46 protein-coding genes and 1 tRNA gene (1 of these 47 running past the window's edge) are annotated in these 57671 nt (G+C 60.7%); 17 read left to right on the top strand and 30 right to left on the bottom strand.

Features of this window, described 5'->3' with window-relative positions; all coding sequences use genetic code 11:
- The 7 genes from ACI77I_RS00235 to ACI77I_RS00205 form a co-directional block, all read right to left on the bottom strand.
- Positions 1 to 79, bottom strand: the start of a protein-coding gene (locus tag ACI77I_RS00235) for a PepSY-associated TM helix domain-containing protein (protein WP_406996766.1). The gene continues 1025 nt to the left of window position 1, outside the view; the window shows 79 of its 1104 coding nt (coding positions 1–79); its start codon is at positions 77 to 79; the stop codon falls past the left edge of the window.
- 63 nt (positions 80 to 142) lie between these two features.
- Entirely contained in the window at positions 143 to 2551 is a 2409-nt protein-coding gene (locus tag ACI77I_RS00230) for a TonB-dependent siderophore receptor (RefSeq protein ID WP_406996765.1), read from the bottom strand.
- Positions 2552 to 2697: 146 nt separating this feature from the next.
- Complete coding sequence (locus ACI77I_RS00225) at positions 2698 to 5523, bottom strand: acyltransferase domain-containing protein (protein ID WP_406996764.1); 2826 nt, start codon at positions 5521 to 5523, stop codon at positions 2698 to 2700.
- 142 nt (positions 5524 to 5665) lie between these two features.
- Positions 5666 to 6661, bottom strand: coding sequence for a FecR domain-containing protein (locus ACI77I_RS00220; protein WP_094949493.1), 996 nt, complete (start codon positions 6659 to 6661; stop codon positions 5666 to 5668).
- Positions 6658 to 7176 (bottom strand): RNA polymerase sigma factor, encoded by a 519-nt coding sequence (locus ACI77I_RS00215; RefSeq protein WP_406996763.1) that lies wholly within the window; start codon positions 7174 to 7176, stop codon positions 6658 to 6660. The genes ACI77I_RS00220 and ACI77I_RS00215 overlap by 4 nt, the downstream gene beginning before the upstream one ends.
- Before the next feature lie 145 nt (positions 7177 to 7321).
- A complete protein-coding gene (locus ACI77I_RS00210) occupies positions 7322 to 8029 on the bottom strand; it encodes a PolC-type DNA polymerase III (RefSeq protein ID WP_406996762.1) in 708 nt (235 codons plus the stop codon).
- Positions 8026 to 9960: a putative nucleotidyltransferase substrate binding domain-containing protein gene (locus ACI77I_RS00205; RefSeq protein WP_406996761.1), complete on the bottom strand. Its 1935-nt coding sequence runs from the start codon at positions 9958 to 9960 to the stop codon at positions 8026 to 8028. Before ACI77I_RS00205 ends, ACI77I_RS00210 begins: the two co-directional genes overlap by 4 nt.
- 246 nt (positions 9961 to 10206) lie before the next feature.
- Here ACI77I_RS00205 and ACI77I_RS00200 point away from each other — a divergent pair, with 246 nt between their 5' ends.
- Positions 10207 to 10653 (top strand): response regulator, encoded by a 447-nt coding sequence (locus tag ACI77I_RS00200; RefSeq protein ID WP_094949489.1) that lies wholly within the window; start codon positions 10207 to 10209, stop codon positions 10651 to 10653.
- 171 nt (positions 10654 to 10824) lie between these two features.
- On the opposite strand, the gene ACI77I_RS00195 is transcribed toward ACI77I_RS00200, so the two are convergent.
- Entirely contained in the window at positions 10825 to 13002 is a 2178-nt protein-coding gene (locus tag ACI77I_RS00195; RefSeq protein ID WP_094949488.1) for a malate synthase G, read from the bottom strand.
- Between the two features lie 266 nt (positions 13003 to 13268).
- On the opposite strand from ACI77I_RS00195, the gene ACI77I_RS00190 reads away from it, so the two are divergent.
- Positions 13269 to 13781: a glycine cleavage system protein R gene (locus ACI77I_RS00190; RefSeq protein ID WP_242153065.1), complete on the top strand. Its 513-nt coding sequence runs from the start codon at positions 13269 to 13271 to the stop codon at positions 13779 to 13781.
- A gap of 222 nt (positions 13782 to 14003) precedes the next feature.
- Here ACI77I_RS00190 and rarD read toward each other — a convergent pair whose 3' ends face one another.
- The 5 genes from rarD to ACI77I_RS00165 form a co-directional block, all read right to left on the bottom strand.
- Positions 14004 to 14888, bottom strand: a complete 885-nt coding sequence (gene rarD / locus ACI77I_RS00185; protein WP_094949486.1) for an EamA family transporter RarD — start codon at positions 14886 to 14888, stop codon at positions 14004 to 14006.
- 193 nt (positions 14889 to 15081) lie between these two features.
- Positions 15082 to 16056, bottom strand: coding sequence for a serine/threonine protein kinase (locus ACI77I_RS00180; protein ID WP_094949485.1), 975 nt, complete (start codon positions 16054 to 16056; stop codon positions 15082 to 15084).
- Between the two features lie 161 nt (positions 16057 to 16217).
- Positions 16218 to 18116 (bottom strand): PhoX family protein, encoded by a 1899-nt coding sequence (locus ACI77I_RS00175; protein WP_406996760.1) that lies wholly within the window; start codon positions 18114 to 18116, stop codon positions 16218 to 16220.
- Between the two features lie 79 nt (positions 18117 to 18195).
- Complete coding sequence (locus ACI77I_RS00170; RefSeq protein WP_406996759.1) at positions 18196 to 18963, bottom strand: TOBE domain-containing protein; 768 nt, start codon at positions 18961 to 18963, stop codon at positions 18196 to 18198.
- 57 nt (positions 18964 to 19020) lie between these two features.
- On the bottom strand, positions 19021 to 19758 hold the full coding sequence (locus ACI77I_RS00165) for a ComF family protein (protein ID WP_406996758.1): 738 nt from the start codon (positions 19756 to 19758) through the stop codon (positions 19021 to 19023).
- Positions 19759 to 19850: 92 nt separating this feature from the next.
- On the opposite strand from ACI77I_RS00165, the gene bioB reads away from it, so the two are divergent.
- From bioB to ACI77I_RS00130, 7 genes are all read left to right on the top strand, one after another.
- Positions 19851 to 20906: a biotin synthase BioB gene (gene bioB / locus ACI77I_RS00160; protein WP_094949481.1), complete on the top strand. Its 1056-nt coding sequence runs from the start codon at positions 19851 to 19853 to the stop codon at positions 20904 to 20906.
- A gap of 47 nt (positions 20907 to 20953) precedes the next feature.
- Complete coding sequence (gene bioF, locus ACI77I_RS00155) at positions 20954 to 22135, top strand: 8-amino-7-oxononanoate synthase (protein WP_406996757.1); 1182 nt, start codon at positions 20954 to 20956, stop codon at positions 22133 to 22135.
- On the top strand, positions 22128 to 22859 hold the full coding sequence (locus tag ACI77I_RS00150; RefSeq protein WP_094949479.1) for an alpha/beta fold hydrolase: 732 nt from the start codon (positions 22128 to 22130) through the stop codon (positions 22857 to 22859). Before bioF ends, ACI77I_RS00150 begins: the two co-directional genes overlap by 8 nt.
- Entirely contained in the window at positions 22852 to 23664 is an 813-nt protein-coding gene (gene bioC, locus ACI77I_RS00145) for a malonyl-ACP O-methyltransferase BioC (RefSeq protein ID WP_406996756.1), read from the top strand. The genes ACI77I_RS00150 and bioC overlap by 8 nt, the downstream gene beginning before the upstream one ends.
- Entirely contained in the window at positions 23661 to 24341 is a 681-nt protein-coding gene (gene bioD, locus ACI77I_RS00140) for a dethiobiotin synthase (RefSeq protein ID WP_094949477.1), read from the top strand. Before bioC ends, bioD begins: the two co-directional genes overlap by 4 nt.
- A 106-nt stretch (positions 24342 to 24447) precedes the next feature.
- A complete protein-coding gene (locus ACI77I_RS00135) occupies positions 24448 to 24729 on the top strand; it encodes a pyrroloquinoline quinone biosynthesis protein PqqE (RefSeq protein ID WP_094949476.1) in 282 nt (93 codons plus the stop codon).
- A gap of 348 nt (positions 24730 to 25077) precedes the next feature.
- On the top strand, positions 25078 to 26883 hold the full coding sequence (locus ACI77I_RS00130) for a phenylacyl-CoA dehydrogenase (RefSeq protein WP_406996755.1): 1806 nt from the start codon (positions 25078 to 25080) through the stop codon (positions 26881 to 26883).
- 76 nt (positions 26884 to 26959) lie between these two features.
- On the opposite strand, the gene ACI77I_RS00125 is transcribed toward ACI77I_RS00130, so the two are convergent.
- Entirely contained in the window at positions 26960 to 28558 is a 1599-nt protein-coding gene (locus ACI77I_RS00125; protein WP_242153045.1) for a hypothetical protein, read from the bottom strand.
- A 316-nt stretch (positions 28559 to 28874) separates the two neighbouring features.
- Here ACI77I_RS00125 and ACI77I_RS00120 point away from each other — a divergent pair, with 316 nt between their 5' ends.
- The 3 genes from ACI77I_RS00120 to ACI77I_RS00110 all read left to right on the top strand — a co-directional run bounded on the left by ACI77I_RS00120 (position 28875) and on the right by ACI77I_RS00110 (position 34051).
- Positions 28875 to 30164, top strand: coding sequence for a diguanylate cyclase (locus ACI77I_RS00120; protein WP_094949473.1), 1290 nt, complete (start codon positions 28875 to 28877; stop codon positions 30162 to 30164).
- Positions 30165 to 30254: 90 nt separating this feature from the next.
- Positions 30255 to 32024 carry an acyl-CoA dehydrogenase C-terminal domain-containing protein gene (locus ACI77I_RS00115; RefSeq protein WP_406996754.1) on the top strand — a complete coding sequence of 590 codons (1770 nt, stop codon included), beginning with the start codon at positions 30255 to 30257 and terminating at the stop codon, positions 32022 to 32024.
- A gap of 248 nt (positions 32025 to 32272) precedes the next feature.
- Positions 32273 to 34051, top strand: coding sequence for an acyl-CoA dehydrogenase C-terminal domain-containing protein (locus tag ACI77I_RS00110; protein ID WP_406996753.1), 1779 nt, complete (start codon positions 32273 to 32275; stop codon positions 34049 to 34051).
- 226 nt (positions 34052 to 34277) lie between these two features.
- On the opposite strand, the gene ACI77I_RS00105 is transcribed toward ACI77I_RS00110, so the two are convergent.
- A complete protein-coding gene (locus tag ACI77I_RS00105; RefSeq protein ID WP_094949470.1) occupies positions 34278 to 35177 on the bottom strand; it encodes a LysR family transcriptional regulator in 900 nt (299 codons plus the stop codon).
- Between the two features lie 209 nt (positions 35178 to 35386).
- Here ACI77I_RS00105 and ACI77I_RS00100 point away from each other — a divergent pair, with 209 nt between their 5' ends.
- Both ACI77I_RS00100 and ACI77I_RS00095 read left to right on the top strand, forming a co-directional pair.
- Complete coding sequence (locus tag ACI77I_RS00100) at positions 35387 to 36655, top strand: aspartate aminotransferase family protein (RefSeq protein WP_406996752.1); 1269 nt, start codon at positions 35387 to 35389, stop codon at positions 36653 to 36655.
- 182 nt (positions 36656 to 36837) lie between these two features.
- Positions 36838 to 36996: a YqaE/Pmp3 family membrane protein gene (locus tag ACI77I_RS00095; protein ID WP_010207008.1), complete on the top strand. Its 159-nt coding sequence runs from the start codon at positions 36838 to 36840 to the stop codon at positions 36994 to 36996.
- Between the two features lie 5 nt (positions 36997 to 37001).
- Here the strand turns inward: ACI77I_RS00095 and pqqE are convergent, their stop codons facing one another.
- The 14 genes from pqqE to rpsU all read right to left on the bottom strand — a co-directional run bounded on the left by pqqE (position 37002) and on the right by rpsU (position 54813).
- A complete protein-coding gene (gene pqqE, locus ACI77I_RS00090) occupies positions 37002 to 38132 on the bottom strand; it encodes a pyrroloquinoline quinone biosynthesis protein PqqE (RefSeq protein ID WP_053258335.1) in 1131 nt (376 codons plus the stop codon).
- Complete coding sequence (gene pqqD / locus ACI77I_RS00085; protein ID WP_094949468.1) at positions 38125 to 38400, bottom strand: pyrroloquinoline quinone biosynthesis peptide chaperone PqqD; 276 nt, start codon at positions 38398 to 38400, stop codon at positions 38125 to 38127. Before pqqD ends, pqqE begins: the two co-directional genes overlap by 8 nt.
- Complete coding sequence (gene pqqC, locus ACI77I_RS00080) at positions 38397 to 39149, bottom strand: pyrroloquinoline-quinone synthase PqqC (protein ID WP_406996751.1); 753 nt, start codon at positions 39147 to 39149, stop codon at positions 38397 to 38399. Before pqqC ends, pqqD begins: the two co-directional genes overlap by 4 nt.
- 11 nt (positions 39150 to 39160) lie before the next feature.
- Entirely contained in the window at positions 39161 to 40072 is a 912-nt protein-coding gene (gene pqqB, locus ACI77I_RS00075; RefSeq protein ID WP_083356453.1) for a pyrroloquinoline quinone biosynthesis protein PqqB, read from the bottom strand.
- 70 nt (positions 40073 to 40142) lie between these two features.
- The gene (gene pqqA, locus ACI77I_RS00070; protein WP_009045898.1) at positions 40143 to 40217 is read right to left on the bottom strand and encodes a pyrroloquinoline quinone precursor peptide PqqA; all 75 of its coding nucleotides are present in this window, start codon (positions 40215 to 40217) and stop codon (positions 40143 to 40145) included.
- Between the two features lie 155 nt (positions 40218 to 40372).
- Complete coding sequence (pqqF, locus tag ACI77I_RS00065) at positions 40373 to 42745, bottom strand: pyrroloquinoline quinone biosynthesis protein PqqF (protein WP_406996928.1); 2373 nt, start codon at positions 42743 to 42745, stop codon at positions 40373 to 40375.
- A gap of 59 nt (positions 42746 to 42804) precedes the next feature.
- A complete protein-coding gene (locus ACI77I_RS00060) occupies positions 42805 to 43599 on the bottom strand; it encodes a carbon-nitrogen hydrolase family protein (protein ID WP_242153034.1) in 795 nt (264 codons plus the stop codon).
- A gap of 10 nt (positions 43600 to 43609) precedes the next feature.
- The gene (locus tag ACI77I_RS00055) at positions 43610 to 45292 is read right to left on the bottom strand and encodes an NAD(P)/FAD-dependent oxidoreductase (protein ID WP_242156135.1); all 1683 of its coding nucleotides are present in this window, start codon (positions 45290 to 45292) and stop codon (positions 43610 to 43612) included.
- Positions 45293 to 45459: 167 nt separating this feature from the next.
- A complete protein-coding gene (locus ACI77I_RS00050; RefSeq protein ID WP_078734923.1) occupies positions 45460 to 45906 on the bottom strand; it encodes an Lrp/AsnC family transcriptional regulator in 447 nt (148 codons plus the stop codon).
- A gap of 392 nt (positions 45907 to 46298) precedes the next feature.
- A tRNA-Ile gene (locus ACI77I_RS00045) sits at positions 46299 to 46375 on the bottom strand.
- 15 nt (positions 46376 to 46390) lie between these two features.
- Positions 46391 to 50134 carry an EAL domain-containing protein gene (locus tag ACI77I_RS00040; protein WP_406996750.1) on the bottom strand — a complete coding sequence of 1248 codons (3744 nt, stop codon included), beginning with the start codon at positions 50132 to 50134 and terminating at the stop codon, positions 46391 to 46393.
- Positions 50135 to 50266: 132 nt separating this feature from the next.
- The gene (gene rpoD / locus ACI77I_RS00035) at positions 50267 to 52117 is read right to left on the bottom strand and encodes an RNA polymerase sigma factor RpoD (RefSeq protein ID WP_242153024.1); all 1851 of its coding nucleotides are present in this window, start codon (positions 52115 to 52117) and stop codon (positions 50267 to 50269) included.
- A 67-nt stretch (positions 52118 to 52184) separates the two neighbouring features.
- Positions 52185 to 54155 carry a DNA primase gene (dnaG, locus tag ACI77I_RS00030; protein ID WP_094951991.1) on the bottom strand — a complete coding sequence of 657 codons (1971 nt, stop codon included), beginning with the start codon at positions 54153 to 54155 and terminating at the stop codon, positions 52185 to 52187.
- A 442-nt stretch (positions 54156 to 54597) separates the two neighbouring features.
- Positions 54598 to 54813 carry a 30S ribosomal protein S21 gene (gene rpsU / locus ACI77I_RS00025; protein WP_002551877.1) on the bottom strand — a complete coding sequence of 72 codons (216 nt, stop codon included), beginning with the start codon at positions 54811 to 54813 and terminating at the stop codon, positions 54598 to 54600.
- A gap of 203 nt (positions 54814 to 55016) precedes the next feature.
- On the opposite strand from rpsU, the gene tsaD reads away from it, so the two are divergent.
- Positions 55017 to 56042, top strand: a complete 1026-nt coding sequence (tsaD, locus tag ACI77I_RS00020; RefSeq protein WP_406996749.1) for a tRNA (adenosine(37)-N6)-threonylcarbamoyltransferase complex transferase subunit TsaD — start codon at positions 55017 to 55019, stop codon at positions 56040 to 56042.
- 43 nt (positions 56043 to 56085) lie between these two features.
- Here the strand turns inward: tsaD and plsY are convergent, their stop codons facing one another.
- Positions 56086 to 56655: a glycerol-3-phosphate 1-O-acyltransferase PlsY gene (plsY, locus tag ACI77I_RS00015; protein WP_094951989.1), complete on the bottom strand. Its 570-nt coding sequence runs from the start codon at positions 56653 to 56655 to the stop codon at positions 56086 to 56088.
- Between the two features lie 72 nt (positions 56656 to 56727).
- On the opposite strand from plsY, the gene folB reads away from it, so the two are divergent.
- Positions 56728 to 57081, top strand: a complete 354-nt coding sequence (folB, locus tag ACI77I_RS00010) for a dihydroneopterin aldolase (protein WP_026140135.1) — start codon at positions 56728 to 56730, stop codon at positions 57079 to 57081.
- A complete protein-coding gene (gene folK, locus ACI77I_RS00005; protein WP_263274078.1) occupies positions 57072 to 57590 on the top strand; it encodes a 2-amino-4-hydroxy-6-hydroxymethyldihydropteridine diphosphokinase in 519 nt (172 codons plus the stop codon). Before folB ends, folK begins: the two co-directional genes overlap by 10 nt.
- Positions 57591 to 57671: the final 81 nt, after the last annotated feature.

The following is a 57671-nucleotide window of genomic DNA, read 5'->3' as shown; positions in this document are numbered from 1 at the left end:
GCAGCAGCAGGAACACCGTGCAGATCAGGCTGGTCCAGGTGTGGATGAAGGACCAGTGGCGGATGGTTTTGCTTTTCATGGTTCATCCAAATGCAAAAGGGCCACGGTGTAACCGCGACCCTTGGGTGACCGTGTCAGTGGTTTACCACTTGTAGTTCACAGCGGCCACGACATTGCGCTCATCACCGTAGTAGCACCAGGCACCGTCGCAGGTCGACAGGTAATCCTTGTTGAAGATGTTCTTGGCGGTGACATCCACCGAAACACCCGCGAGTACTGGATTGATACGGCTCAAGTCGTAATGCACGGCAGCGTCGTACACGGTGTATGAACCTACGTGACCGTTAGTGGTGTTGGCGGTGTTGCCGTAGGTGTCGCCCACATAACGCACGCCAGCGCCGACGCCGAAACCATCCAGCACACCCGAATGCCAGGTGTAGTCTGACCACAGCGATGCCTGGTTACGTGGCACCAGTTTCATGCGGTTGCCCTTGTCATCCCCTTTGAGGATTTCGGTGTCGGTGTAAGTGTAAGAACCTACCAGTTTCAGGTTGTCGGTGACTTCCGACGTGGCTTCCAGCTCCAGGCCGCGCACGCTGATTTCGCCGATCTGGCTGGTAACGTTGTTTTGTGTCACCGAAACGTTTTGCTGACGCAGGTCGAACACCGCTGCGGTCAGCAGCGTCTTGCTCCCTACCGGCTGGTACTTCACGCCGACTTCGGTCTGCTTGCCTTGGGTTGGTTTGAACGACTCGGTTGCACTCGCGCTGGCCCCAGCGGTGGGCTGGAACGACTCGGTATAGGAAATGTAGGGCGTGATGCCAGAATCGAATACGTAGCTCAAGCCAGCGTTGCCGCTGAATGCCTTGTCGCGCTGGGTGTTGGTGGCGTCATTCATGTTGAAGAATGTGGTGCCGGTATGAATCCAGTCCTCACGACCGCCCAAGGTCAGGCGCCATTTATCCAAGGCGATCTGGTCTTGGATGTAGAGACCGGTCTGCACGGTTTTTTGGTTGTAGTCGTAGAAGGTGAACGGTGCGCCAGCCGGGCGCGGCTGGTTGTAGATCGGGCGGTTTGGATTGATGCTCGCGGCATTGCCTTCGATCCAGTGGTAGTCGGTGTTGGAGCGCTGGTGGTCCAGGCCGAGCAAGAGGGTGTGGCTCAGGGCACCGGTCTGGAAGTCGGCCTGGAAGTTGTTATCCAGAGCCAGTTGCGAGATGTCCTCGTCCACTTTGTCGTAAATGCGTTTGAGCATTCCGTCGGCGCCGATAGCGGTGTCGCCGTAGCTGGAGTAGGTGGTGTTGAAGGCTAGTTCGCTCTTGGTGTAACGCAGGTTTTGCTTGAACTGCCAGACATCGTTGAAGCGGTGGTCAAACGCATAACCCAGGGCGTAGTAGGTGCGGTCGTAGTAGTCCTGATCTGGTTCACCAAGGTTTTTGTGGTGAGATATCTTGCCCGCCGGCGAGCTCAGCTTGGTGCCTTGCAACGGTAAAAACTGGCCACTGATACCGGTGTCGTCGCGAGTGAATTGCGAGAGCAGGGTCAAGTGGGTGTCGTCGTTGATGTTCCAGGTCAGGCTCGGGGCGATGTTGTAGCGTTTGTCTTCGATATGGTCGATGGGCGTGCCGCTATCGCGTACCACGCCGTCAACGCGGTAGAGGAATTGGCCCTGATCATCGATCTTACCAGTGCTATCAAAGCTGATTTGCTTGCGGTTGTTGCTGCCGACCTCGGCGCGCACAGCGTTGCTGCTTTCAGCTTGTGGACGGCGGCTCACCATGTCGAGCATGCCGCCCGGTGGTGTCTGACCGTAGACTGAGGATGCAGGGCCACGCAGCAGTGTGATGCGGTCCAGGTTCCACGTTTCCTGTTTTGGGTTGGCGTAGGAGCCTTTCGGCAACGGCAGGCCGTCGAGGAACTGCGTCGGCTCGAAGCCTCGTACTCGTAGCCAGTCGGCACGGGAGTCGCTGCCGTAGCTGCTGGCGATTACGCCCGGCATATAGCGTACGGCGTCGTCGAGGTTCTGCACGCCACGGTCTTCTATTTGGGCGCGAGTGACCACGGACATCGAGCGAGGCGCCTCAATGATCGGTGTATCTGTCTTGGTGCCTGCGGCTGTACGTGTCGCTACGTAACCCTCCACCGGCCCCCATGCACTTTCATAGCTGCCTTGCCCGGTGATGCTCGTTTCCGGCAATGCAACCACCCCGTCAGGAATCGCAACCAGGGAATAAGTCCCCGCGCTGCTTTGCTCCAACTGCAACCCAGTCCCCCGCAACGCTTCCCGCAACGCGCCTTGCGCATCGAATGGGCCCTTGACCGGTGCCGAGGTCTTGCCCGATGCCAGCGAAGGATTAAGCGTCAACGCAAGACCGGCTTGGCTGGCGATCTGGTTCAGGGTGCTGGCCAATGGTGCCGCCGGCAGGTTGTACGCGCGCACGCTGGAAGCCTGTTCGGCGGCGATCAGCGCGGTGCTGGCCAGCGGGGCGCTAAGGGCAATGGCCACGGCCAACAGGCTGGGGCGCAACAAGGTGTCTAGCGTGCGGGACATAGGACGGCTCCTGAATGGAAACATTTCTCAATTGCCTAGGTGCCGAGCGAGAATCAAAAAGTGATAGGGCCAAGCGAAAATAAATCTGTGAATGCTCACAACTGTTCGAACTGCATGGCCCTCAGGGCTCAGGATAGCGGGGGTTCTCAGCCGACGGCCCACTGCAGTTTGTCGGCCAGTGCTTCAGGGTAATCGTCGACATTGGAGATCGCAGCGCGCGTGGCTTCGCCATGGCCGAAGGTTTCGATCAGCAGCTCGACGTGTGTGGTCAGGAAATCGCTCAACGTATCAAGCCGTTGCTCAAGCGCGCGGTAGCGGGCAATGTCCATGAGGCCTTCGCTGATGAACCAGGCCGCGTGTTTGTTCAGGTACTCCAACACGTAAAGGCCGCACAGCGCGCTTGCCAGTTCCTTGGCCAGCCCTTGGGCCAGTGAGTCGCCGGCCCGGACTGCGCTCTCGATGGCCAGGCGGTGGGCATAGGCCTCACCCGCGCGGGCAACGATCATCAATTGCGAGTTCCAGATCTGCATGTCGTCTTCTCCCTCGCCACGGTGCTGGGCAACATGGTCGGCCACCTGCTTGAGCAAGCGGTACTCCAAGGTGTGAGCCATGGCCAGCCAATACTCGGCATCATCCAGCTTGCCTTGTGGGTCTGGCGGGGTGGGTTCGCTCAAGGGCTGGCCGATCAAGACCTTGGCCGCGTCCAGCAGGATCATGCGGTTATTGCCACCGGCATCCTGATAGATCTTGGCCATGCCTTCGTAGTCGGCGAAGCGATTGAGGTTAAGCGCACCGGCCACCCCGCAGCGCAAGCGGCATTCTGTCGCCAGTGCTTCGGCGGCGGGGGCGCAGAGCGCTTTGGTCAGCGCCAGGGTCTGGCTGATGGCGGCCCACGGTGTCCACGTCACATCGCCTGTGCCGGTAGCTTGCAGCGACGCCTGACTGGCCGTGCCTTCAATCCACAGGCGCGCGGAGTCATTGGCAAAGCATTTCATGACATACGCGGTGGCCAGGCAACCGAACAGCGCGCGGCGTTGAGTGCGAAACGCCAGCAGGCTGGTGCCGTTGCCGATGCGCGCCTGCGTGGTGCGGCGGTTGGCATGGGTCAGGGCCAGGGTGGAACAAGCCAGCATCACCGAGCTCAAGCCGACACCGACCATTGCCCATACATTTTTGGGCGCGAACAGTGAGCGAATCAGGCGTCGGTCGGTGCTGCCCAGCGGGTCGTGGAACTGGTTGGATGCGCTGATCGAGGCGCCATCGCGAAGCCACGCATCGAAGGGCAGACGCACGTGATCAAAGCTTGCCAGGCCGTAATCCAGTGGCACTGCACGAATTTCTGTCGGTGACGACATTGAAATACCCGGGCGCGGGCCCTGGGCATCACTCATTGGCAGCACAAAAGCGAATACGCCACAGTGCTGGCCTTGCACGATGACTTGGGCAAACACCACGCCGACCTTGTTCAGGTTATTGATACCCACGTTGGCGAATTTCAAGGCCGCCTTGTTTGGCGTATTCAGCACAAAGGTACGCGTGTCGGCGTCGAAGGTTGCCTCGACACACGCGCCCATATGGGAGTTGCTGTGCCCTATCTCGGTCAGTGCGTAAACCCCCAGGGTTTCGCCAGCCTCCAGTTCGCGGCGCCACGTTGCCGCATGAGGGTGATCCTGCTCGAACGCCAGGAGTGTGCCGATGCATAGCCCCTGCTGAATCACGCATCCCATGAACAACGAGGGGTCATTAATCGCCGCATGGCTGGCCACGGCCATCAACAGTTGCGGTTGTTTGAACGCGTGAATGCCTTCGGGCAGCTGGCGCATCAAATGTTGCAAGCGCTGGTAGGTCTGTCGATGCCCGTCGTGGAAGCTCTGGTTGGCGCGGGGATGGAGCTGCGGGTCGCTGAAAATCCTGGCCATTTGCGCGTGTGCCTGAGCGTCGACGGGGCCATTGGCCAACTCACGCAAAGCCGCGACCGCGGCCTGTTCAGTCGGCGCTTTGAGCAACAAGTGGTGCAGGGTTTCGATGGGTTCTGCAAGCGGTGCGTACGTCTGTGCAGGTGGCAAGCTCTTGCGTATGCACATCGACATGCCGCTGTTCACCCCGAGGTCGATAAACACGGTGTGTTCGTCGGTCGGCAGTTGCGCCAGTGTGTGGGGCAGGTTGGTCGGTTGCGTGACGCCCCGGGTAAACATTTCATGCAGGTCGTCCGTGGCCTCATAGCGACGTCCCAGCACGGTTGAGTAGATCGGTGTGTTGAAGGGTTTGGCTGTCAGCGGTTGTAGGTTCTCGAGGAGGCGCCGGGCAACTTCCTGGTGATGGGGGTAGTGTGAGGCGTAGGCGATCGCGACCGGCCGCAAAGGATGCGCGCTGTCGTCATGGTGGGCAAGCAGGTGTTCAAGGTCTGCCGTCTCGCCGCTGATGATGCATTGTGCCGGCGCGTTGACGGAGCCCAGCACCAGGTTCGACGCGGGGAAACGGTCCAGCAGTGCTTGAGTGGCCTGCGCTGAAAGGTTGATCAGCAGCATGGTGCCTCGTCCCTCTTCGGCGCGGTAGGCGTCGTTGAGAGCACAGACCGCGCGGGCGCCCTGGGCAATGTCGAGCACTCCGGCACAGACCCTGGCCGCAATTTCGCCGAAGCTTTGCGCCAGGATCAACGTCGGACGAACACCTGCATCCTCAAGCAACTGATTGAGCACCACGGCCGCGCCATACAGCGCCAACTGCGCGATGCCGGAAGGCAGAGGGAGCCTGTGATCCCGGGTCAGCAGTACTTGCGTTACAAGCCCAGGTTTTGGCTCGGGTTCGTACTGCGCAGCCTCGTTTTCGATAATTGCCAGAAGGGTGTCAATTCGGTGCCTGGTTTCAGGAACGCATTGATACAACTCGGTCAGCGCACCACAAGGATCGCTGCCTTGGCCGGGAAACGCGAAGACGTAGCTCTGACGTGAGATGTTTAGTTGGGTTGACATGGAACCATCCTCGTTAGCCTAACAGGGAACGCTTTTACCAGCGTCATGCTGGAAAAAACGAAGGCTCATTGGATGGCAAAAGAGGGTGGTGCGGATCTGTGAGATATGACAGTTCTTTGGACTATTTCGAAATAACCCTAATTCAGTTATGGCTGATGGACCCACCTTGCGCTGGCCCTGCGATAACCTTGGTCCACCACGGCGTGTGCTGCTCGATCTGCACCGGCAAGGTCGGCAGCAGCGCATTCAGCGCCAGCGTGGTGTCGTGCAGCGGGAAGCTGCCGGTGATGCGCAGGTCGGCCACGCTTTTATCCACACCCAAATAGCCGCTGCGGTAGCGGCTGAGTTCCTCGACCACATCGCCCAGGCGGGCGTTGTCGACCACCAGCATGCCGCGTGTCCAGGCGTCGGCGGCGTGGGTGACGGCAAGCGCAGGGCCGAGGCCGTGGCTGCGCATCAGCACTTGCTGGCCTTGTTTGAAAATCTGTTCCGTGTGCAATGCCCCTGGCTGGGCGGCCACGGCGGACTGCAGCACGCTCAAGCGCGTGGCGTCGTCTTCGCGTTTTACGATGAACCGCGTGCCCAGGGCCCGCAGGCTGCCGTCGCGGGTTTGGACATAGAACGGGCGGGCATCGTTGTGGCCGGTTTCGACAAGGATTTCGCCTTCCTGCAGCACGATCAGCCGGCGCTTTTCATCAAAGCGCACGTCGATGGCGCTGTGGGTGTTGAGGTTGATCAGCGTGCCGTCCGTCAGTTTCAGCGTGCGCTGCTCGCCCGTGGCGGTGCGTTGGTCGGCCAGCCAGTAGTGGATCGGCACGTAACGCTCGCCGGCAAACAACGCCAGGCCGCACACCAACGCGATACTCGCCAAGCCGCTCCCAAGCTTGCGCACGCGCTGGCGAATGCCCTCGCGTGACTGCAACAACGCCGCCCGCGCCGGGCCTGCGGCCGCGCTGAAACGCTGGTCGAGCATGCCCAACTGGCGCCAGGCGCGTGCATGTTCGTCATTGCTGGCCAGCCATTTGGCGAATTCTTCCTGTTCCACAACGCTGCCATCGCCCGAGTCGAGGGACAGTTGCCAGGCAATCGCAGCATCCAGCACACGGGCCGAGACCGGTTTGGAACTGATCGCGGTCACAACGGCTCGCCATACAGCGCGATGTAGCACTGGCGAATGCCCTGGGCCAGGTATTGGCGCACGCGCGGCACTGAAACGCCGAGGCGCTGGGCGATTTCGGCGTGGCCCAGGCCATCGAGTCGGCTGTAGAGGAAGGCGGCGCGGGCCTTGCTCGACAGCTTGCCGAGCAGGCGGTCGATGGCCTTGAGGTCTTCGAGGATCAGGTGCTGTTCTTCCGGTGAAGGGTGTTCGCTTTCCGGGATCAGCATCAATTCGGTGAGGTAGGCCTGTTCCAGGGCTGCGCGCCGGAAGTAGTCGAACAACAACCCTTTGGCGATCGCCACCAGAAACGCGCGTGGCTCGCGGGGTTCGCGCAGCTCTTCACGGCCCAGCAGACGCATGAAGGTGTCTTGGCTGAGGTCTTCGGCGCGGCTCGGGCAGGCCACGTTGCGGCGCAACCACGCCAACAGCCAGCCACGATGGTCGCGGTACAACGCGCCAACAAGCTCACTGTGTGGGTTTTGGACCGACGACAAGGCATCACCGAATAAAAGAGAGGTTTAAACTAACGAGAATTATTCGCGATTGTGTCAGAGGCAGGCAGTGGGCGCAATTGGCGTCTGTCGGGCGATCATTCCCACGCTCTGTATGGGAATGCCTCACTGGACGCTGCGCGTCCCGCTAGAAACCGGGCGCTTGTTTACGCCGTTTCCATTGGCTCAAGCGCTCCTGAAGCGCTTGCGGGGAGTCGATGTGCTGCTGGCGCGCACGACTAAACAGGATGAGCATCAACTCCGCCGTGGCCAGGGCATCGGCGCTGGCGTGATGGCGCTCACCCACCTGCAGCTTGAAGTGGCTGATCCAGTCGTCCAGCCCGGCTTCACGGATATTCGCTTCGGGGCAGAGGAGCGGGGCGATGTCGGCAGCGTCCAAAAAAACATGGGCGAGGCGATAACCCAGGCTGTCCTTGAGTGCCCGGCACAGCATGTGTTGATCGAACGGCGCGTGGAAAGCCAGCAGTGGGCTGTCGCCAACAAACGCCATGAAGTCCAGCAGCGCCTCGACCGGGTCGCTGCCGGCGGCGATGGCGCTGGGGCCGAGGCCGTGGATCAGCACGCTGGGGCTGAGTTTTGTTTCGGCTCGGTGCAGGGTGCGCTCGAACATTTGCGAGAAATCCACGGCGCCGTCCTCAATCACTACTGCGCCGATGGACAACACCTGGTCACGGTTGAGGTTCAGCCCGCTGGTTTCCAGGTCGACCACTACCCAACGCTGGCTGCGTAAGGCGTTGTCGCCCAGCACTGCGGGTTTGGGCAATTGCTCCAGGCGCCGCTGTTGGACCGCGTCGAGGCCAGGCTTTTTCGTACGCAGCCAGTCGAACAAGCTCACAGCTGATACCGAAAGGTCAGGCTGCTTTGCAGGCGCTGGGCCTGGCGCAGGGATTCACGCAGGATGCGCCGGTCCAGGTGGTTGAGGCTGTCGGGGTCGACTCGGTTGGAGTACGGCTGGTTCTCGCGGGTTTGTAACTGGTGCTGCTGCATGCGGGTTTGCTGGATGAAGTGGTAGGCCTCTTCGTATGCGGCGCCGTCCAATCGCTCAATGACCTCTTTATCCACCAATTGGCGCAGGCGCTCCAGGGTGTTGTTGGCGTGGATGCCGTTGGCCAGGGCCAGCAGGCGCGCGCCATCGACAAAGGGTGTGAGGCCCTGCACCTTGAGGTCGAGGGTGGCTTTTTCGCCGCCTTTGCGTGTCAGCACAAAGTCACGGAAGCGACCCACCGGCGGGCGCTGGCGCAAGGCGTTCTCGGCCAGCATGCGTTGGAACAGCCGGTTATCCGCGACCTGATCGAGAATGCCCTGGCGCAATTGCTCGCAACCCTGTTCATCGCCCCACACCACGCGCAAATCGAAATAGATGCTCGACCCCAGCAGGTTCTCCGGCGTCGCCTCACGGATAAATGCCCCGAAGCGCCGCGCCCATTCGGCCCGCGACAAGCACAGGTCGGGGTTGCCGGCCATGATATTGCCCTTGCACAAACTGAAGCCGCACAACGCCAGGCTCTGGTTGATTTGCTGCGCCAGGGGCAACAAGCGGCCGCGAATCTCGTCGGCTTCGGCGGCGTCCTTGGCGTCGAACAGGATGCCGTTGTCTTGGTCGGTAAACAGCGTTTGCTCGCGGCGGCCTTCGCTGCCGAAACACAACCAACTGAATGGCACGCCGGGGTCGCCTTTTTCGGCCAACGTCAGCTCGATCACCCGGCACACGGTGTGATCGTTGAGCAGGGTAATAATGTGGGTGATCTGGGTGGAGGACGCGCCATGGGCCAGCATGCGTTCCACCAGTTGGCCGATTTCACCGCGAATCGCCACCAAGTGTTCCACCCGTGGCGCGTTGCGGATGGTACGGGCCAGGTGCACCAGGTCCACCCGCTGCAGGGAAAACAGGTCGCGCTCAGACACCACGCCGCACAGGCGCTGGTCTTTCACCAGGCACACATGGGCGATGTGCCGCTCGGTCATGGCAATGGCGGCGTCAAAGGCGCTGTGGTCCGGGCTCAAATAGAACGGCGCCTGGGTCATATGGCCTGCGATGGCCTGATTGAAGTCACTGGTGCCGTCGGCCACCACTTGGCGCAGGTCGCGCAGGGTGAAAATCCCCAGAGGCGCCTTGTGTTCGTCGACGATCACGATGCTGCCCACCTGCTGCTCATGCATCAGCGTCACCGCCTCGCGCAGCGGCGTGTTAGGGCTGCACGTGACCGGATGGCGCATGGCCAATTCGCCCAGGCGCGTGTTCAATGAGTATTGGGTGCCGAGGGTTTCCACGGCTTTTTGCTGCACCTGTTGGTTCACTTGGTCCAACAGGCTGCTGACGCCGCGCAGGGCAAAGTCGCGAAACGGGCTCGAAAGCGCGAACAGCTTTATAAACGCCGGCTTGTTCAGTTGCAGGCAGAAGGTGTCTTCGGCGGCTTTGTGCTCAGTGCGGGTGGCGCGTTCGCCCAGCAGCGCGGCGAGGGGGAAACACTCGCCGGTGGCGATTTCGAAGGTGGTTTCGGTCGCATCTTGATTCAGCAGCGGGCGTTCGCCGACGACTCGGCCCTGCTTGACGATGTAAAAGTGCTCCACCGGCCCGCCCGACGGCGTGAGGATGCTGTCGCCTTGGCCGTAGAAGCGCAATTGGCACTGTTCGACCAGAAACGCCAGGTGCGCGTTTTCCATCTGGTTGAACGGGGGAAAGCGTTGCAGGAATTGCAGGGTGCCGTGGATGTTCTGCAACACGGCAGTTTTTCCCGCCTGCGTGAAAGCATCAGCTTTACTCATAACAGTGACCGCAGTTTCTTGTCGTTATCGTTCTTTATGGTCGGCCCCCGTGCCCTGGGTGCCCATTGGACGTAAGTCTAGGTAGCGGTAAATCCATTCACGAATAGGGAAAAACCTTACACGACTATCGTCCAAACCCCGTAGAACGCCCACTAGGCAAACTTTCCGACGAAGTGCACATTGTTCGCACTTCCGCAGATGTCTGACGAGTGTGCTGCGAGATTGATGAGAACTGCTGAGAAACGTATGTCCGACCACGATATTTTGAGTGATGCCGAGCGCGAGGCGCTGAGCGCCGTGATGCTGGAGCCCGATCTACCGCCACAACGCGTGTTGATTGTTGATGATGACAAGGACGCGCGCGAACTACTGGCGGAGATCCTGGGCCTGGACGGCATTCGCTGCATGACCGCCGACAGTGGTGAGTCAGCGTGGGATTTGTTGGAATCCAGCAGTTCCATTGGCCTGTTGATTACCGATCTGCGCATGGAGCCCAGCAACGGGCTTAAATTGATCGAGAAAGTGCGTAGTTCCGAGCGCGCGGCGTTGCCGATCATCATCATGTCGGGGGACGCGGAAGCGCCGGATGTGATTGATGCAATGCATTTGAGCGTGGTGGACTTTTTGCTCAAGCCGATTGATAGCGTGAAGCTGGCGAAGATGGTCAAGCGCGAGTTGGGCATGGCTTCCTGATTTTTTGGCTGTGCTGGCCTCTTCGCGAGCAAGCCCGCTCCCACATTTGACCGTATGCATCCTTTAGAAATGCGGTCGAGTGTGGGAGCAGGCTTGCTCGCGAAAGCGCCAGTCCAATCACCACACAACTTAGTAAAAAAGGCCCTGATCTCGCGATCAGGGCCTTTTCTTTTACAGGCCGTTTTTAGCCTTGAACTCACGACGCCTGCGGTGCAACACCGGCTCGGTGTAACCGTTAGGCTGCTTAGTCCCTTCAATCACCAACTCCACCGCCGCCTGGAACGCGATGTTGCTGTCGAAATCCGGTGCCAGCGGGCGATACAGCGCATCCCCGGCGTTCTGACGGTCTACCACCGGCGCCATGCGCTTGAGGCTTTCCATCACCTGGGCTTCGTTGACGATGCCGTGGCGCAACCAGTTGGCGATGTGCTGGCTGGAGATGCGCAGGGTAGCGCGGTCTTCCATCAGGCCGACGTCGTTGATGTCCGGCACTTTCGAACAGCCTACGCCTTGGTCGATCCAGCGCACCACATAACCGAGGATACCTTGGGCGTTGTTGTCCAGTTCGTTGCGGATTTCTTCGTCGGACCAATCGGTGTTGCTGGCCAGAGGAATCGTCAGGATGTCGTCCACCGACGCACGCTCGCGCGTGGCCAGTTCGGCCTGACGCGCGAACACATCGACCTTGTGGTAGTGCAATGCGTGCAGCGCTGCCGCCGTCGGCGATGGGACCCACGCGGTGTTGGCGCCAGCCAGCGGGTGAGCGATTTTCTGTTCGAGCATCGCCGCCATCAGGTCGGGCATCGCCCACATGCCTTTACCGATCTGCGCACGCCCTTGCAGGCCGGTGCTCAGGCCGATATCAACGTTCCAGTTTTCGTAGGCGCCGATCCATTTCTCGGCTTTCATGGCCGCTTTGCGCACCATCGCGCCGGCTTCCATGGAGGTATGGATCTCGTCGCCGGTACGGTCGAGGAAACCGGTGTTGATAAACACCACGCGCTCGCTGGCCGCCTTGATGCAGGCCTTGAGGTTGACCGTGGTACGGCGCTCCTCGTCCATGATCCCGACTTTGAGGGTGTTGCGCGGCAGGTTCAGCACTTCTTCGATGCGGCCGAACAGCTCGTTGGTGAACGCCGCTTCTTCGGGGCCGTGCATTTTCGGTTTGACGATGTACACCGAACCGGTGCGGCTGTTCTTGCGGCTGCTGTTGCCATTGAGGCTATGGATCGCCGCCAGGCTGGTGAGCAGGCCGTCGAGAATGCCCTCAGGCACTTCGTTGCCGTCTTTGTCGAGGATCGCATCGATGGTCATCAGGTGGCCAACGTTGCGCACGAACAGCAGCGAACGGCCGTGCAGGGTCACGTCCTGGCCGTCCACGCCGGTGTAGACGCGGTCGGGGTTCATGGTGCGGGTGAAGGTCTTGCCGCCTTTGGCCACTTCTTCGGCCAGGTCGCCCTTCATCAGGCCGAGCCAGTTGCGGTAGATCACCACTTTGTCGTCGGCATCGACGGCGGCGACGGAGTCTTCGCAGTCCATGATGGTGGTCAGCGCGGCTTCCATCAGCACGTCTTTGACGCCGGCGGCATCGGTCTGGCCGACCGGGGTGCTGGCGTCAATCTGGATCTCGAAGTGCAGGCCGTTGTGTTTCAGCAGGATTGCAATCGGCTCGGCCGCTGGGCCTTGGAAACCGATCAACTGGGCATCGTCGCGCAGGCCGCTGTTGCTGCCGCCTTTAAGGCTGACGATCAGCTTGCCATCAACGATCTTGTAGCCGGTGGAATCGACGTGGCTGCCCGCCGTGAGCGGCGCCGCTTCGTCGAGGAACGCACGGGCGAAGGCGATGACCTTGTCGCCACGGACCTTGTTGTAACCCTTGCCCTTCTCGGCGCCGCCGGCTTCGCTGATGGCGTCGGTGCCATACAGCGCGTCATACAGCGAGCCCCAACGCGCATTGGAGGCGTTGAGGGCGAAACGCGCATTCATCACCGGCACCACCAGCTGAGGGCCGGCCATGCGGGCAATTTCGTCATCGACGTTTTGGGTCGAGGCCTGGAAGTCTGCGGCTTCTGGCAGCAGGTATCCGATGTCTTGCAAGAAGGCTTTGTAGGCCACCGGGTCGTGGGCCTGGCCGGCATGCGTCTGGTGCCAGGTGTCGATCCGCGCTTGGAAATCGTCGCGTTTGGCGAGTAGGGCTTTGTTCTTCGGTGCCAGGTCGTGGATGACCTTGTCGGCGCCGGCCCAGAACTGGTCGGCAGTAATGCCGGTGCCGGGAATGGCTTCGTTGTTCACGAAGTCGAACAGGACTTTGGCGACCTGCAGGCCACCGACTTGAACGTGTTCAGTCATTGCTTGCCTCACTCTGCGGAGCTTATGCGCTTTTTCAGATTTTCATTATGTAGTGCACGGTTGGGCATACTACATGATGACTTGCGGTTGTGAAAATTAGACTAAATACGTCGTTTAGCGACCCACTTTGGTCGTACGGTCACAGCGGAGTACCGGATGTTCTCAAAAAACTATTCGATTGTTCCAGATAAATATAAAAATGGTACACGATTTGTTTTCGAGGGCTCACGAGTCCACCTTGTAGATTGAATTCAGAGGGCTTCGCCATGGACCATCTTGTACTCACTATTATCGCCGCCGACAAACCCGGGCTGGTTGAACGCATCGCGCAGAACATTGCTGCCCACGGCGGCAACTGGCTGGAAAGCCGTATGGCGCACATGGCCGGGCAATTTGCCGGGATCCTGCGGGTCAGCGTGCCGACAGAAAGCCGTCAGGATCTGGTGAATGCGCTGGAGGACTTATCCACACATGGCATTCGCGTACTGGTGGGCGAGGGCAGCACCGGCCAGGCGTCGGCTGCAAAGGCGATCCTGATGACGCTGGTGGGCAATGATCGGTCGGGCATCGTGCGTGAGATCACGGCGCTGTTGAGCAAGCAGGGCGTCAACCTGGAGCGGCTGAGCACCGACGTGCGCCCGGCGCCCATGAGCGGTGATCCGTTGTTCAATGCCGAGGCGCTGTTGCAGGTGCCGTCGTCGCTGTCGCTTGAGACATTGCAGGCGTCGCTGGAAACCTTGGCGGATGACTTGATGGTGGAACTGCGCAGCGAAGAGTAATTGCCTACAGGGTTATGCATGGAAATCTTGCATGGGCCTGTGGATAACCTGTAGAGACCCGGCGCTATGCCACACCGGCCGGGCCTCTTCCACCGTTGAGCAAAAAACGATCAGTTTCAACGGCTTGTACACAAATGGCGGGGATCAGGTTGTGGATAACCTTGGGGTGGATGCCTGCAAGCCACGCCCGTTGTGGCTTGCAGAGGTTTGTATGTTATTTGATCAGCGTTTACGCAGGGTCAGCCACGCATCCAGGCTGTAGACCACCAAGCCGGCCCAGATAAACGCGAAGGCAATCAGGGTGCTCGTTGCCAAGTGCTCGCCGAACAACAGCACCGCTTCAAGCAGCACCAGGGTCGGCGCCACATACTGCAAGAAGCCCAGCGCGGTGTAGGGCAAATGCCGCGCAGCCGCGTTGAAGCACACCAGCGGGATCAGCGTCACCGGGCCTGCGGCCACCAGCCACCAGGCTTCGGACGTGCTCCAGAATTCAAGCTGTGCACTGTGCGCCGACGGGTTGAACAGCAACCACGCCACGGCGATCGGCACCAGCATCCAGGTTTCTACCACCAGCCCCGGCAGCGCCTTGACCGGCGCCTGCTTGCGGATCAAGCCGTAGAAGCCGAACGTCAGCGCCAGCACCAGCGACACCCACGGCAAACTGCCGACCTGCCACACCTGCTGCATCACGCCCACTGCAGCCAGCCCGACGGCCATCCACTGCAAGCGGCGCAGGCGTTCGCCAAGGATCAGCATGCCCAGCAGCACATTTACCAGCGGGTTGATGTAGTAACCCAGGCTGGCTTCGAGCATGCGCCCACTGTTAACCGACCACACATAGGTCAGCCAGTTAGCCGCAATCAACGAACCGCTGAGTGCCAGGATCGCCAGGCGCTTGGGGTTGTCGCGCAGTTCGCGGAACCAGCCCGGGTGTTTCCACACCATCAGCAACAAACCGCCGAACAGCGCCGACCACAACACGCGGTGCACGATGATTTCGGCGGCAGGAACGCTGGCGATGGCTTTGAAGTAAATCGGGAACAGGCCCCAGATGATATAGGCGCTCAGGCCCAGGATGTACCCTTTGCGAGGGTTGGCGGCTTGCATTGCAGAATCCTTGCTTAGGCAGCTAACAAAGGCGCAATTGTAAGGGTTTTTGTCAGGCGATGGGTGATGCTTTTCTGTGGGCGCTGACTTGCCTGCGATGGCATCACCTCAGTGTGACTGATACACCGATGTGGCTGCATCGCAGCGGTGCGGCGATCCGACAAGCCAGCTCCCACAAGGAGTAGCGGCAGTGTCAGAACAGTTTCAGCGGTTCTTCATTCAGCGCCGACAACTGCTCGCGCAACGCCAACACCTGATCACCCCAATAGCGCTCGCTGCCAAACCACGGGAAGCTGTGCGGGAACGCCGGGTCATCCCAGCGCCGTGCCAGCCAGGCGCTGTAGTGCATCAGGCGCAAGGCGCGCAGGGGCTCGATCAGTGCCAGTTCGCGTGGGTCGAAGTCGTGGAACTCCTGATAACCGTCCATCAATTCCGACAGCTGGCCGAGGCATTCCTGACGGTCGCCAGCAAGCATCATCCACAGATCCTGCACGGCCGGGCCCATGCGGCAGTCATCCAGGTCGACGATATGGAACATCTCGTCGCGGCACATCATGTTGCCGGGGTGGCAATCGCCGTGCATGCGGATGTTCTTGTGCGGCGTGGCCTTGTACACCTCTTCCACCCGCTTGAGCAGGTCGCGGGCCACGGACTCGTAGGCCGGCAGCAGGCTCTTGGGAATGAAGTTGCCTTCGAGCAAGGTGGTGAGGGAGTCGTGACCGAAGTTCTTCACCCCCAAGGCTTCGCGGTGTTCGAACGGGCGGGTGGAACCCACCGCGTGCAAACGGCCGAGCAATTGCCCCAGGCGATAGAGCTGATCGAGATTACCCGGCTCCGGCGCACGGCCGCCACGGCGGGGGAACAGGGTGAAGCGGAAACCGGCGTGTTCGAACAGGCTTTCGCCGTTGTGGATCATCGGCGCGACCACCGGCACTTCGCACTCGGCCAGTTCGAAGGTGAAGCGGTGTTCTTCAAGGATCGCTTCGTTGGTCCAGCGCTGCGGCCGGTAGAACTTGGCGATCAGCGGTTCGGAGTCTTCGATGCCCACCTGGTAGACGCGGTTTTCGTAGCTGTTAAGCGCCAGAATGCGAGCATCGCTGAGGAAACCGATGCTTTCGACGGCGTCGAGCACCAGGTCGGGGGTGAGTGTTTCAAACGGATGGGCCATGCGAACTCCTGCGCGCAGCAGGTCGCCGCGTCCGGCTCGGTATGGTAACGCACCAAGGCTGGGATAGGTGGTGACTGTTAGTCCGCCATCGCGGGCAAGCCCGCTCCCACACTTGGAATGCAATCCCCTGTGGGAGCGGGCTTGCCCGCGATGGCTGTCTATCAGGCGCCTACAATCCCGCCGTCATCCCGCCGAATCGCCATCACCGACGAGCGCGGCTTGCCATTGGGCAAATGCTCCGGCCAGGTCGAACCGCCGGTTTCGCCCGGGTGTTGAATCCCCACAAACAGCGTCTTCTGATCCGGCGAAAAGCTGATGCCTGTCACCTCACACGCCACTGGCCCGACCATGAACCGGCGGATTTCCCCGGTGCTCGGGTCAGCACACAGCATCTGGTTATTGCCCATGCCGGCGAAGTCGCCCGCGTTGCTGTAGTCGCCGTCGGTGAGAATCCACAGGCGCCCGGCCTTGTCGAAACCCAGGCCGTCGGGGCTGTTGAACATGTTCTGCGGGTTGATGTTGGACGAGCCGCCCTTCGGCGTACCGGCATGCACGCCGGGGTTGCCGGCCACCACAAACAGGTCCCAGGTAAAGTCTGGCGCGACGTGGTCGGAGGCGTTGGCCTTCCAGCGTAGGATCTGGCCGTAGACGTTTTTCTCGCGTGGGTTAGGCCCGCCCACCGGCTGGCCGTCTTCGCCGCGCTTGGCGTTGTTGGTCAGGGTGCAGTAGACCTGGCCGTCGGTGGGGCTGACCACGATCCATTCCGGGCGGTCCATGCGCGTGGCTTTGACCACACTGGCGGCCAGCCGCGCGTGGATCAGCACTTCGGCCTGGCTGGCGAAACCACTGCTGGCGTCGATGCCATTTTTGCCATGGGTGAGCTCAACCCATTGGCCGCTGCCCTTGGGGTGGTCGGCGTTGCCGTCGCCTGCGTCGAAAATCGCCACGTACAAGGTGCCGTGGTCGAGCAGGTCTTTGTTGGCCTTGGGGTTTTTGTGGTTGATCTTGTCACGGCTGACGAACTTGTAGATGAACTCACCGCGCTCGTCGTCGCCCATGTACACCACGGCGCGACCGTCGCGGGTTTCAGCCAAGGCGGCGTTCTCGTGCTTGAAGCGGCCCAGGGCGGTGCGTTTGGCCGGGGTGGATTGTGGGTCGAACGGGTCGATCTCCACCACCCAGCCATGACGGTTGAGCTCGTTGGGGTTTTTGGCCAAGTCAAAACGTGGGTCGTGTTGATGCCAGTTGATGTCTTTGCTGGCCGCCACCGCGCCGTAGCGCTTTTGCCCGGCGTCGAAGGTTTGCTGTGGGTTGCTGCTGCCAAAGCAGTCGGTGAAGTTCTCTTCGCACGTCAGGTAAGTGCCCCACGGGGTCTTGCCGTTGGCGCAGTTTTGGAAGGTGCCGAGGGCTTTCTTGCCGGACTTGTCGGCGCTGGTTTTCAACCACTCGTGGCCGGCCGCCGGGCCGCTCAGGCGAATCGGCGAGTTGCCGTGAATGCGCCGGTTGTAGCGTGAGTCCTGAACGAACTGCCAGGTGTCACCTTTGCGCCGCACCTCGATCACCGACACGCCTTCGCTGGCCTGAGCCTTGCGCACGTCCTCGGCCGATTGCGGCGCGCCGCCGTGGGCGAAGAGGTAACGGTAATTGGTGTATTCGTTGTTGATCGCCATCAGCGCGCGGTTGTCGTCGCCGGGGAAGGCGAACAGGCTCATGCCGTCATTGTTGTCGCCGAACTGCTGCTCCTGGGCCTTGGCTGTGCCGTTGCCGGACGGGTCGAACGCCGGGGCACTTTTGTGCAGCGGCTGGCCCCAGCTGATCAGCACCGAGGCGCTGTAGCCCGGCGGCAAGGTGATGGCGTCGCTGGTGGCGGCGGCGATGCTGGTGAACCCCAGCAGGGGGCTGGCGCTGGCGGCATTCACGGCGAGGGCGCTACGGGTCAGCAGGTTGCCGCCGAGGAACATCGCGGCACCGCACAGGGCACCGGCCCCGATAAAACGACGGCGGGTGAGGCCGACGATTTGTTCCAGGTCGGTGGCTTGGTTTTCTTCTAATAGGCTCATCTCAGGCTCCCTGCGGTTTTTGCAGATACCTTAAGGAGCACTCGTGACGAAATTGTTGCAGTTTGAAGAGGCTCGCCCGCTACACCGGCGTGCCGAGCAGCACATTGCTCGGGGCGAATTGCACCTGGATCGGCTGGCCCTTGGCGGCCTTTAATGCCTTGAGCGCCGCAGGCTGCGCCAGGGCGCATAAAACCTGGCCGTTGGGTAGCGTGATGCGCACCTCGCTGGGGCCATCATCGGCGTCGAAAATCGTCTCGATCACACCGCCCATGCAATTGTGTCCAGGTGTTGCAGCCTGATCCATTGCGAGCAGTTCCAGCCAACCGGCCTTGATCAAGGCGACCACTTCCACGCCGGTCTCAAGTTCCAGGCGTTGCGTGCTGTCGTGGGTGATTTGCGCACTCAAGCTCAAGCCGCCCGATAACTGCAGGCGGATAAGGTCATTGCGGCCATGGCTGTCGATGCCGATGACCTGGCCGTGCAATTGGTTGCGCGCGCTGGTGCGCAGCATCAAGCGGCCCAGCAGGTTGAAGTCGCTGGCCGCTTCGTCGGAGCCGAGCACCTCGGCCTGCAGCACTTGCAGGCGCTGATAAAGGCGCAGCACGCGCTCACCTTCGGCCGTGAGCTTGGCACCGCCGCCGCCTTTGCCGCCAACGCTGCGTTCCACCAGTGGTTTTTGCGCCATCATATTGTTCAGTTCATCGATAGCGTCCCAGGCGGCCTTGTAACTCAAGCCGGCGCTTTTGGCTGCGCGGGTGATTGAGCCTTGCTCGGCGATGTGCGCCAGCAAGGCAATGCGCTGGGGGCGGCGGATGATGTGTTGGCTGAGGGACGTCGGCAGAGACATGTGGATACGCTTAGATAAGGTCAGCCGACGTTGCAGGTGTGGCGCACGCGAGTCAAGTCATGTACCCGGTTTGGGTGTGCGTGCCAGGCAGTACACGTCGACCTGACGCGCACCGGCCTCCATCAACAGCCGTGCCAGGCTGTGGGCGGTGGCGCCGGTGGTGAGTACGTCGTCGACCAGCGCGAGGTGACGGCCCTGCACCTGGGCGTCGGGTGCCAATGCAAACGCGGCGAGCAGGTTGCGTTTGCGCGTCTTGGCGTCGAGGGCTTGTTGCGCAACGGTTTCATGGGGGCGTAACAACAGATGTTCATCGTGTGCAATAGCCAGGTGTTCACTGAGCCAGCGGGTCAGCATCAGCGCCTGGTTGAAGCCGCGTTGGCGCAGACGTTTACGCGCCATGGGCACCGGCAGCAGGCAATCGGGGAGGCTGAGTTCAGCGTTGTCGAAGCGGTGTTGCAGGTGCTGCCCCAGCAGGCGCGCGAGCAGATGGCCGAGTGGCCAGCGCGACTGATGCTTGAAGCGGCTGATAAGGGTGTCGACCGGAAAACTGTAGGTCCAGGGCGCGACCACCTGTTTAAAGGCCGGTGGTTGTTTCTGGCATTGGCCGCAGATCAGACCGTCCATCGGCAACGGCAGGGCGCACACCTCGCAGTGTTCCAGTAACCACGGCAGCTCGGTTTCGCAGACGTTGCAGACACAATCGGCCGATTCTGTGGGCTCATCGCAAATTAAACACATCTGGTTGTTTTTTAGCCAGATGTAAACCTCGCGTTTGTATCCAGGTTGACAGTGCATGAATCTTCCTTAAATATGCCGAGCATCCGTGTCGTGACTGTGGGTATTGCCCTTCCCGCAGCGAAAGCCCAAGCATAATCAAGGAATCGCCCATGAGCGCCAGCACCACTGCCACCCTGCGTCACGATTGGTCCTTAGCCGAAGTCAAAGCGCTGTTTGTGCAGCCCTTCAATGACCTGTTGTTCCAGGCGCAGACCGTGCACCGCGCGCATTTCGACGCCAACCGCGTGCAGGTGTCGACGTTGTTGTCGATCAAAACCGGCGCCTGCCCAGAAGATTGCAAATATTGTCCGCAGTCGGGCCACTACAACACTGGCCTGGAAAAAGAAAAGCTGATGGAAGTGCAGAAGGTCCTCGAAGAGGCCGCCCGTGCCAAGGCCATCGGTTCGACCCGCTTCTGCATGGGTGCCGCGTGGAAGCACCCGTCGGCCAAAGACATGCCGTACGTGCTTGAGATGGTCAAAGGCGTGAAGGCCATGGGCCTGGAAACCTGCATGACCCTCGGGCGCCTCGACCAGGACCAGACCGAAGCCCTGGCCCAGGCCGGCCTCGACTATTACAACCACAACCTCGACACCTCGCCTGAGTTCTACGGTTCGATCATCACCACCCGCACCTACGGCGAGCGCCTGCAAACCCTGGCCTACGTGCGTGATTCGGGCATGAAAATCTGCTCGGGCGGCATCCTCGGCATGGGCGAGTCCCTCGACGACCGCGCCAACCTGCTGATCCAACTGGCCAACCTGCCGGAGCATCCGGAGTCGGTGCCGATCAACATGTTGGTGAAGGTGGTCGGTACGCCGCTGGAAAACGCCGAAGACATCGACCCGTTCGACTTCATCCGCATGCTCGCCGTGGCGCGCATCCTGATGCCGCAATCGCACGTGCGCCTGTCGGCCGGCCGTGAAGCCATGAACGAGCAGATGCAGGCCCTGGCGTTCTTTGCCGGTGCCAACTCGATCTTCTACGGCGACAAACTGCTGACCACCGCCAACCCGCAGGCTGACAAGGACATGCAACTGTTCGCGCGCCTGGGGATCTTGCCGGAAGCCCGTGAAGAGCACGCCGATGAAGTGCATCAGGCGGCGATCGAGCAGGCGTTGGTGGAGCAGAAAAGCAGCGAGCAGTTTTATAACGCCGTGGTTTGACACCGACCCACATTGGATTGAGTTCAACCTGATCTACCGAGGCCTGCATGTCTTTTGATCTCGCCGCGCGTCTCGCTGCCCGCCGTGCCGAACACCTCTATCGCCAACGGCCCTTGCTCCAAAGCCCTCAGGGCCCGCAAGTGGTGGTGGACGGCCAGCCGCTGTTGGCGTTCTGCAACAACGATTACCTGGGCCTGGCCAATCACCCGCAGGTGATCGAAGCCTGGCGTGCCGGTGCGTCGCGTTGGGGCGTGGGCGGTGGCGCGTCGCACTTGGTGGTCGGGCATTCCACGCCGCACCATGAACTGGAAGAGGCCCTCGCCGACCTGACCGGCCGCCCGCGCGCGCTGCTGTTTACCACCGGCTATTTGGCTAACCTCGGCGCCGTCACGGCGCTGGTGGGGCAGGGTGATACGGTGCTGGAAGACCGTCTCAACCATGCCTCGTTGCTGGATGCCGGTTTGCTCTCCGGTGCGCGGTTCAACCGCTACCTGCATAACGACGCCGCCAGCCTGGCCAAGCGCTTGGAGAAGGCCACCGGCAATACGCTGGTGGTCACCGACGGCGTATTCAGCATGGACGGCGACCTGGCCGACCTGCCCGCGCTGGCCCGTGAAGCCCGCGCCAAAGGTGCATGGTTGATGGTGGATGACGCCCATGGCTTCGGCCCGTTGGGTGCCACTGGCGCTGGTATTGTCGAGCATTTCGGCTTGAGCCAGGAAGATGTGCCGGTGCTGGTCGGCACCCTGGGCAAAGCGTTCGGCACTGCCGGTGCCTTTGTAGCGGGCAGTGAAGAGCTGATCGAAAGCCTGATCCAATTCGCCCGGCCCTATATCTACACCACCAGCCAACCGCCGGCGCTGGCCTGCGCCACCTTGAAAAGCCTGGAACTGCTGCGCACCGAGCATTGGCGACGCGAGCACCTCAATGGCCTGATCCGCCAGTTCCGCGAGGGCGCCGAGCAGCTCGGCCTGGGCTTGATGGACAGCTTTACGCCGATCCAGCCGATCTTGATCGGCGACAGTGCCAAGGCCGTACGCCTGTCGCAGATGCTGCGCGAGCGCGGCCTGATGGTTACTGCGATTCGCCCGCCCACTGTGCCTGCCGGTAGCGCGCGTTTGCGCGTGACATTGACGGCGGCCCACAGCGAGGCGCAGGTGCAGCTACTGTTAAACGCATTGGAAGCGTGTTTTCGCTTGTTAGGCGCCACGGAGCCCGACCATGCGTGATCGACTGATATTACTGCCCGGCTGGGGCCTCGGCGTGTCGCCGCTGGAGCCGTTGGCCGCCGCCTTGCGCGGCCTCGACGAGCACTTGCAGGTGCAGATCGAACCGTTGCCGGCGCTGGATTCCAGTGACTTGAATGAATGGCTCGATGAGCTCGACGCCACACTGCCGGACAACGCCTGGCTGGGTGGATGGTCCTTGGGCGGCATGCTCGCGTCAGAACTGGCGGCACGGCGCGGCGAGCGTTGCTGCGGCCTGCTGACGCTGGCGAGCAACCCATGTTTTGTTGCCCATGCCGGTTGGCCCAGCGCCATGCCGGCCGAGACGTTCGATGCGTTTCTCGCCGGTTGCCAGGCCGATTCCCAGGTCACCCTTAAACGCTTTGGCCTGCTGTGTGCCAAGGGCTCGCAGGACCCGCGCGGGCTCTCGCGTTTGTTGGTCAGTGGTGCGCCGAGTGCGCCGTCCAGCGTGTTGATGAGTGGCCTTGAGCTGCTTGCCCAGCTGGATACTCGCGAAGCCTTGCAAGCCTATCGCGGCCCGCAGTTGCATCTATTCGCCGGTATGGACGGGCTGGTGCCTGCCGAAGCCGCCAGCGACTTGCTGGCGCTGCTCCCCGATGTAGAAATCGGCCTGATTGAACAGGCCGGTCACGCTTTTCTTCTGGAAGACCCCCACGGTGTAGCGGCGGCCATCCAGGCTTTTTTGCATGAGTGCGTTGATGACTGATTTATCCCACCCATCACTGCCTGGCGGCTTGCCGGACAAGCGCCAAGTGGCGGCGTCCTTTTCCCGTGCCGCCGCCAGCTACGACAGCGTGGCCGAGTTGCAGCGCGCGGTGGGCACTGAGCTGTTGGCGCGCTTGCCGGCGGCCACCGCGCCGCAACGTTGGCTGGACCTGGGGTGTGGCACGGGGTTTTTCAGCCGCTTACTGGGCCAACGGTTACCGGCCAGCCACGGCGTGGCGCTGGATATTGCCGAGGGCATGCTCAACCATGCGCGACCTTTGGGTGGCGCCGAGCATTTCATCGCCGGTGATGCCGAACGCCTGCCGTTGCAGGGTGAGAGTTGCGGGCTGATCTTCTCCAGCCTGGCGGTGCAATGGTGCGCGGATTTCGACGCGGTGCTCAGCGAGGCTTATCGCGTGCTGCAGCCCGGTGGGGTGTTGGCGTTTGCGAGCGTGTGCGTGGGCACCCTGAATGAATTGCGTGAAAGCTGGCGCGCGGCGGACGGCCTGGTGCACGTTAATCGCTTCCGCACCTTTGAGGCGTATCAACAGCTGTGCGCCGCCAGCGGCTTGCGAGTGGTGAGCCTGGAGCGCCAGCCCCACGTGTTGCATTACCCGGATGTGCGCAGCCTGACCCACGAACTCAAAGCATTGGGCGCGCATAACCTCAACCCCGGTCGCCCAGGAGGGTTGACGGGCCGCGCGAGGATTGTTGCACTGGTGGACGCTTACGAGCAGTTCCGTCAGGCCCAGGGCCTGCCCGCCACGTATCAAGTGGTGTACGCCGTACTGGAGAAACCTTTATGAGCGCCGCTTACTTCATCACCGGCACCGACACCGATGTCGGCAAAACCACCATCGCGGCAGGCCTGTTGCATGCCGCAAGGCTCGCGGGCAAAAGCACTGCCGCCGGCAAACCGGTGGCCTCGGGTTGCCAGGTCACGCCTAAAGGTTTGCGTAACAGCGACGCCTTGGCACTGCTGGCTGAATGTTCGTTGCCGCTGAGCTATGCCGAGGTCAACCCGGTGGCGTTCGAGCCGGCCATTGCGCCGCACTTGGCGGCGCGGGAAGCGGGCGTGGCCTTGACGGTGCAATCGCTGCTCAAACCCATGCAGCAGATTCTGGCGCGGCAGGCTGACTTCACCTTGATTGAAGGCGCGGGCGGCTGGCGCGTGCCGTTGGCCGATCAAGACAACCTGTCGGACTTGGCCATGGCGCTCCAGCTGCCGGTGATCCTGGTGGTCGGCGTGCGCCTGGGCTGTATCAGCCATGCGTTGCTCACCGCCGAAGCCATTGCGCGGGACGGTTTGCCGTTGGCGGGCTGGGTGGCGAATATCATCGACCCCAAGACCTCTCGTCTGGAAGAAAACCTCGCCACCCTGGCCGAACGGTTGCCTGCGCCGTGCCTGGGTCGTGTGCCGAAACTTAAGCAGGCCAGCGCTGAAGCCGTCGCCGAGTACTTGGAATTGGACCTGCTTGACTGATTTTGGCTATCGCTAAGGCATTATGCCATTAGTGTTTTTGACGGGCGTTTTGCCGGGATGTCTGCTTCAATTCAACTTCACGATTCTCTAAAGGCAGGCTTACGCCATGGAAATCTCTGGAAGCAGCGCGTTTTATTCGGGGCTGAGCACTATTCAGGCCGGGCAGAGCCGCGTCGACCAGGCCGCCGGCAAAATCGCCAGCGCCGCGACCACCCAGCCATCGGATGCACAAAGCGACCGTCTGCAAGCTAACGACCGTGCCCAGCCGTCTAACTCGGCGAGCAACATGGTCGAAATGGCCCAAGGCAAGTTTCAAGTGGAGCTGGGCGCCAAAGTCGCCAAGGCTTCGGATGAAATGCTTGGCACCTTGATCGACACTTACGCTTAATCCCTCTCTCCAGGTATGCCGGCTCTTCTGTGGGAGCTGGTTTGTCGGGTCGCGCATCGCTGCGATGGCATCCACTCGGGCCCCCTGATACACCGCGGCGTCTGCATCGCAGGCAGGCCCGCTCCCACATTTCTCCTGCTTAGCGCTCTCGAATTTCTAAACTCCTTTTGACGTGGCATCTCGCCGCAGGCGTTGCCGTGCCTGATGTTGATCCGCGTCATGACAAATGGCATCTGGACGGTGCTTGACAACCCCAGGACGTAAACGTATGTTTCAAACACCTGTTTGACCGCCACAACACATCCACGCGGTTGTTCATCCCAGATACATCAGCAGAGGTTTATCGCTATGCCTGACTACAAGGCCCCCTTGCGTGATATTCGCTTCGTTCGTGACGAACTGCTCGGCTATGAAGCGCACTATCAGAGCCTGCCGGCTTGCCAGGACGCTACTCCGGACATGGTTGACGCCATTCTCGAAGAAGGCGCCAAGTTCTGTGAGCAAGTGCTGGCACCGTTGAACCGCGTGGGTGACATCGAAGGTTGCACCTGGAGCGAGTCAGGCGTTAAGACCCCTGCTGGTTTCAAAGAAGCCTACAAACAATTCGTTGAAGGCGGCTGGCCAAGCCTGGCCCACGACGTGGAGCACGGTGGCCAAGGCCTGCCGGAATCCCTGGGCCTGGCCGTCAGCGAAATGGTCGGTGAAGCCAACTGGTCATGGGGCATGTACCCGGGCCTGTCCCACGGTGCGATGAACACTATCTCCGAGCACGGCACCCCGGAACAGCAACACGCTTACCTGACCAAACTGGTCTCGGGTGAATGGACCGGCACCATGTGCTTGACCGAGCCCCACTGTGGCACTGACCTGGGCATGCTGCGCACCAAGGCCGAGCCTCAGGCGGACGGTTCCTACACAGTCACCGGCACCAAGATCTTCATCTCGGCCGGCGAACACGACATGGCCGATAACATCGTCCACATCGTGCTGGCCCGCCTGCCGGACGCGCCGGCCGGCACCAAAGGTATTTCGCTGTTTATCGTGCCAAAATTCCTGCCGAACGCAGACGGCTCGATCGGTGAGCGCAACGCGGTGACCTGTGGCTCCCTGGAGCACAAGATGGGCATCCACGGTAACGCCACCTGCGTGATGAACTTCGACGCGGCCACCGGTTTCCTGATCGGCCCGGCGAACAAAGGCCTGAACTGCATGTTCACCTTTATGAACACCGCTCGCCTGGGCACCGCACTGCAAGGCTTGGCCCACGCTGAAATCGGTTTCCAGGGCGGCCTGAAATATGCTCGCGATCGTCTGCAAATGCGCTCCTTGACTGGCCCGAAAGCGCCGGAAAAAGCCGCTGACCCGATCATCGTGCACCCCGACGTGCGCCGCATGCTGCTGACCATGAAAGCCTTCGCCGAAGGCAACCGTGCGATGGTGTACTTCACCGCCAAGCAAGTGGACATCGTCAAGTACGGCACCGACGATGAAGCCAAGAAGCAGGCTGACGCACTGCTGGCCTTCATGACCCCAATCGCCAAAGCGTTCATGACCGAAGTCGGTTTTGAGTCCGCTAACCACGGCGTGCAAATCTACGGCGGCCACGGCTTCATCGCCGAGTGGGGCATGGAGCAGAACGTTCGCGACAGCCGCATTTCGATGCTGTACGAAGGCACCACCGGCATACAAGCGCTGGACCTGCTCGGCCGTAAAGTGCTGATGACTCAAGGCGAAGCGCTCAAGAGCTTCACCAAGATCGTGCACAAGTTCTGCCAGGCCAACGAAGGCAACGAAGCCGTGAAGGAATTCGTCGCACCGCTGGCTGCACTGAACAAAGAGTGGGGCGAGTTGACCATGAAGGTCGGCATGGCCGCGATGAAAGACCGTGAAGAAGTCGGTGCCGCCTCGGTGGATTACCTGATGTATTCCGGCTACGCGTGCCTGGCTTACTTCTGGGCCGACATGGCGCGCCTGGCTGCCGAGAAATTGGCTGCCGGCACCAGCGAAGAGGCGTTCTACACCGCCAAACTGCAGACCGCGCGCTTCTACTTCCAGCGCATCCTGCCGCGTACCCGCACCCACGTGGCCACCATGCTGTCGGGCGCCAGCAACCTGATGGACATGAAAGAAGAAGACTTCGGCCTGGCTTACTAAGCCTCAGCTGGTTCACTAAAAAGCCGCCGCTCCTTCTGGAGCGGCGGCTTTTTTGTGGGCGTGGGCAACACGGCACTTAAGGTGTCGGGATAAAAGGCGCGCCGTCGCAATAGGTGTTGCCGGGCAAAACACTCCTGACTGCAATTGCCACGGGCGGTGATTGAAGCACTTGCCCGGCAGTATTCGGCGTCGTATAGCTGAAATACATCACGCCTCTGCCGATGATCCGCATTGTGGTCGAGTACGGTACGTTTACGGTCTGCCCCACTGTTGATGCATTGGGTGAAAGTGTTATTGGGATAGTCAGCGGGGGCGCAATCAGGGTTGAGCCATCGTCCTGCCGGCTCAGTACGCAGGTCAATATCGCCGCCGTGTTAGCCCGCAACAGAACAGAAGGTGGAAGAAATACCTCAATAAACCGGTTTGCATAGGCTGCGCTCGCAGGCAGCGGTGAGTTGCAAGTGAGGTTGCCGTTACTCAGGTTGCGCACCACCGGTGGTGCCAACTGCATCAAGGTCCAAAAGTTGAAGAAGATGTTTCTGGCAGGCCCAAAGACGGTATTCAGGCCGCTGCTGACCATGAACCTTAGCGCGGCTTGCGTATTACCGTTTGCGGTGCCTGGAAGATAGGCTTGTATTTGCGCCACGGTAACAATAAACCGTAGCGGTAACGGCTGCCCTGTGTAAGTCAAAGGCGTTGTCAGCGGGGTATTCGAACCATTGATTACCGTGACAGTATCGCCAGGTTGCAAACCGTCGGCGCTGTCCAGCCACACCTCGACCCCGCCTTGCCCGCTTTGGTTGATATCCCCCAAAGTCACCGTGTTGTCGGGCGCAATCGCTTGGAGCACGCGTGGCATGGCAATGTTCGACGGTGTGATTCGCAGCGCCACCATGATTTCAAGAATCAACGAATCCCGAGCGCGGTTGCCGGCCCGGTCCAGAAGGCGGTAAGTCAGTTGCCGCATGCCGTTGCCACGAGCGCGAATAACTGACGCTGGAACAGGTAGGTAGCGAACCGCCGGATAGTCGGGCAAGTTGACCACAATGTTAGGTGCCAGGTTGTAAGACACCTCCATATGGCTGTCGGTGCTGCCATAGTAAGGGACGTACCTCAGCCCTGTTTCGGCGTTTGTCACCGGGTGTTCAGGAATCCGGAACATGACGGGATCATTGTTGGCCAAATACTCGTCTGTAATCGGCCCGGTCAGGTTCGCGGGCAGCAGTGGGCGCGGCGCGGTGATGACCTCGTAACCAAACGGTGGGGTTTTGTGCACCCGTAGGGGAGTGCTGGCGGTCGCGCGCAGAACGTTGTCACCATCGTCCACGATATAGGTGAGTCGATACTCGCCTTCATTGCCCACCATGCGGCGCGGCACTTCTATATTGATATCCCCTGTGGGGAAAGTCGGAAATCGCTGGTAGGCCACCGCTTGGTATTCACCCGGCGGGGGAGATTCAATGAACACCATGATTCGGCACTGAGCCCCGGCAGGCCCGGGTTGCGGCAGCGCCGGGATTTGAACTTTCAAGTCACTTGCCGCCGCCCGCAAGGGGATCAAGCCGTCGGTATTGGGGATCGCGTCCACTACGATCAGCGGCGGCAGCCTGAGTATTGCGTTACGAATCAAGAACAGTGAGCCGGTGCGCACTTGTTCGGTGACTAAGTTATCCATGGCGGTTACTCCCATTGCGTGTAAGGACACTCCCTTGTCCCGAATACCCACTGGGGAAAATTGAGTGGACCGCGCAAGTAAGCACGCCACAGCCAACGATGGATACTGTCATAAATGACAGGTTGAGATGGCTCACGCATTGCGCGGGCTTCTTGCTGTATTCATAGCGGTGATAAAAAACCGCAGCGTGACACTCAGGGATTAGGCTGATCGGCCGTTACAGTGATGGCAATGTGATACAGGTCACATTGAATGTGCTTAACTGTGAGCAGTGAAGGCACTGCGCCATCTTTTTAAGTGGGTCGGAGCTTTACCCTTGTCGCGCGCGTCTGCTGTACGTTTCAGTCATTTTTTACCCTCACTGCTGTTGCTATTGGCGGGGCTCTCGGCTGCGTACGTGAAGGACCTCAACGTATTCTTCACTTCGCTATTCAACGTACTGCCAACCTTGGTGTTGCTGCTCGGTGGTGCGTATTGCGCGGTGTATCGGCGCCAGCGTGAGCTGTTTTTGATGATCACGGTGTACGTCGTCTACTTCCTGCTGGATACCCAGACCGATTACTACCGCGACAACGGTCGCGTGCGAGAAGATGCGGCGGTGGTTTTCCACCTGTGTTGCCTGCTGTTGCCGCTACTGTTCAGCATCTATGCGTTGTGGCAGGAAAAAACCCACCTGTTCCGCGATTTCGTGGCCCGCTGCGCGGTGCTCTTCGCGGTCGGCTGCGTGGCCCTGGCGCTTGAGCAAAGTTTTCCACAGGCCTTGTTGAACTGGCTGGCGGAGATTCGCTGGCCGCTCTTGCACGGCAGTTGGATGAGCCTGATCCAGCTGTCGTACCCGATGTTCCTGATTGGTTTTGTCACCCTGGCGGCGCAGTACTGGTATCAGCCACGGCCCTTGCACGCCGCGCAACTGGTCGGTTTGCTAGGGTTGTTCTGGATGTTGCCGCAAACCTTCATCCTGCCGTTCACCCTGAACATCATGTGCAGCCAAGTGATGCTGATGATTGCGGCTGGCGTGGCGCATGAGGCCTATCAAATGGCCTTTCGCGATGAGCTGACCGGCTTGCCAGGCCGCCGTGCCCTCAACGAGCGTATGCAGCGGTTGGGGCGCAACTATGTGCTGGCGATGAGTGACGTCGACCACTTCAAACGCTTTAACGACACCCACGGCCATGACGTCGGCGACCAAGTACTGCGCCTGGTCGCCAGCAAGCTGTCGAAGGTCAATGGCGGTGGGCGCGCCTACCGGTATGGCGGTGAAGAGTTCGCCGTGGTGTTTGCCGGCAAGACCTTGGATGAATGCATGCCGCACTTGGAAGAGATCCGCGAGATCATCGCCAACTACGATATCAAGCTGCGCAACCCGGACCGTCCCCATGACGACCAGCAAGGCCGCCAACGCCGAGCAGGCAGTGGCGCGTCGAGTGTGTCGGTGACGGTCAGCATCGGCGTGGCCGAGCGCCAGGTCGAGCAACGCACCCCGGAAGAAGTCCTCAAGTCCGCCGACCAGGCGCTCTACACCGCCAAGGGGGCCGGGCGTAACTGCGTGGTCGCGGCCGGGCAAACCCGGCGTGGCGCGGTGCGTATGGAAAGCGCTGTCGGTTGAGTGATGGCGATGTATTCAGCGGTTCTACAGTGATTGTTTGCGGCGGTGGCCAGCAGTAGGTTGAAACCATCTGCTGCCGGAGACATCGCCATGCCTGAGTACAAAGCTCCCCTGCGCGACATGCGCTTTTTGATCGACAACGTGTTTGATTTTCACGGCCACTACGCTGCCCTGGGCGCGACGGACGCCAGCCCGGATATGGTCAGTGCGATCCTCGAAGAAGGCGCCAAGTTCTGCGAAAACGTACTCGCACCGCTCAACCGTAGCGGCGATGAAGAAGGCTGCCATTTCGACAACGGCGTGGTCACCACGCCCAAGGGTTTCAAGGAAGCCTTCGCGCAATACGTGGAAGGCGGCTGGCACGGCCTGGCAGCGGACCCGGCTCACGGCGGCCAGGGCTTGCCACAGTCGCTGGGCCTGGTGCTGAGCGAAATGATCGGCTCCAGCAACACCTCCTGGGGCATGTACCCGGGGCTGACCCACGGCGCCATGACGGCAATCCACGCCCACGGCACTGAAGAACAAAAAGCCACCTACCTGAGTAAACTCACCGCCGGCGAATGGACCGGCACCATGTGCCTGACCGAAGCCCACTGCGGCACTGACCTGGGCCTGATCAAGACCCGCGCCGTGCCCCAGTCGGATGGCAGTTACGCGGTCACCGGCAGCAAGATCTTCATCTCGGCCGGCGAGCACGACCTGAGCGCCAACATCATCCATCTGGTGCTGGCCAAGCTGCCGGAGGCGCCGGCCGGCACCAAAGGCATCTCGTTGTTTATCGTGCCCAAGTTCCATGCCGATTCGGGGGAGCGTAACGCGGTGCACTGTGGCTCCATCGAGCACAAGATGGGTATCAAGGCCTCGGCCACCTGCGTGCTGAATTTCGACGGTGCCAAGGGGTTTCTGATTGGCGAGGCGAATAAAGGCCTCAATTGCATGTTCACCATGATGAACCACGCGCGCCTGGGCACCGGTATGCAGGGCCTGTGCTCTGGCGAAGCGAGCTTCCAAGGCGCGATCAAATATGCCAACGACCGCCTGCAAATGCGCTCGCTGACCGGCGCCAAGGCCCCGGAAAAAGCCGCCGACCCCATCATCGTGCACGCCGATGTGCGGCGCATGTTGCTGACCATGAAAGCCTTCAACGAGGGCAACCGCGCGCTGACCTATTTCACCGCGCAACTGCTCGACACCGCGCACCTGAGCAGCGACGCCGCCCAGCGCCAGGACGCTGAAGACCTGTTGGCGTTTCTCACGCCCATCTGCAAAGCCTTTATGACTGACACTGGGCTTGAGGTGACCAACCACGGCATGCAGGTATTCGGCGGCCACGGCTACATTCGCGAATGGGGCATGGAACAGCTGGCCCGCGATGCCCGGATTGCGCCGATCTATGAAGGCACCAACGGCATTCAGGCCCTCGACTTGCTGGGGCGCAAAGTACTCGGCAGCCAAGGCAAGCTGTTGCGCGGCTTCACCAAGATTGTGCATAAGTTCTGCGCGGCCAATGCCGAGCATCCGCAGCTCAAGGCGCAGGTGGAGCAGCTCAATCAACTGAACCAGCAGTGGGGCGAGTTGACGGTCAAGGTCGGCATGGCCGCCATGAAGAACCCGGATGAAGTAGGCGCGGCGGCGGTGGATTACTTGATGTACAGCGGTTACATCATCCTCGCCTACCTGTGGTTGCGCATGGCGATAGCGGCTCAGGCACAAGACGACGTTGAGTTTGCCAAGGCCAAACTGGCGACCTGCGACTTTTACTTCAAGCGTTTGCTGCCGCGTACGGCCACGCACCGGGCCGCAGTGGAGGCGGGCAGTGAATGCCTGATGAGCTTACCTGCTCAATTGTTTGCACTGTAGGCGCTAGATTCTCCAGGGTTTAACTGTGGGAACGGGCTTGCTCGCGAGTGCGATGTGTCAGAAACAAATTAGGTGACTGACACGCCGCTTTCGCGGGCAAGCCCGCTCCCACATTAGAACCATGCGTGACTTATAAAAACCTAATAGTCACGAAAGGACCCTATGTGTTTGAAAAGTTGTTCGGGTACACTCGGAGCTTGTAAAACCGACCCTATCGAATCACTTTTCACGTTCTCACGAGGTTTGCCATGGCTGATTACAAAGCGCCGCTGCGGGATATGCGTTTCGTCCTCAACGAAGTTTTTGAGGTCGCCACGACTTGGGCCCAATTGCCGGCATTGGCAGACACCGTGGATGCCGAAACCGTCGAGGCGATCCTCGAGGAGGCCGGCAAGGTCACCGCCAAATCCATCGCCCCGCTCAGCCGTAGCGGCGATGAGCAAGGCTGCCGTTGGGCGGATACCGTGGTCAGCACGCCGGATGGTTTCCCCCAGGCCTACAAAACCTACGCCGAAGGTGGCTGGGTAGGTGTTGGTGGTGATCCGATCTTTGGCGGCATGGGCATGCCCAAGGCGGTGTCGGCCCAGGTCGAAGAGATGATCAATTCGTCGAGCCTGGCGTTCGGCCTGTACCCGATGCTGACCTCCGGCGCCTGCGTGTCGATCAATACCCACGCCAGTGAGGAACTCAAGGCCACCTACCTGCCGAAGATGTATTCCGGTGAGTGGGCCGGCTCCATGTGCTTGACCGAAGCGCACGCCGGGACCGACCTGGGAATTATCCGCACCAAGGCTGAGCCTCAGGCGGACGGCTCCTATAAGGTCAGCGGCACCAAGATCTTTATCACCGGTGGCGAACACGACCTTACCGAAAACATCATCCACCTGGTGCTGGCCAAGTTGCCGGATGCGCCAGCCGGGCCCAAGGGCATTTCGCTGTTCCTGGTGCCGAAGTTCATGGTCAATGCCGACGGCAGCCTGGGCGCGCGTAACCCGGTGAGCTGTGGTTCCATCGAACACAAGATGGGCATCCAGGCGTCCGCGACCTGCGTGATGAACTTCGACGAAGCCGTGGGTTATCTGGTGGGCGAGCCGAACCGTGGGTTGGCGGCGATGTTCACCATGATGAACTACGAGCGTTTGGGGGTGGGTATCCAAGGCTTGGCATCGGGCGAGCGCTCTTATCAGAACGCGATTGAGTACGCCCGTGACCGTCTGCAAAGCCGTTCGCCGACCGGCGCGCAGGCCAAGGACAAAGTGGCTGACCCGATCATCGTCCACCCCGACGTGCGCCGCATGTTGCTGACCATGAAAGCCTCGAACGAAGGCGGTCGGGCGTTCTCCACCTATGTGGCCACGCAGTTGGACATCGCCAAGTTCAGTGAAGATGCCGTCGCCCGCGAGCGTGCCGACAACCTGGTGGCGCTGTTGACGCCTGTTGCCAAGGCCTTCCTCAGTGACCTCGGCCTGGAAACCACCGTGCTCGGCCAGCAAATCTTTGGCGGCCACGGTTACATTCGCGAGTGGGGCCAGGAGCAGCTTGTTCGGGATGTGCGCATCACCCAGATCTACGAAGGCACCAACGGCATCCAGGCTCTGGACTTGATGGGGCGCAAGATTGTCGGCAGCGGCGGTGCGTTCTACACCCTGTTCGCTGATGAGATCCGCCAGTTCATCGCCACGGCGGGCGCCGAACTGGGTGAATTCACCCGTCCGCTCAGCGCGGCGGTGGACAACCTGGATGAATTGACCGCCTGGGTGCTGGACCGCGCCAAGGCCAACCCGAATGAAATCGGCGCGGCCTCGGTGGAGTACCTGCACGCCTTTGGCTACATGGCTTATGGCTATATGTGGGCACGCATGGCCAAGGCCGCGTGGGGCAAAGAGGCTGAGGAAGACTTCTACGCCAGCAAACTGGGCACCGCGCGCTTCTACTTTGCCCGCTTGCTGCCGCGTATCCAGTCGCTGAGTGCGTCGGTAAAAGCCGGTAGCGAATCGTTATTTTTGCTGGATGAAGCACTGTTTTAAGGGCTTGGAGGGCGTGTAAGCATTCTCTTACATGACGTGCTGCTATTCGTCCTCTATCGCCAAATTGGATCCACGGATAATCTACTTCACATGGACGTCGCGCAGGAAGCGCAAAGCAACAACAGGGACACGTAGGATTCTGCCAGGATGGCGGAGTGAAATGGATGTCAGGGAAACAGTCTGCAAAGCCCCGCTTCGGCGGGGTTTTCTTTTGCCTGCGAAAAAGTCAGGCAGGCGCCTGCGGCGCGTTCATCACGTCTTCCAGCAAGGTGCGCAGCAACGCCACCGTCGCTTGCTGGCGCTGCACATCGCGGCACACCAAACCCACTTTCAGCGGCACCCTCGGCTCACTCAAAGGCTTCCACAGCAGCGCCTTGCTGTTGTGCTCATCCTGGGAGCGCCCCGGCAGCACTGTTGCCAGTTTGGTGTGGGGCAGGCTGTCGAGTATCCCAATCATCGTATTGAGCTCCGCCTGCACTTGCGGCCGCCGGCCCAGGTTAGAGAGTTGGCCCTGCCAGATCTGCCGCACCTGAAACTCTTCACCCAACAGCAACATCGGCAATTCGGCTGCCTGTTTCAGTGAGACTTTCTTGAACTCGCGCAGGGGATGGTCTTCGGGTATCACCACCTTCAACTCATCTTCATACAACAGCACACCGTGCAGCCCCGGCTGGCGTGGCGGCAGGTAGCTGATGCCGATGTCCAACGAGCCGTTAAGCAGCCGCCGTTCGATCTCAAGCCCGGTCAATTCGTAGATCTGCACCACCAAATGCGGCTGAGCCTTGCGCACGCGCTCGAGCATTTGCGGGACCAGGCTGGTGTGCACGGTTTGCAGCACGCCGATGGCCAGGGTGCGCATCGCCTGGCCCTTGAAGTTGCGCAAGGCTTCGACGGCTTGTTGCATGCCATCAATCAGCGGCAACGCGTGGTTGTACAAGGTATGCGCGGCCAGCGTCGGCAGCAGGCGCTTGCTGCTGCGCTCGAACAGGCTCACATCCAGGTTCTGCTCCAGCTGGCGAATCTGTTGCGACAGAGCTGGTTGAGAGATCGAAAGACGCTCCGCAGCCCGGCCCACGTGGCCTTCCTCATACACCGCGACGAAATAACGCAGTTGCTTGAAATCCATAAGACTTACTTATCGAAAAAGCTGGAAAATCGAAATGGCCGATGGCCCCTGAGACGCCTAGTCTAGCGCCTATTCGCAAGGCTTACAGGGCCGGATCTGGCAATGAACAGCGTATTTGTTGATAGCGTTTACATAGGCAAGGCAAAACACCTCAAGGCGGTTTTTCGAGGCGACATCGACCAAGGTCAGGTTGCCATCGGGGCCAACCTATGAACCTGTTCAATATCCGTCGCCCCGCGCCAAGCCTGGATGACCTGATCCTGGATACCCCGCGTGATCATCTCTGTGGTGAATGTCTAATGCCGACGGTGGCGCGAGCGCCTCAAGTCTTCGTGCGTGGCCAGGGTTCCTGGCTCTGGGACAGTGGCGACCGCGCCTACCTGGACTTCAGCCAGGGCAGCGCCGCCAACAGCCTCGGCCACAGCCCGCAGGTATTGATCAAGGCCTTGGCCGATCAAGCTCACGCGTTGATCAACCCCGGTAGCGGCCTGTACAACCGCGCGCAACTCAACCTCATCGACCAGCTCTGCCAGCGCACCGGTAGCGGCCAGGCTTACCTGCTCAACAGCGGCTCGGAAGCGTGCGAAGCCGCGATTAAGTTGGCGCGCAAATGGGGCCAGCTGCATCGTGGGGGGGCTCATCGCATTATTACCGCCAGTAACGGCCGCCATGGCCGCAGTTTTGCGGCGATGGCGGCCTCGGCAGGCGGCTGCGAAAACCGCTTCGAGCCGCAGTTGCCTGGCTTCAGCCACGTACCTTTCAACGACCTGCCAGCCCTGCACGCTGCGGTCGATGCGCAGACCGTCGCGATCATGCTGGAGCCTATCCAGGGCGACGCCGGCGTCATCCCTGCAACCGAGCACTACCTCAAAGGCGTCGAACGGCTGTGTCGCGAGCTGGGCATTTTGCTGATCCTCGATGAAGTGCAAACCGGCATTGGCCGTTGCGGCACTTTGCTTGCGCAGCAGCAGTACGGCGTACGAGCCGACATCATCACCCTTGGCAAAGGCTTGGGCGGCGGCGTGCCATTGGCGGCGCTGCTGGCGCGAGGCAAGGCCTGTTGCTTCGACGTGGGCGAGCTGGATGGTACCCATCATGGCAATGCGTTGATGGCATCGGCCGGGGTGGCGGTACTCGATACGGTGCTGGAGCACGGCTTCCTGGAACAAGTCCGTGAGTCCGGCGTTTACCTTGGCGAAGGCCTCGCTCGACTGGCCTATCGCTACGACCACGGCCAGTTGCGCGGCCATGGCCTGATGTGGGGCCTGACGTTGTCGGATGATTCTGCAGATGCCGTGGTAAAGGCAGCACTGCACGAAGGCCTGATTCTCAACGCCCCGCAGCCCAATTGCCTGCGCTTCACGCCTGCCTTGACGGTGAGCAAAAGCAACATCGACGAAATGCTCCAGCGCCTGGCCCGCGCCTTCTCCCGCGTGCGCACCGCACAGCTGCAATGCCGCAAGGGCATCGCCGTTTAACCCCCCATTCCAGAACCGTCTCGCGGCATACGCGGCGCCTCCAGCTTGATTCTTTTGGCTGGGGGCGTTTTTTTGTCTGCTCATTTCAGGATGGCCCAGTGCCAGATCTCACTGAACCCTTACGAACGCCCAAGGTCGATTAGCTACACGGCTCACACGAGCCGATTTTCTGGAGCTGACCCATGGATATCATTCGTATCATCATCGCCATTCTGCTGCCGCCACTGGGTGTGTTCTTGCAAGTGGGTTTCGCCGGCGCGTTCTGGCTGAACATTTTGCTGACCTTGTGCGGTTACTTCCCAGGCATCATTCACGCCGTGTACATCATCGCCAAACGCTAAAACCCTCAGCCTTTTGCGATGAGTCGTGAGTTGCGCTCGTTGCGAAAGGCCAGTTGCTCGATGGTCTGAGTGGCGTGTTCGGCCTCTTCCCGCGCTTGCAGGATGATGCCGTGCTGCTCGGACTTGCTGCACACCGGGTCGGCATTGCTCGCGTCGCCCGTGAGCATGAACGCCTGGCAACGGCAGCCGCCAAAGTCCTTTTCCTTCTCGTCGCATGAACGGCACGGCTCGGGCATCCAGTCGTAGCCGCGAAAGCGGTTGAAGCCAAACGAGTCGTACCAGATGTGCTGCATGCTGTGGTCGCGCACATTCGGAAATTGCACCGGCATCTGTCGGGCGCCGTGGCAGGGCAGGGCGGTGCCGTCCGGCGTGACGGTCAGAAAAATACTGCCCCAGCCGTTCATACAGGCTTTGGGGCGCTCTTCGTAGTAATCCGGCGTGACGAAGATCAGCTTGCACGGGTGGCCTTCGGCTTCCAGCTTGGCGCGGTACTCGTTGGTGATGCGCTCGGCACGCACCAGTTGTTCTTTTGTCGGCAATAACCCCACACGATTGAGCTGCGCCCAGCCATAGAACTGGCAAGTGGCAAGCTCGACGAAGTCTGCTTCCAGCGCGATGCACAGTTCGATGATGCGGTCGATCTTGTCGATATTGTGCCGATGGGTGACAAAGTTCAGCACCATCGGATAGCCATGCGCTTTCACCGCGCGGGCCATTTCGAGCTTTTGCGCGAAGGCTTTTTTCGACCCGGCCAACAGGTTGTTTACCTGTTCATCACTGGCCTGGAAGCTGATCTGAATGTGATCCAGCCCAGCCTTCTTGAAGTCGCTGATCTTCTGCTCGGTCAGGCCAATGCCGGAAGTGATCAGGTTGGTATAGAACCCCAGCTTGCGCGCCTCGGCGATCAGCTCGGCAAGGTCCTGGCGCACCAGCGGTTCACCGCCGGAAAAGCCCAACTGTGCGGCACCCATCTCCCGCGCTTCACGAAATACCTTGATCCATTGCTCGGTGCTCAGCTCCTTGCCTTGCTCGGCAAAATCCAGCGGATTAGAGCAATACGGGCATTGCAACGGGCAGCGATAAGTCAGCTCGGCGAGCAGCCACAGCGGCAGGCCAACAGGTGGCTTTTCAGGCAAGGGTGATCCAGTGCTCAGCACGGGCGACCTCCATGAAATCCTCGATGTCTTTGCCGAGCTCAGGCACGCCGGGGAATTGTTTATCCAGCTCGGTGATGATGGCGGCGACGTCGCGCTCGCCGTCGATCAAACCACCGATCAGCGCGGCGCTGTCGTTGAGCTTGATCATGCCTTCGGGGTAGAGCAACACGTGGCCTTTTTGCGCCGGCTCGTACTGGTAGCGATAGCCCTGGCGCCAGGTCGGTGTTCTGCTGCGATCAAAGCTCATAGGGCGATCCCTTTATGCCACACCCGCTGCGTGGTCACGCTGTGATAAGGCGGGCGGTTCAGTTCGTAGGCCATGCTCATGGCATCCAGCATGCTCCACAAAATGTCCAGTTTGAACTGGAGAATTTCCAGCATGCGCTCCTGGCCCTCGCGGGTGGTGTAGTGCTGCAGCGTGATCGCCAGCCCGTGTTCCACGTCGCGCCGGGCTTGGCCCAGGCGGGTGCGGAAGTATTCATAGCCGGTGGGGTCGATCCACGGGTAGTGCTGCGGCCAGCTGTCGAGGCGCGACTGGTGGATCTGCGGCGCAAACAGCTCGGTCAGCGAGCTGCTGGCGGCTTCCTGCCAGCTGGCGCGGCGGGCAAAGTTGACGTAGGCATCCACCGCAAAGCGCACGCCGGGCAGCACCAGTTCCTGGGAGCGCAGTTGGTCCGGGTCGAGGCCGACCGCTTGGCCCAGCCGCAGCCAGGCTTCGGTGCCGCCGTCTTCACCGGGGGCGCCATCATGGTCGAGCAGGCGCTGGATCCACTCGCGGCGGATCTCGCGGTCCGGGCAATTGGCCAGAATCGCGGCGTCCTTCAGTGGGATGTTCACTTGATAGTAGAAGCGGTTGGCGACCCAACCCTGGATCTGCTCGCGGGTGGCGCTGCCTTCATACATCGCCACGTGGTACGGGTGATGAATATGATAGAAGGCGCCTTTGGCCCGCAAGGCATGCTCGAACTCGGCGGGCGTCAGCGGTGTGTCAGTCATGTGGTCTGCTCCTACAATTCTATGCTCATGCCGTCGTAAGCCACTTCGACATTACGCCGCACCAGCTCGGCTCGCTCAGGGGAGTCTTCATCGAGGATCGGGTTGGTGTTGTTGATGTGGATAAGCACCTTGCGCTGCTCGGGCAACTGCTCCAGTACTTCGAGCATGCCGCCGGGGCCGTTCTGTGCCAAGTGGCCCATCTCGCGACCGGTGCGGGTGCCGACGCCACGGCGCTGCATTTCATCGTCGTCCCACATCGTGCCGTCCACCAGCAGGCAATCGCTGCCGGCCATGATCTCCAGCAGCGGCGCGTCGACCTTGCCCAGGCCCGGGGCGTAGAACAGTTTGCCGCCGGTGCGCAGGTCTTCGACGATCAGGCCGATGTTGTCGCCAGGGTGCGGGTCGAAGCGGTGCGGCGAGTAGGGCGGCGCGGCGCTGCGCAGTGGCAGCGGGGTGAAACGCAGGTTGGGGCAGGCGGGGATGGTGAAGCTGGCGTCCAGCTCAATGCGGTTCCAGGCCAGGCCGCCATTCCAGTGCGTGAGCATGGTGAACAGCGGGAAGCCGGTGCTCAAATCTTCGTGGACCATGTCGGTGCACCACACCTGGTGCGGGCAGCCTTCGCGCAGGCTCAACAGGCCAGTGGTGTGGTCGATCTGGCTGTCCATCAGGATGATCGCGCTGATGCCGGTATCGCGCAGGGCACGGCCGGGTTGCATCGGTGCAAAGCCTTGCAACTGCGCGCGGATATCCGGCGACGCGTTGCACAGCACCCAATTGACGCCATCGTCGGAGATCGCGATGGATGATTGAGTACGCGCCAGGGCCCGCAGGCTGCCGTCGCGAAAGCCTGCGCAGTTCACGCAGTTGCAGTTCCACTGCGGGAAGCCACCGCCGGCGGCGGAACCTAGAATCTGGACAAACATGATCGCTCCATCAGCAAAGCTCAAAACAAAAACGCCCCGGACGAGCCGAGGCGTTGTATTACTCAGCCAATCAACGGCTGGCGAAGTACATGGTGACTTCGAAACCAATACGCAGATCAGTGTAAGCAGGTTTGGACCAAGACATATTTATACTCCTACGAAGGGATGGGACGTTCAATACTCATACATATAGTCCACCTCCAACCGGAGATGTTCAGAGGTGTGCGTATGGATGTTACGCAATTCTTTTCAAGTTAGCGCTGTCTTGGTGGCAAAAGCCTTTTGCAGGGCCAGCAATGATCAGCCTGCCGCGTGCCAGGAACCCTTGATGGACGGGCCGTTGGCCACACAGCGCCAGCCGCCAGCAGCATCGTTGAGTTGCCGTGCGGCGTGCTGCAAATCCTCGCGTGTACGGGTTTGGATCAGTTGCTGAAGCGGCTCCAGATAACCCGACGAATGGTCGGCCAACTGCGCTTGCCAGAGCAGCTCGGCCGCTTGGGCGATGGGTAATGCCTGGGCAGTGAATTGCTGCGCCAGGGTCTGGTTGCCCAGGTCGGCACTGTTGGCGATCAACGCCGGCAGTTGCGCCAGGAAGGTCTGCAGGTGTTCGAAGATCCCAGCCAGGGAGACGCTTGGGGACTGCACGCCGAACAGCAGGCCGGTTTGCCCGTTGATCTGTCGGATGCCGCTGAATACGGCGTAGCCGACTTGCAGTTCAACCCGCAGGCGTTGGTAAAACGGCGCGTGGAGCAGATGCCCGAGCAGTCGCCATGCCGCTTCATCGGCCAGGGTTTGGGTTGGCGTTGGGCAAAACAGCAGCAACGCGGCTTCGCTGGAGTCGGTTTTCACTGTGTGCCAGAACCGCTGGCCGTCGAGGCTTTGGCGCGTGTATTCAAGGCTTGCCGGCTGGCCGGGCAATCGCACTGCTGCGGTTTTGATCGCCGCTTCACACGCGGCGGGCAAACCGATTCCCAGACCTTGCCAGCGCGCGGTGCTCCATGGCGCTGACGTCTCGCTGGCTCCCGAGCTGCCGACACAACAAGCAGGCAACGCCTTGAGCAATTCCCGAATCGCAATCATCGGCGTTGATGTGGAAGGCGACGGCAGTTCATCGGACCGGCTCAGGTTAAGCGCTAGCGCTTCGACCACGGCCGGCATCGGTTCGTGAAGGCCGACCATTTTCACCCGCCAGTCATTGGCGAGGGTCTCGAAAGACAATTCGATTCCAGCCTGGCGAGCATGCTCACGCAACGGCTGTAATGGGTTTTCCAGCCCGGCGGGCACGCCGCCATCAAACCGCCAATGCAGATACAGCGCGCCCTCATCCGTGTCATCCGCCAAGGCTTGGCTGAAGGTCAGCGCCGACACGTCTCGACGTCCCCGCGAGCGATCCTGGGCAAAGGTGCGCAAGCCACGGTGGGCGCTGGTCTGGCCGCGAATCAGGCCGGCGCGCTCTTCTTTGACCGGTGGGCGCAGGAATGGATTGTTGGGCGGCAATTGCCAAGCGTGCTGGGGAGGTGGCAGGTGCAGTGAGTCGAGCAGGCTCTTCAGGGCTGCGATGCCCGGCCCCGACAGATCTTCGCTGTCGTTGCGAGCCAGTGCCAGGGCGCCTTGGACCTGTTGCTGGCGAGCGTTCAGCAAGGCGAACTCTTCTCGCAACAGCGTCCAATCGCTCTGTGCGAAAAAGCTCAACCAGTCGTGCAACAACACTTTGGTCTGAGTAGCCGACTCGCCTTGAGTGACGAGGGTAAAGTCGATATCCAGCAGCGCTTGCCCGGCGAAGTGATACAGCACGGATGCTTGCAGTGCGCTCGCCAGCTTTCGCGCTTTCAGCTCCGCCAGCAAACCGCCGGGCGCCGAGGCGTTGAGCCAGGTGCAGAGAAAATCCAGTGCTTCGCGGGGTACGTCACAGGCAATGACGTGGTGCAAGTGATGATTGGCGGCGTGTTGATAGGCGTGTGCTGCGCCTTGCATCAGTGCGGGCGGTTCGGCCTGGGGGTGCAAAGGCCCCGAGGCTAATGCTTCGCTGAATTGCTGCGCCAAGGCTTGCAGTTCATCCAGCGGCTGCGGGCCTGCAAGGCTCAAGGTCATCTGCCCGCTTTGGTAAAAGTGCGCGTGGAATTCCCGCAGTGCTTGCTGAAATGCCTCACGCTCCACCGGCAAACTGTCGCGATTGCCCGCGTGAAAACCGCGCAGAGGATGATCAGCCGCCAAACCCTCCAGCAGCGCAACCTCCTGCTGCGCCTTGGCATCCTGGGACCAGGCGATAAACTCCGCGTGCACCACTTCGCGCTCACGCAACTGATCTTCAATCGCCAAGCACGGGTGGGCCAGCATGTCCGCCAGGCGCTCCAGCCCATCGGTAAAGGCCGCCACCGGCAGTTCAAAGAAGAAGTCGGTGGTGCGTTCGCTGGTGCTGGCGTTGACCTGCCCACCGCGGCGTTGCACGTAGGCCATCAAGCCTTCGCTTGTGGGAAAGCGCTCGGTGCCGAGAAACAACAAATGCTCAAGAAAATGCGCCAGCCCCGGCCAGGCCAAGGGCACGTCATGGCTGCCAGCGGCCACCCGTAAAACGGCAGCGCAACGCTTCAGGCGCGGCGCATGGCGCAGGGAAACCCGCAGGCCGTTGGCCAGGGTCAGGTGAAGGTGGTGAGGGTGGGCCGGCGCAGGCATGGGCACTTCCGAAACGTAGGATGTGGCCATGTTAACAAACCGCTGACAAACCGGCTGGGTCAGGGCTTATGCAGTGCGCCGTACAACTCCGGGCGACGGTCTTGCAGGTAGTGATTGGCGGCGCGTGCATCAAGGATCGACTGGCGATCCAGCTCCCCGACGATCAAGGCCTCATCCAACCCGGCCTGGGCGATGCGCTGGCCATTGGGCGCAGCAATGCTGCTTTGCCCGCAATAGTGAATCTCGCCTTCCTGCCCGCAGTAATTGGCGTAAGCCACATAACACTGGTTTTCAAAGGCCCGCGCACGCACGGTCACGTCGGCGACAAAGTCGAACGGCACCATATTGGCGGTGGGCACCAGGATCAACTCGGCGCCGGCCAGGGCGAGGCGCCGGGTATTTTCCGGAAACTCCAGGTCGTAGCAGATCAGGAAACCGAGCTTCCAGCCGTTCAATTCCACCAGCGGGAAAGCATCTTCCCCGGCACTGAACATCGAGTGGTCCAGATCGCCAAACAGGTGGGTCTTGCGGTAGTTGCAGAGGCGCTGGCCATGGGCGTCGATCAACTGCACGGCGTTGTAGATCTGGCCATCCTCGGCCCGCTCCGGGTAGCCGTACAGAATCGCCAGCCCGGCGCTTTTGGCAAGTGCAGCTATCGCCTGTGCCGAGGCGCCATCCTGTGCTTCAGCCAGCGCGCCAACGGCTTCGGCGCCGATGTTATAGCCGCTGAGAAACATCTCCGGCAGCACCAGCACATCGGCATCCGACGCCTCATGCGCGAGCTGGTGCAGGCGCTTGAGGTTACCGGCTACATCCAGCGGCAGCGGTGGGCATTGGTACAGGGCGACGCGCATGCTCAACTCCTTAATCGGCCAGGGCGATTGGGCCGATTTCGTCAAATACATCTCCCGGCCCTGGGTTCTGCGGATGCGTGCTGCCGCCGAAGTGGGTCATGATGCCCCACACCGCGTTCAGCGAGGTTTGTACCGCGCCTTCCACCCAGGCGGGTGTCCAGGAGACGTCGTCACCGGCGATAAAAATCCCACGTTGTTCGGCGGGCATGTCCTTCTGCATGAAGTGCGCATACATCCGCTGGTTGTAGCGATAGTGGCCGGGCAGCGCGCCTTTGAAAGCCCCAAGGAAATGCGGGTCGGCTTCCCAGGACACCGTGATCGGGTCGCCGATGATGCGCGCCTTGATATCGACTTTAGGGTAGATCTTCTTCAGCGCATCAAGGGCCAATTTCACGCGCTTGTCGATGGGCTGCGGCAGCATTTTCAGCGCGTCGCTCATCCACGAGTACGACAGGCAAATCACGCCCGGCTTGTCGTCACCGTTGTCGAACAGATAAGTGCCACGGGTCAGGCGATCGGTGAGGGTCATGCTCATCAAGTCGCGGCCGGTTTCCGGGTCTTTGTCTTTCCAGAACGGGCGGTCAACCATCACGAAGGTTTTCGACGACTGCATATAGCGGGTGCGATCCAGTGCCATCCACATTTTCTGCGAGAACAGGGTTTCGTCGCATTCGATCTGGGTGGTCAGTAGCCAGCTTTGGCAGGTGGTCAGCACGGCGGCGTATTCACGCGTGTCGCCATAGTTGTCGGTCACGGCAAAGCGGCCATCGGCGGCGTGGGCAATACGGCTCACACCGGCCCGTGGCGCACCGCGATGCAGCGAGCTGAGGCTGGTGCCGGCGGGCCAGTGCGCACAACGTTCCGGCACATGGCGCCAAATGCCCATGGGCACTTGCGCCACGCCGCCGACCACCAAGTGCTGGTGGTCGTCGCAGTTGGTCATCACCACGCGGAAAATTTCCAGCATCGAGTTAGGGAAGTCCGAGTCCCAGCCGCCGGTGCCGAAACCCACTTGGCCAAACACTTCGCGGTGCGCGAAAGACAGTTTGGCAAACGCCTTGGAGGTGGCGACGAAGTCATAGAACGTGCGGTCGTCCCACAGCGGCACCAGCTTGTTCCACAGCTCTTTTAGGCGTGGCACGTCGCGGTCGCGGATGGCTTGCTGGATATCACCGAACTGCGAGCCGGCTTCCAGCGCATCGGCCCAGGCGTCAGCGACTTCCTGGAACAGCACCGGCAAATCAGAGAGTTTTTGCGCGTAGTGGGTCTGGCCTTCGAGGTCGACCACGGTGCTGCCGGAGGCCGGCGTCAGCGGGTTGGGGAAGGGTTTGGTCTCCAGGCCCAACTTGTCCACATAGTGGTAGAACGCGGTGGACGACACCGGAAAACGCATGCCGCCCAACTCGGCGATGATGCCCTCGGCCCCTTCAAACGCCTGGGAGCGCAAACGGCCGCCCATCTTCGAGGCTTCGTACACCACGGGCTTCAGGCCCAGTTTCATCAGCTCATAAGCGGCCACAAGGCCCGCGATCCCTGCACCGACAATCGCCACTTCCGCGCCATGGTTGGCCGCCGGGATGCTGCCCAGGCCAGCCGGGTGTTCGATCCAGTCATCAAATGCAAACGGAAAGTCCGGGCCAAAGATGGTGATAGGCTTTTTACCGTCGGCGGGGTGGCGATGGGTCTTGCTGATGGTGCTGGACGGAATGCTCATGGCTAACCTTACTGACGACTCGGCGGGAGGTGGCCCGTTGAGTATAGGAAAAGATGGCAGCCAGTTTAGGCAGCGTAGCGTTCGTTATTAAGACTCAATGTGTCGTCGGATTGAGCTGTTTTTAGTCAGAGTGACGAGTCTGGTGGTCAGATTGGCTGTCCGCGATCCAATTTGTTACTGAGGATGATCGAAGTAGTGGTTTTCTCCACACCGTCGACACTGCCGATCTGGTCCAGCAATTGATCCAGTTGCTCCGGCGAATCCGTGCGCAGCCAGGCCACGTAATCGAACTCGCCACTCACCGCACACAACTGCTGCACCTGCGCCATGGCACTCAGCCTGCGCAGCACTTCCTTACCCGAGCGCGCTTGCACGGTGATCCCCACATAAGCCTGCAAACCGCCATCGACCACCCGCTGCCCGAGGCGCACGCCATAACCGGTAATCACCTGGGTTTTTTCCAGGCGCGCTAGGCGCGACGTCACCGTAGTGCGCGCAATACCCAACTGCCGGGCAAGCATGGCCACGCTTTCGCGGGCGTTGATCTGCAAGGCAGCGATCAGTTGACGATCGATTTCATCGAGGACGGGCAAGGGGAGGGCTCCAGTGCGGGCGGCAGTGGGTCGCCATGTTACAGGCTTGCGCCCTTCTGGAGCGGTGCGATCTGCGAGATTAAGGCGCCTTGCATACTTTCGCCGCGGCAGCATCGTTCGGGATAAACGAGTCCGGCGTGCCAGGCTGAGCACTACGTAGCCACGACGCCACGGCTGATCGTCGATTAGATTCCAACGATGGCCGGTGCCGGTATTGTCTTCAGCGACCAGCAGTTCACCGGGGTGCAGGGTGAACGTCTCGCCGCCTCGGGTAGCAAAGCAGTTGGGGACAATTAACAAATCTTTCATTGCAGAAAAGGGCGAGAGGGCCAGCGTTCCCCATTTCCAAACGCCAGACACACAAAAGCCGCGCAGTGCGCGGCTTTCTTGTTTGGTGGGCCCAGTAGGACTCGAACCTACGACCAAGGGATTATGAGTCCCCTGCTCTAACCAACTGAGCTATAGGCCCTCAGTAGGTCGCGGATTATAACGATGGTTTCCCCACTGTGCCATCCGAAAAGTCTGAAACCCTCATATGAAGAAAAGCCTCGGCAAAAAGCTCGGGCGGCAGGGGCAGGCTGACGATGTAGCCTTGCATCTGTTCACAGCCTTCGGCGGCGAGGAATGCTTGTTGCGCGGGGTTTTCCACGCCTTCGGCGATGATGGTGAATTGCATGCTGTGGCCTAGGGCGATGATGGCGCGCACGATGGCGGCGTCGTGGGGGTCGTCGGGCAGGCCGCGTACGAAGGATTGGTCGATCTTCAGGAAGTCCAGCGGCAGGCGCTTGAGGTAGCTGAGGGATGAATAGCCGGTGCCGAAGTCATCAATCGCCAGTTGCACGCCCAGGCGTTTGAGTTGGTGCAGTACTTCCAGTGCTTCTTCGGCCTGGCTCATGATGAAGTTTTCGGTGATTTCCAGTTGCAGGCAGCCGGGCTCCAGGCGGTAGTCGCGCAGGAGCTGTTCGATGCGTGCGAGCAGGCCGGGGTGGCGCAGTTGGGCGCCGGCAAGGTTGACCGACAGTGGGCCGAAGTCATCGAAGGCTTCTTTCCACTGGTGCATCTGACGGCATGCCTGTTCCAGTACCCAGTCACCGATCTGCAGGATCATGCCGTTCTCTTCGGCCAGGGCGATGAAGTGTTCAGGCGGCACATCACCAAAGGTCGGATGGTGCCAGCGAATCAGGGCTTCGGCGCCGATCAGTTCCTGGGTGATCAGGCTCAGCTTCGGCTGGTAGTACAAAAATAACTCTTCACGCTCGATGGCGCGGCGCAGTTCGTGTTCCAGGGCCACGCGTTCGTTGGCCTGGGCGGTGAGGTCTTGGGTGTAGCTTTCGACGCGGTTGCGGCCCTTGGCCTTGGAGCGGTACATCGCCGCGTCGGCGTTTTTGACCAGGGTGGCGACGTCGGTGCCGTCCTGTGGGTACAGGCTGGTGCCGATACTGGCGCTGATAAAGAACTCGTGCTCGCCGGCCTGGAACGGCGGGGTGAAGCAGGCGAGCAGTTTATTGGCCAGGTGCTCGGCATCGCTGGCGTGCTGCAGGCCGGGCAGCAGGATGATGAATTCGTCGCCGCCCAGGCGAGCCACGGTGTCGACGTCGCGCAGTTGGTCTTTGAGGCGCACGGCGATGTCTTTGAGCAGCAGGTCGCCGACGGGGTGGCCAAGGCTGTCATTGATGTGTTTGAAACGGTCCAGGTCGAGGAATAGCACCGCGCCTTGGTTGCCGCTTTCTTGCTGGCCATTAAGTGCCGCCTGCAGCCGGTTTTCGAACAGGGTGCGGTTAGGCAGGCCCGTCAGTGGATCATGATGCGCCTGGTAGTCGAGGCGCGCCTGGGCATGCTTGAGGCTGGAGATGTCGGCAAACACGGCAACAAAGTGGGTGATCAGTTGCTCGCGGTTGCGCACGGCACTGATGGTCAGCCAACTGGGGTACAACTCGCCGTTCTTGCGGCGGTTGGAGATCTCGCCCTGCCAATGCCCCTGGGCGGTCAGTTGGTGCCACATGGCCGCATAGAACGCGCTGTCATGCAGGCCGGAAGCGAGCAGGCGCGGCGTACTGCCGAGGGCTTCGGCTTCGCTGTAGCCGGTGATTTCGCTGAAGGCGCGGTTGACGGCGCTGATGTTCTGCCGGGTATCGGTGATCAATACGCCTTCGGCCGTACTTTCGAACACCGTCGCGGCCTGTTGCAGCTTTTCCTGCATGAATTGGCGTTCGGTGATGTCCCGGGCGATGGTCAGCATGCAATCTTCATCGCCGATGGGCAGTGGGCGGCTGGACACTTCACAGAGGCGAATCTGGCCGTCGTTGCGGCGTATGTGGCAGACGAAATCGCGGACAAGCCCGTCGCGCTGCATCAGTTCCAGCATGTGTTTGCGTTCGTTGAGGTCGACCCAGATGCCCAGGTCCAAGGTGGATTGGTCGAGCGACGTTGCGCTGGTGAACCCGGTTAGCCGGCTGAAACCGTCATTCACTTCAATCAGCAGCCCATCGCGCTGGCGGCTGAGCAGCAAGCCATCGGGTGAGGCGTGGAAGGCCTTGGCGAATTTCTCTTCGGAGGTTTGCAGTTGTTGCTGGGTTTCCTTGAGCGGGGTGATGTCACGCACCACCACCACCAAGGCTTCGGTGGTGTCGAGTTGGAATGGCTCTGCCGAGATCAACCCGGTAAAGGTTTGGCCGTTGCTGCGCCGAAAAGGCATTTCCAGGTTGCGGATGCTGGTGGTCTGCACCCGTTGCAGCAGGTCGGGACCGACGCCTTGAATGCCCCAGATATCTAGTTCGGTGGCGGTTTTGCCCACCACGTCTGCGGCGCTCAGGCCGATCTGGTCCTCAAACGCCTTGTTGACCTCCAGCAGGCAGCCATCGGACAAGCGCGCAATCACCAAGATGTCCGGGCATTGCTGGAACACCGAGGCAAATTTCTCCTCGGACAATTGCAAGGCTTCTTCGGTGCGCTTGGCTTCGCTGATATCGATCATCAGGCCGCGCAGTACTGGCTCATGCCCGTGCTCGATGAGGCTGACAATGTCGCGCACCCACAAGCAGCGGCCGTCGGCGGTGATTACCCGATAATCGACGCTGTGATCACGGTTGGCGCGGGTTTCCTGGTAGCAGTAGGCCTCGGCACGTGTCAGGTCAGCGGGGTGGATGATGTTGCGCCAGAAGCCCGGAATCAGCCAATGCGCACGCGGGTAGCCGAGCAAGTCTTCGGCATGGGGCGACACGTAGCTGTAGGTGAAATCGGTGATGCTGGCTTCCCAGGCGATGGCGGACAGGCTCTCTACCAGGCCGCGGTAGTGGTATTCGCTGCTGCGCAGTTCTTGCTCGAGGGCCACCCGGCGGGAGATTTCCGAGCTGAGCCGGCGGTTGATCCGAATCACAATGGCCAGCACGGTGCTCAGCAGCAGCACTGCCGGCAGGCCGTACATCAGCAGGTCGGACCAAAACGTGCGGTGATCGGTGATGCTGCCGACCCAGTGTTGCTGGATGGCGTCGGTTTCGCTGGGGCTGAGGTCGGCGAGGACCTTGTCGAGGATGCCCACCAGCATTTTCTCATCCCGCGGCACGCCCATTGCCAGCTGATAGCGGTAGGGCGTTTCGCCGCTGACGTATAAACCATCGAGCTTGAGCTGGCGCAGGCTCCAGACGCTGGACGCGAGGTCGCCGACCACAGCATCCACTTCGTCGGTGGCCAGGGCTTGCAGCGTCGAGCTGACGTTGGGCAAAGCCACCAGGTTGAGGTCGGGATGGTGGGTGCGCAGCAATTCGTGGGGGGCGTAGTTTTCCACTACGGCGATCTTCAGCCCGTAAAGGTCCTTGAGGTTGCGCGGTTTCGCGCCGCCTTCATGGGCGAGGATGACAATAGGGAAATCCAGGTACGGGCGCGTAAAGGCCAGGAAGCTCTGGCGCTCCGGCGTGGACATGATGCCGGGCAGCAGGTCGAGCTGGTTGTTTTTGGCCTGCTCAAGCACGGCGGTCCAGTTGACCGGCTCGATCAGCTTGATTCTGACGCCCAGGCGGTCCTGGATCAGGCGGATGTAATCAGCGGCCAAGCCCTGATAGCGGCCATTTTCATCACGGTATTCGAAGGGTGGCCATGAGGCGTCCACCCCAAGGCGCAGCTCCTGATGGTCCGACAGCCAGCCACGCTCTTCATCAGTAAGAGTCAACGCGCCAGCCGTTGCGGTCCAGGTCAGCAGCGACAGCAGTATCACGGTCGGCAGTCTGGGCATAACGGTCTCGTTATGGCACGGGGAATGTTTCGAGTGTAGACGGGCATTGCGGGGGAGGGGGGCGCGGCAGTTAATCTATAGAAAGTAATCGGCACAAAGCAAAACCCCCGGCCTGGGCCGGGGGTTCTGGTATCACTCGTCGAGGAAGGAGCGTAGATGCTCGCTTCGCGTCGGGTGGCGCAACTTGCGCAGCGCCTTGGCTTCGATCTGACGGATCCGCTCGCGGGTCACGTCAAACTGCTTACCGACTTCCTCAAGGGTGTGGTCGGTATTCATGTCGATGCCGAAACGCATGCGCAGTACCTTGGCTTCACGGGCAGTGAGGCCGGACAGTACGTCGCGAGTCGCTTCTTTCAAGCTCTCAACAGTGGCGACATCGATTGGCGACTGCATAGTCGAGTCTTCGATGAAGTCACCCAAGTGGGAGTCTTCGTCATCACCAATCGGCGTTTCCATGGAGATCGGCTCTTTAGCGATCTTCAATACCTTGCGGATTTTATCCTCAGGCATTTCCATGCGTTCGCCCAGCTCTTCCGGGGTCGGTTCGCGACCCATTTCCTGCAACATCTGCCGGGAAATACGGTTGAGCTTGTTGATGGTCTCGATCATGTGCACCGGAATACGGATGGTGCGGGCCTGGTCGGCGATCGAGCGAGTGATCGCCTGACGGATCCACCAGGTGGCATAAGTCGAGAACTTGTAGCCGCGACGGTATTCGAACTTGTCCACAGCCTTCATCAAGCCGATGTTGCCTTCCTGGATTAGATCGAGGAATTGCAGGCCACGGTTGGTGTACTTCTTGGCGATGGAGATCACCAGACGCAAGTTCGCTTCAACCATCTCTTTCTTCGCGCGGCGGGCCTTGGCCTCACCGATCGACATGCGACGGTTGATGTCCTTGATCTCGGCAATCGTCAGACCGGTTTCGGTCTGCAGCGCAGTCAGCTTCTGCTGGCAACGGATGATGTCGGGCTGCAGGCGACCAATGGCTTCGGCGTATTTTGCCTTGCCCTTGGCCAGTGCGTCGGTCCAGCTTTCGTCAACTTCGTTGCCCGGGAACTGGCGCAGGAAGTCAGTACGCGGCATGCGTGCATCACGTACACAGAGCTGCATGATTGCGCGCTCTTGGGCACGCAGACGCTCAAGGGCACTGCGAACACGCTCAACCAGGCCTTCGAATTGCTTCGGCACCAGCTTGATTGGCATGAACAGCTCAGCCAGGGCTACCAGCTCGGCGATTGCCAGCTTGTTGCCACGACCGTGCTTTTTCAGGGCCTTGCGGGTGATTTCCATTTGATCGGAAACCGCACCGAAACGCTGGGCAGCGACGATTGGGTCCGGGCCGCTTTCGACTTCATCTTCGTCGTCGGTGCTGGCTTCAGCCTCGTCGTCATCAGTGTCGTCGTCAGCTTTAACCGCCTTCGGGTCGACTGGCGGCGGTACTTCGGCGGCAGGCGGCGCAATGCCGTCGTCCGGGTCGATGTAACCGCTCAAGACGTCAGACAGGCGACCACCTTCGGTGGTGACGCGGGTGTACTCGGAGAGAATGTGGTCAACCGTGCCAGGGAAGTGCGCGATTGCGCCCATCACTTCACGGATGCCCTCTTCGATACGCTTGGCGATTTCAATTTCGCCTTCGCGTGTCAGCAACTCGACCGTACCCATTTCGCGCATATACATGCGCACAGGGTCCGTCGTGCGACCGATATCGGTCTCCACTGCTGCCAACGCTGCTGCTGCCTCTTCGGCCGCCGCTTCGTCGGTATCGGCGTCGGCCAGCATAAGGGAATCCTTATCTGGCGCAACCTCGAATACGTTGATCCCCATGTCATTAATCATGCGGATGATGTCTTCCACCTGCTCTGGATCTGAAATATCCTCAGGCAGGTGGTCGTTGACCTCCGCGTAAGTCAGGTAACCCTGCTCACGACCGAGTGTGATCAACTCTTTGATACGAGACTGCTGTTGCGCTTTTCCGGACATAACACCCTATCCACTGAAGGTCTTGGCGGGCAAAAAACAAGCCGAGGATTATACCCGAGCTATGACCTCACGCGCCAGCTGAGGTCGGGTTTGATGCGGAAACATTCTGTTTTAAGAGGTCGCGCATCTGTTTTGCTATCTGAATTTGCTCTTCAGCCGACAATCCCGGCTGTCTTGCTCTTTTGATGAGTTCGTCGAGGGTCTGCGTATGCTGACCCGCGGATAACCTAGTAATGGTGTCTAAAAACTGTTGTTCAAGGTTATCGCCGTCAATTAGCCACTCCTTTTCTGCGAGTGCTCTCAAGAGGCGGCCTTGTTCGGTGCCATGCCAACGAGCCATCAGCTGAATTGAGTTTAGCTTAGGATTTTTCTGTACCGCCCCGATCAAGGCGATCAGTACCTGCGCATAGGTGTTGCTTTCGTTGGCAAAATGATCAGCGCTCTCGACCTTCTTGGCCAATTGCGGGTGGTGGATAAGCGTGCGCAACGCAATAAGCGTCGGTGCTTCCACCGCCACTGGCGTACGTGGCGCGTAGGCTTCATCGCGGTCGCCGCGTTTGCCGTTCTTGCTCCAGGGTTTCTTATCCCATTTCTTGCCGCCGGCGCCGGGTTTCTTCGGTGTCCACTCCTGCTGGGGCGTGAACGCATCCTGCGGTTGGTGGAAGTCTGAATAGTCCGGCATGGCGTCGTAATCCATGCCTGGGTCGTACGCCGGTGGCGCATTTTGTGGTGCGTTGTGCACCAGCTGGCTGACGGCTTCACCGCTCAAACCGGTGATTTCCAGCAGGCGCATGCGCATCAGTGATTTCAGGTTGGCGCCCGGCACTTTGTCGATCAGCGGTGCTGCGAGGGTAGCCATGTGGGCCTTGCCTTCGAGCGAGCGCGGGTCGGCTTCTTCGGTCAATTGCTGGAAGAAATAGTCCGCCAGCGGTTGCGCGTGTTGATTGATGCGCGCACGGAACGCGTCGGTACCTTCGGAGCGCACCAGGGTGTCCGGGTCTTCGCCTTCGGGTAGGAACAGGAAGCGCGCACGGCGGCCATCCTGCAGGCTCGACAGCGTGGCTTCGAGTGCGCGCCAGGCGGCGTTGCGGCCGGCCTGGTCACCGTCGAAACAGAACAGTACGTTGGGCACCACGCGAAACAGGCGTTTCATGTGTTCTTCGCTGGTGGCGGTGCCCAGGGTGGCCACGGCGTTACGCAGGCCTTGCTGGGCGAGCGCGATCACGTCCATATAGCCTTCAACCACGATGATTTCATCGAGGTTGCGGTTGTTTTTGCGCGCTTCGAACAGCCCGTAGAGCTCCTGGCCCTTATGAAACACCGGGGTTTCCGGGGAGTTCAGGTACTTGGGCTTGTCGTCGCCGAGTACGCGGCCACCGAACGCGATGATCCGGCCACGGCTGTCGCGGATCGGGAACATCACGCGGTCGCGGAAACGGTCATAGCGCTTGCCGGTCTCGGCGTTTTCCACCAGCAGGCCAGCGTCGATCATGGCTTTTTGCTGCAGGGTGTCGCTGCTCAGGTGCTTGTACAGGTTGTCCCAGCCGGGCGGCGCGAAACCCAGGCCGAAGTCCCGGGCGATTTCACCGGTGAGGCCGCGACCCTTGAGGTACTCAACGGCGGCCTTGCGCTGCGGATGGCTTTTAAGTGCCTGACGGTAGAAGTCGGCAGCGGCCGTCAGCAGCGGGTACAGCGGCGAGTCGGTGGGTTGGCGCGGCTTGTGCGGGCGGCCACTTTCTTCGCGAGGTATTTCCATGCCCGCGGCTTTCGCCAGTTCCTCGACGGCCTGGGGGAAGTCCAGGTTGTCGTGGTCCATGATGAAGCCGAGGGCATTGCCGCCCGCGCCGCAGCCGAAGCAGTAGTAGAACTGCTTGTCGGGGCTGACGCTGAACGAGGGGGTTTTTTCTTTGTGGAACGGGCAGCAGGCGGTGTAGTTCTTGCCAGCCTTCTTCATTTGCACGCGAGAGCTGACAACATCGACGATGTCGGTGCGGTTCAGAAGGTCGTCAATAAAGCTCTGGGGAATTAGCCCGGCCATGGCGTTCTCGTCATCACTGCGTGTCAATGAGGCCCGCGAAGTGCTCAGGCGCGCATTATGCGGCTCGATCAGCTTTCGTCTGGTTGGGCTGTCAGGGAGTGTATCTGCCGAACATTCACTGACGTTAATTTCTATCAGTGTTCGGCTTTGAAATGTTGCCCTGGCGTCCGGTGTTGGCCAATAAAGGGCCTCGGAAACGCATCGTTGGGCACAGCCGACACAGTTGATCGTCTGCTTAAAAGAATGAGTGTGCTCGTCAGTAGCCTTGTTAGGCTCGTCAGAAGAGACGCGCACCGCTGGCAAAAGAGCCAGTCCTGACGTTTGAAGCAGTGTCTCGGTCGCATGTGCGGCGTCGACGATGAAGCATCAAGCGATATCCGCAAATGCCAATAGCCCGGCTGAGGGCCGGGCTTGGCAGAAGCTTGCTACGTAAGTCTGTGTATTAGTACAGACGAACGGCGCGGCGCTGCTCGCGCTGAACTTTCTTCGCGTGACGCTTAACAGCGGCTGCTGCTTTACGCTTACGCTCAGAAGTTGGCTTCTCATAAAATTCGCGGCTACGAACTTCAGCCAGAACACCGGCTTTTTCGCAGGAGCGCTTGAAACGACGCAGAGCTACGTCGAAGGGTTCGTTCTCTTTTACTTTGACGGCTGGCATCCAGAGCTACCTTCTTTCATTACCGGGAATCAACGTTCTCATCGCAAAAAATTCGCGGCTGAGGTCGTCGGTTTTTAAGGGTTGCGGATGTTAACCCCTCATTGCCCGGAATGCAAAGCCTCTGATCGAAAACCGCTAGTCGGGAGGGGGAGTGGCGACTATTATGCGCGCCTTCGAATTCAGCCTCTACAAGGCGCAAACCCATGCTAGTACTGGGACTTGAAACCTCCTGCGACGAAACCGGTGTCGCACTTTACGACAGTGAACGCGGGCTTTTGGCCGATGCACTGTTCAGCCAGATCGACCTGCACCGCGCCTATGGCGGCGTGGTGCCGGAGCTCGCCAGCCGTGATCACGTCAAACGCATGCTGCCGTTGATTCGCCAGGTGCTGGACGAGGCTGGCTGCGTGCCGACCGAGATTGACGCGATTGCCTACACCGCCGGCCCCGGATTGGTCGGAGCCCTGCTGGTTGGGGCCTCTTGCGCCCAGGCGCTGGCGTTTGCCTGGGGCATTCCGGCCCTCGGCGTGCACCATATGGAAGGCCATTTACTGGCGCCTATGTTGGAAAAAACACCGCCGCAGTTCCCGTTCGTCGCTTTGTTGGTGTCGGGTGGGCATACGCAGCTGGTTCAGGTCGATGGGATCGGCCAATACACACTGTTGGGCGAGTCTTTGGACGATGCCGCCGGTGAAGCGTTCGACAAAACCGCGAAGATGATGGGCCTCAATTATCCCGGCGGCCCGGAAATCGCGCGCCTTGCCGAAAAAGGCGTCCCAGGCCGCTACACCTTCCCGCGCCCAATGTGTGATCGCCCGGGCCTGATGTTCAGCTTCAGTGGTTTGAAAACGTCTGCGCTGAACACTTGGCAGCAGAGCGTCAGCGCCGGGGACGACAGTCAGCAAGCCCGTTGCGACATCGCACTGGCGTTCCAGCAGGCCGTGGTGGAGACTTTGACCATCAAGTGCAAGCGCGCCCTGAAACAGGCGGGCATGAAGCGCCTGGTGATCGCAGGCGGCGTCAGCGCTAACAAAGCCTTGCGCACCTCGCTGGAAAAAATGCTCGGCGACATGCAGGGCGATGTGTTCTATGCGCGCCCTGAGTTTTGCACCGACAACGGCGCGATGATCGCCTATGCCGGTTGCCAGCGCCTGCAGGCCGGGCAGCATGAAAGCCTGGCGATCAGCGTGCAGGCGCGCTGGCCGATGGAGCAACTGTCGCCGCTGTAGGCCGTTGTATGGCCGCGACGTGAGCCGGGCTCATCGAACGTATTTAAAAATGCCGTTCGCGCCCGGCAAACAGGTCGCGTAAATTGCCGCGGTGGCGCCAGACGATCAGCAGGGTCAACACGCTCATCGGCAACAGCGCTGCCGGCGCTTGCCAGGCCAGCAAGGGCAGGGTGAGCGGCGTGGCGATCAATGCGGCCAGCGAGCTGGTGCGGGTCAGGTAGAACGTCAGCAGCCAGGCAAGCACGGCCAGTAACGCCGCTGGAGGGTAAATCCCCAGCAACATGCCGGCCGCCGTGGCGACACCCTTGCCACCGCGAAAGCGGAAGTACAGCGGAAACAGATGGCCGAGGACGGCGCACACGCCTACCCAGGCCTGCTGTTGCAGGGTGAGGCCGGCGAGGCTGGCGATGAGTACGGGCAACAGGCCCTTGCAGATGTCGCCCAGCAGCGTCAGTACGGCGAGTTTTTTGCCGGCCAGGCGCAACATGTTGGTGGCACCGGCATTGCCTGAGCCACTCATTCGCGGATCGGGATTTCCCGTCAGGCGGCTGAGCAAAATGGCGAAGGACAGCGAGCCGAGCAGGTAGGCGAGAATCGCCAGTGACCAAAACATGCTAACTATTCCGGGCGAGGACGCCCTGATTCTAACGGGGCATCGCGCCCTTGTCGTGCTGCGGAGAAGAGCTTGGACAGAGTGTTTATCGAAGGCCTGGAAGTCGACACCGTGATCGGGGCCTACGACTGGGAGCGCGGCATCAAGCAATGCCTGCGCCTGGACCTGAGTTTTGCCTGGGACAATCGCCCGGCCGCGGCCGGTGACGACCTGACCCTGGCGCTCGATTACGCCAGCGTGTCCGCGCGTATCCAGGCCTTTGCCGAGCAGTCCCAGTACCAACTGGTGGAAACCTTTGCCGAGCGTCTGGCCGAAGTGCTGATGAGCGAATTCCAGATTCCTTGGCTGCACCTCAAATTGACCAAGCCAGGCGCCGTGCCGGCAGCCAAAGGCGTGGGCGTGGAGATCGAGCGCGGATGTCGCTAACTCAGGTTTACCTTGGCCTTGGCAGCAATATCGAGCGCGAGCCGCACCTGCGCGCGGGCCTGGACGCGCTGGCGAGCTTCTTGACCGACGTGCGCTGCTCGCCCGTGTTCGAAAGCCAGCCGGTGGGGATCAAGAGTGGGCCGTTTTTCAATCTGGTGGTGTCGGCCTATACCGACTTGCCGTTGATGGAACTCGATCGCCGGTTGAAATTTATCGAGGCCGACAATGGCCGCTATGCGCCCGACCGCAAAGGGCTGCCGCTGGATATCGACGTATTGCTGTATGGCGAGCTGGTGGGGAATTTCGACGGATTGATCCTGCCGCGCGCAGAAATCCTGAAAAACGCCTTCGTGCTGTGGCCGCTGTCGTTGATGGCACCGGATCGCGAGCACCCCGAAGCGGGCAAGACATTGGCCCAGCTGTGGCGCGATGCGCAGATCGATCAAGTGCTGGCGCCTGTCGGCTTCGAGTGGCAGGGCCAGCAACTCACCCCGGCGGATCTCCTATAGCCGCCGATACTCTTGGCTTGACCGATTCAAGTGTGGGAGCGGCGGTGCGACGATTCGACTTGCCCGCGATGACGTCGGCCC

Origin of the sequence: Pseudomonas sp. D47, from assembly GCF_045447305.1 — a bacterium.
Taxonomy (GTDB): Bacteria; Pseudomonadota; Gammaproteobacteria; order Pseudomonadales; family Pseudomonadaceae; genus Aquipseudomonas.
This window is presented reverse-complemented; position numbering and strand designations above follow the sequence as displayed.

Bases quoted from the DNA above. Each gene is read 5' to 3' on its own strand.
- ACI77I_RS00230 (WP_406996765.1), bottom strand. From the start codon at position 2,551: ATGTCCCGCACGCTAGACACCTTGTTGCGCCCCAGCCTGTTGGCCGTG.
- ACI77I_RS00225 (WP_406996764.1), bottom strand. From the start codon at position 5,523: ATGTCAACCCAACTAAACATCTCACGTCAGAGCTACGTCTTCGCGTTT.
- ACI77I_RS00205 (WP_406996761.1), bottom strand. From the start codon at position 9,960: ATGAGTAAAGCTGATGCTTTCACGCAGGCGGGAAAAACTGCCGTGTTG.
- ACI77I_RS00200 (WP_094949489.1), top strand. From the start codon at position 10,207: ATGTCCGACCACGATATTTTGAGTGATGCCGAGCGCGAGGCGCTGAGC.
- ACI77I_RS00195 (WP_094949488.1), bottom strand. From the start codon at position 13,002: ATGACTGAACACGTTCAAGTCGGTGGCCTGCAGGTCGCCAAAGTCCTG.
- ACI77I_RS00190 (WP_242153065.1), top strand. From the start codon at position 13,269: ATGGACCATCTTGTACTCACTATTATCGCCGCCGACAAACCCGGGCTG.
- rarD (WP_094949486.1), bottom strand. From the start codon at position 14,888: ATGCAAGCCGCCAACCCTCGCAAAGGGTACATCCTGGGCCTGAGCGCC.
- ACI77I_RS00180 (WP_094949485.1), bottom strand. From the start codon at position 16,056: ATGGCCCATCCGTTTGAAACACTCACCCCCGACCTGGTGCTCGACGCC.
- ACI77I_RS00175 (WP_406996760.1), bottom strand. From the start codon at position 18,116: ATGAGCCTATTAGAAGAAAACCAAGCCACCGACCTGGAACAAATCGTC.
- ACI77I_RS00170 (WP_406996759.1), bottom strand. From the start codon at position 18,963: ATGTCTCTGCCGACGTCCCTCAGCCAACACATCATCCGCCGCCCCCAG.
- ACI77I_RS00165 (WP_406996758.1), bottom strand. From the start codon at position 19,758: ATGCACTGTCAACCTGGATACAAACGCGAGGTTTACATCTGGCTAAAA.
- bioB (WP_094949481.1), top strand. From the start codon at position 19,851: ATGAGCGCCAGCACCACTGCCACCCTGCGTCACGATTGGTCCTTAGCC.
- bioF (WP_406996757.1), top strand. From the start codon at position 20,954: ATGTCTTTTGATCTCGCCGCGCGTCTCGCTGCCCGCCGTGCCGAACAC.
- ACI77I_RS00150 (WP_094949479.1), top strand. From the start codon at position 22,128: ATGCGTGATCGACTGATATTACTGCCCGGCTGGGGCCTCGGCGTGTCG.
- bioC (WP_406996756.1), top strand. From the start codon at position 22,852: ATGACTGATTTATCCCACCCATCACTGCCTGGCGGCTTGCCGGACAAG.
- bioD (WP_094949477.1), top strand. From the start codon at position 23,661: ATGAGCGCCGCTTACTTCATCACCGGCACCGACACCGATGTCGGCAAA.
- ACI77I_RS00135 (WP_094949476.1), top strand. From the start codon at position 24,448: ATGGAAATCTCTGGAAGCAGCGCGTTTTATTCGGGGCTGAGCACTATT.
- ACI77I_RS00130 (WP_406996755.1), top strand. From the start codon at position 25,078: ATGCCTGACTACAAGGCCCCCTTGCGTGATATTCGCTTCGTTCGTGAC.
- ACI77I_RS00125 (WP_242153045.1), bottom strand. From the start codon at position 28,558: ATGGATAACTTAGTCACCGAACAAGTGCGCACCGGCTCACTGTTCTTG.
- ACI77I_RS00115 (WP_406996754.1), top strand. From the start codon at position 30,255: ATGCCTGAGTACAAAGCTCCCCTGCGCGACATGCGCTTTTTGATCGAC.
- ACI77I_RS00110 (WP_406996753.1), top strand. From the start codon at position 32,273: ATGGCTGATTACAAAGCGCCGCTGCGGGATATGCGTTTCGTCCTCAAC.
- ACI77I_RS00105 (WP_094949470.1), bottom strand. From the start codon at position 35,177: ATGGATTTCAAGCAACTGCGTTATTTCGTCGCGGTGTATGAGGAAGGC.
- ACI77I_RS00100 (WP_406996752.1), top strand. From the start codon at position 35,387: ATGAACCTGTTCAATATCCGTCGCCCCGCGCCAAGCCTGGATGACCTG.
- ACI77I_RS00095 (WP_010207008.1), top strand. From the start codon at position 36,838: ATGGATATCATTCGTATCATCATCGCCATTCTGCTGCCGCCACTGGGT.
- pqqD (WP_094949468.1), bottom strand. From the start codon at position 38,400: ATGAGCTTTGATCGCAGCAGAACACCGACCTGGCGCCAGGGCTATCGC.
- pqqC (WP_406996751.1), bottom strand. From the start codon at position 39,149: ATGACTGACACACCGCTGACGCCCGCCGAGTTCGAGCATGCCTTGCGG.
- pqqB (WP_083356453.1), bottom strand. From the start codon at position 40,072: ATGTTTGTCCAGATTCTAGGTTCCGCCGCCGGCGGTGGCTTCCCGCAG.
- pqqF (WP_406996928.1), bottom strand. From the start codon at position 42,745: ATGCCTGCGCCGGCCCACCCTCACCACCTTCACCTGACCCTGGCCAAC.
- ACI77I_RS00060 (WP_242153034.1), bottom strand. From the start codon at position 43,599: ATGCGCGTCGCCCTGTACCAATGCCCACCGCTGCCGCTGGATGTAGCC.
- ACI77I_RS00040 (WP_406996750.1), bottom strand. From the start codon at position 50,134: ATGCCCAGACTGCCGACCGTGATACTGCTGTCGCTGCTGACCTGGACC.
- rpoD (WP_242153024.1), bottom strand. From the start codon at position 52,117: ATGTCCGGAAAAGCGCAACAGCAGTCTCGTATCAAAGAGTTGATCACA.
- dnaG (WP_094951991.1), bottom strand. From the start codon at position 54,155: ATGGCCGGGCTAATTCCCCAGAGCTTTATTGACGACCTTCTGAACCGC.
- rpsU (WP_002551877.1), bottom strand. From the start codon at position 54,813: ATGCCAGCCGTCAAAGTAAAAGAGAACGAACCCTTCGACGTAGCTCTG.
- tsaD (WP_406996749.1), top strand. From the start codon at position 55,017: ATGCTAGTACTGGGACTTGAAACCTCCTGCGACGAAACCGGTGTCGCA.
- plsY (WP_094951989.1), bottom strand. From the start codon at position 56,655: ATGTTTTGGTCACTGGCGATTCTCGCCTACCTGCTCGGCTCGCTGTCC.
- folK (WP_263274078.1), top strand. From the start codon at position 57,072: ATGTCGCTAACTCAGGTTTACCTTGGCCTTGGCAGCAATATCGAGCGC.